This window comes from Streptomyces sp. NPDC058295 (assembly GCF_042880655.1).
GTDB lineage: Bacteria > Actinomycetota > Actinomycetes > Streptomycetales > Streptomycetaceae > Streptomyces > Streptomyces coriariae.
On record NZ_JBHVYO010000015.1, the window covers coordinates 1 to 54,495 of the forward strand.

52 protein-coding genes, 6 tRNA genes and 1 pseudogene (1 of these 59 only partly in view) are annotated in these 54,495 nt (G+C 72.0%); 23 read left to right on the forward strand and 36 right to left on the reverse strand.

Going from position 1 to position 54,495, the window contains the following annotated elements:
- Positions 1-40: 40 nt before the first annotated feature.
- Both ACFVYS_RS17780 and ACFVYS_RS17785 read right to left on the reverse strand, forming a co-directional pair.
- A tRNA-Val gene (locus ACFVYS_RS17780) sits at positions 41-112 on the reverse strand.
- 78 nt (positions 113-190) lie between these two features.
- Positions 191-652 (reverse strand): TIGR02611 family protein, encoded by a 462-nt coding sequence (locus ACFVYS_RS17785; RefSeq protein ID WP_389502991.1) that lies wholly within the window; start codon positions 650-652, stop codon positions 191-193.
- 191 nt (positions 653-843) lie between these two features.
- Here ACFVYS_RS17785 and ACFVYS_RS17790 point away from each other — a divergent pair, with 191 nt between their 5' ends.
- Both ACFVYS_RS17790 and ACFVYS_RS17795 read left to right on the forward strand, forming a co-directional pair.
- Complete coding sequence (locus ACFVYS_RS17790) at positions 844-1,257, forward strand: SsgA family sporulation/cell division regulator (RefSeq protein ID WP_004002642.1); 414 nt, start codon at positions 844-846, stop codon at positions 1,255-1,257.
- Positions 1,258-1,531: 274 nt separating this feature from the next.
- Entirely contained in the window at positions 1,532-2,092 is a 561-nt protein-coding gene (locus ACFVYS_RS17795) for a CGNR zinc finger domain-containing protein (protein WP_389502993.1), read from the forward strand.
- A gap of 162 nt (positions 2,093-2,254) precedes the next feature.
- Here ACFVYS_RS17795 and ACFVYS_RS17800 read toward each other — a convergent pair whose 3' ends face one another.
- On the reverse strand, positions 2,255-2,407 hold the full coding sequence (locus ACFVYS_RS17800) for a hypothetical protein (protein WP_020128804.1): 153 nt from the start codon (positions 2,405-2,407) through the stop codon (positions 2,255-2,257).
- A 226-nt stretch (positions 2,408-2,633) separates the two neighbouring features.
- Complete coding sequence (locus ACFVYS_RS17805) at positions 2,634-3,080, reverse strand: hypothetical protein (RefSeq protein WP_389502995.1); 447 nt, start codon at positions 3,078-3,080, stop codon at positions 2,634-2,636.
- Between the two features lie 264 nt (positions 3,081-3,344).
- Here ACFVYS_RS17805 and ACFVYS_RS17810 point away from each other — a divergent pair, with 264 nt between their 5' ends.
- Positions 3,345-3,893, forward strand: a complete 549-nt coding sequence (locus ACFVYS_RS17810) for a DsbA family protein (RefSeq protein WP_389502997.1) — start codon at positions 3,345-3,347, stop codon at positions 3,891-3,893.
- Between the two features lie 22 nt (positions 3,894-3,915).
- Here ACFVYS_RS17810 and ACFVYS_RS17815 read toward each other — a convergent pair whose 3' ends face one another.
- From ACFVYS_RS17815 to ACFVYS_RS17825, 3 genes are all read right to left on the reverse strand, one after another.
- Positions 3,916-4,740, reverse strand: coding sequence for a GNAT family N-acetyltransferase (locus ACFVYS_RS17815; RefSeq protein WP_389502999.1), 825 nt, complete (start codon positions 4,738-4,740; stop codon positions 3,916-3,918).
- Positions 4,741-4,834: 94 nt separating this feature from the next.
- On the reverse strand, positions 4,835-5,656 hold the full coding sequence (locus tag ACFVYS_RS17820; protein ID WP_389503001.1) for an aminotransferase class IV: 822 nt from the start codon (positions 5,654-5,656) through the stop codon (positions 4,835-4,837).
- Complete coding sequence (locus ACFVYS_RS17825) at positions 5,653-6,705, reverse strand: chorismate-binding protein (RefSeq protein WP_389503003.1); 1,053 nt, start codon at positions 6,703-6,705, stop codon at positions 5,653-5,655. The genes ACFVYS_RS17820 and ACFVYS_RS17825 overlap by 4 nt, the downstream gene beginning before the upstream one ends.
- Positions 6,706-6,895: 190 nt before the next feature.
- Between ACFVYS_RS17825 and ACFVYS_RS17830 the strand changes: the two genes are divergently transcribed.
- The 5 genes from ACFVYS_RS17830 (at position 6,896) to ACFVYS_RS17850 (ending at position 7,365) form a co-directional block, all read left to right on the forward strand.
- Positions 6,896-6,968, forward strand: a tRNA-Gly gene (locus ACFVYS_RS17830).
- A gap of 46 nt (positions 6,969-7,014) precedes the next feature.
- Positions 7,015-7,088 (forward strand) — tRNA-Cys (locus ACFVYS_RS17835).
- Between the two features lies 1 nt (position 7,089).
- Positions 7,090-7,161 (forward strand) — tRNA-Val (locus ACFVYS_RS17840).
- Positions 7,162-7,187: 26 nt separating this feature from the next.
- A tRNA-Val gene (locus ACFVYS_RS17845) sits at positions 7,188-7,259 on the forward strand.
- Between the two features lie 34 nt (positions 7,260-7,293).
- Positions 7,294-7,365, forward strand: a tRNA-Val gene (locus ACFVYS_RS17850).
- 57 nt (positions 7,366-7,422) lie between these two features.
- Here ACFVYS_RS17850 and ACFVYS_RS17855 read toward each other — a convergent pair.
- The 3 genes from ACFVYS_RS17855 to ACFVYS_RS17865 all read right to left on the reverse strand — a co-directional run bounded on the left by ACFVYS_RS17855 (position 7,423) and on the right by ACFVYS_RS17865 (position 9,202).
- Positions 7,423-7,722, reverse strand: a complete 300-nt coding sequence (locus ACFVYS_RS17855; protein WP_037735185.1) for a zf-TFIIB domain-containing protein — start codon at positions 7,720-7,722, stop codon at positions 7,423-7,425.
- Positions 7,723-7,803: 81 nt separating this feature from the next.
- Complete coding sequence (locus ACFVYS_RS17860; RefSeq protein WP_389503005.1) at positions 7,804-8,739, reverse strand: phosphotransferase family protein; 936 nt, start codon at positions 8,737-8,739, stop codon at positions 7,804-7,806.
- A gap of 268 nt (positions 8,740-9,007) precedes the next feature.
- Positions 9,008-9,202 carry a hypothetical protein gene (locus tag ACFVYS_RS17865; RefSeq protein WP_389503007.1) on the reverse strand — a complete coding sequence of 65 codons (195 nt, stop codon included), beginning with the start codon at positions 9,200-9,202 and terminating at the stop codon, positions 9,008-9,010.
- A 613-nt stretch (positions 9,203-9,815) separates the two neighbouring features.
- Here ACFVYS_RS17865 and ACFVYS_RS17870 point away from each other — a divergent pair.
- On the forward strand, positions 9,816-11,177 hold the full coding sequence (locus ACFVYS_RS17870; protein WP_389503262.1) for a protein kinase: 1,362 nt from the start codon (positions 9,816-9,818) through the stop codon (positions 11,175-11,177).
- A 46-nt stretch (positions 11,178-11,223) separates the two neighbouring features.
- On the opposite strand, the gene ACFVYS_RS17875 is transcribed toward ACFVYS_RS17870, so the two are convergent.
- From ACFVYS_RS17875 to ACFVYS_RS17885, 3 genes are all read right to left on the reverse strand, one after another.
- Positions 11,224-11,976, reverse strand: coding sequence for an anti-sigma factor domain-containing protein (locus ACFVYS_RS17875; RefSeq protein ID WP_389503009.1), 753 nt, complete (start codon positions 11,974-11,976; stop codon positions 11,224-11,226).
- Complete coding sequence (sigK, locus tag ACFVYS_RS17880; protein WP_389503011.1) at positions 11,973-12,539, reverse strand: ECF RNA polymerase sigma factor SigK; 567 nt, start codon at positions 12,537-12,539, stop codon at positions 11,973-11,975. The genes ACFVYS_RS17875 and sigK overlap by 4 nt, the downstream gene beginning before the upstream one ends.
- A gap of 87 nt (positions 12,540-12,626) precedes the next feature.
- Entirely contained in the window at positions 12,627-13,067 is a 441-nt protein-coding gene (locus ACFVYS_RS17885) for an ATP-binding protein (RefSeq protein ID WP_389503013.1), read from the reverse strand.
- A gap of 381 nt (positions 13,068-13,448) precedes the next feature.
- On the opposite strand from ACFVYS_RS17885, the gene ACFVYS_RS17890 reads away from it, so the two are divergent.
- Positions 13,449-13,790, forward strand: coding sequence for a hypothetical protein (locus ACFVYS_RS17890; RefSeq protein ID WP_142269403.1), 342 nt, complete (start codon positions 13,449-13,451; stop codon positions 13,788-13,790).
- Positions 13,791-13,862: 72 nt separating this feature from the next.
- Here the strand turns inward: ACFVYS_RS17890 and ACFVYS_RS17895 are convergent, their stop codons facing one another.
- From ACFVYS_RS17895 to ACFVYS_RS17930, 8 genes are all read right to left on the reverse strand, one after another.
- Positions 13,863-14,738, reverse strand: a complete 876-nt coding sequence (locus ACFVYS_RS17895; RefSeq protein ID WP_389503015.1) for a TrmH family RNA methyltransferase — start codon at positions 14,736-14,738, stop codon at positions 13,863-13,865.
- A 64-nt stretch (positions 14,739-14,802) separates the two neighbouring features.
- Positions 14,803-16,035 carry a uroporphyrinogen-III C-methyltransferase gene (gene cobA / locus ACFVYS_RS17900; protein ID WP_389503017.1) on the reverse strand — a complete coding sequence of 411 codons (1,233 nt, stop codon included), beginning with the start codon at positions 16,033-16,035 and terminating at the stop codon, positions 14,803-14,805.
- Between the two features lie 148 nt (positions 16,036-16,183).
- Positions 16,184-20,497, reverse strand: a complete 4,314-nt coding sequence (gene cobT / locus ACFVYS_RS17905) for a nicotinate-nucleotide--dimethylbenzimidazole phosphoribosyltransferase (RefSeq protein ID WP_389503019.1) — start codon at positions 20,495-20,497, stop codon at positions 16,184-16,186.
- A 469-nt stretch (positions 20,498-20,966) separates the two neighbouring features.
- Positions 20,967-22,190 carry a precorrin-6y C5,15-methyltransferase (decarboxylating) subunit CbiE gene (gene cbiE, locus ACFVYS_RS17910; protein WP_389503020.1) on the reverse strand — a complete coding sequence of 408 codons (1,224 nt, stop codon included), beginning with the start codon at positions 22,188-22,190 and terminating at the stop codon, positions 20,967-20,969.
- A gap of 96 nt (positions 22,191-22,286) precedes the next feature.
- Positions 22,287-22,925, reverse strand: coding sequence for a GNAT family N-acetyltransferase (locus tag ACFVYS_RS17915; RefSeq protein ID WP_267020852.1), 639 nt, complete (start codon positions 22,923-22,925; stop codon positions 22,287-22,289).
- Between the two features lie 169 nt (positions 22,926-23,094).
- Positions 23,095-23,922 carry a MetQ/NlpA family ABC transporter substrate-binding protein gene (locus tag ACFVYS_RS17920; RefSeq protein ID WP_389503022.1) on the reverse strand — a complete coding sequence of 276 codons (828 nt, stop codon included), beginning with the start codon at positions 23,920-23,922 and terminating at the stop codon, positions 23,095-23,097.
- 76 nt (positions 23,923-23,998) lie between these two features.
- On the reverse strand, positions 23,999-24,736 hold the full coding sequence (locus tag ACFVYS_RS17925) for a methionine ABC transporter permease (RefSeq protein ID WP_389503024.1): 738 nt from the start codon (positions 24,734-24,736) through the stop codon (positions 23,999-24,001).
- Positions 24,733-25,794: a methionine ABC transporter ATP-binding protein gene (locus ACFVYS_RS17930; protein WP_389503026.1), complete on the reverse strand. Its 1,062-nt coding sequence runs from the start codon at positions 25,792-25,794 to the stop codon at positions 24,733-24,735. The genes ACFVYS_RS17925 and ACFVYS_RS17930 overlap by 4 nt, the downstream gene beginning before the upstream one ends.
- 614 nt (positions 25,795-26,408) lie before the next feature.
- On the opposite strand from ACFVYS_RS17930, the gene ACFVYS_RS17935 reads away from it, so the two are divergent.
- Together ACFVYS_RS17935 and ACFVYS_RS17940 are read left to right on the forward strand one after the other, a co-directional pair.
- The gene (locus ACFVYS_RS17935) at positions 26,409-26,768 is read left to right on the forward strand and encodes a hypothetical protein (protein WP_389503028.1); all 360 of its coding nucleotides are present in this window, start codon (positions 26,409-26,411) and stop codon (positions 26,766-26,768) included.
- A 1-nt stretch (position 26,769) separates the two neighbouring features.
- The gene (locus ACFVYS_RS17940) at positions 26,770-27,195 is read left to right on the forward strand and encodes a hypothetical protein (protein WP_389503030.1); all 426 of its coding nucleotides are present in this window, start codon (positions 26,770-26,772) and stop codon (positions 27,193-27,195) included.
- Here the strand turns inward: ACFVYS_RS17940 and ACFVYS_RS17945 are convergent.
- The 3 genes from ACFVYS_RS17945 to ACFVYS_RS17955 all read right to left on the reverse strand — a co-directional run bounded on the left by ACFVYS_RS17945 (position 27,185) and on the right by ACFVYS_RS17955 (position 29,483).
- Positions 27,185-27,682: a GNAT family N-acetyltransferase gene (locus ACFVYS_RS17945; protein WP_307167523.1), complete on the reverse strand. Its 498-nt coding sequence runs from the start codon at positions 27,680-27,682 to the stop codon at positions 27,185-27,187. The genes ACFVYS_RS17940 and ACFVYS_RS17945 overlap by 11 nt on opposite strands.
- Before the next feature lie 45 nt (positions 27,683-27,727).
- On the reverse strand, positions 27,728-28,234 hold the full coding sequence (locus ACFVYS_RS17950; protein ID WP_389503032.1) for a sigma-70 family RNA polymerase sigma factor: 507 nt from the start codon (positions 28,232-28,234) through the stop codon (positions 27,728-27,730).
- Positions 28,235-28,301: 67 nt separating this feature from the next.
- The gene (locus ACFVYS_RS17955) at positions 28,302-29,483 is read right to left on the reverse strand and encodes a glycerophosphodiester phosphodiesterase (RefSeq protein ID WP_389503034.1); all 1,182 of its coding nucleotides are present in this window, start codon (positions 29,481-29,483) and stop codon (positions 28,302-28,304) included.
- A 312-nt stretch (positions 29,484-29,795) separates the two neighbouring features.
- Here ACFVYS_RS17955 and ACFVYS_RS17960 point away from each other — a divergent pair, with 312 nt between their 5' ends.
- Complete coding sequence (locus ACFVYS_RS17960) at positions 29,796-30,467, forward strand: 1-acyl-sn-glycerol-3-phosphate acyltransferase (RefSeq protein WP_054239454.1); 672 nt, start codon at positions 29,796-29,798, stop codon at positions 30,465-30,467.
- A gap of 171 nt (positions 30,468-30,638) precedes the next feature.
- Here ACFVYS_RS17960 and ACFVYS_RS17965 read toward each other — a convergent pair whose 3' ends face one another.
- From ACFVYS_RS17965 to argH, 4 genes and pseudogenes are all read right to left on the reverse strand, one after another.
- Positions 30,639-32,162 (reverse strand): MFS transporter, encoded by a 1,524-nt coding sequence (locus tag ACFVYS_RS17965; protein WP_389503035.1) that lies wholly within the window; start codon positions 32,160-32,162, stop codon positions 30,639-30,641.
- A gap of 128 nt (positions 32,163-32,290) precedes the next feature.
- Positions 32,291-32,830, reverse strand: a pseudogene (locus tag ACFVYS_RS17970) (TetR/AcrR family transcriptional regulator); the annotation flags it as partial.
- 108 nt (positions 32,831-32,938) lie between these two features.
- Positions 32,939-33,910: an aldo/keto reductase gene (locus ACFVYS_RS17975; RefSeq protein WP_389503037.1), complete on the reverse strand. Its 972-nt coding sequence runs from the start codon at positions 33,908-33,910 to the stop codon at positions 32,939-32,941.
- Between the two features lie 165 nt (positions 33,911-34,075).
- Positions 34,076-35,509 carry an argininosuccinate lyase gene (gene argH / locus ACFVYS_RS17980; RefSeq protein ID WP_389503039.1) on the reverse strand — a complete coding sequence of 478 codons (1,434 nt, stop codon included), beginning with the start codon at positions 35,507-35,509 and terminating at the stop codon, positions 34,076-34,078.
- Between the two features lie 211 nt (positions 35,510-35,720).
- On the opposite strand from argH, the gene ACFVYS_RS17985 reads away from it, so the two are divergent.
- From ACFVYS_RS17985 to ACFVYS_RS18000, 4 genes are all read left to right on the forward strand, one after another.
- Positions 35,721-36,614, forward strand: a complete 894-nt coding sequence (locus ACFVYS_RS17985; RefSeq protein WP_389503041.1) for a hypothetical protein — start codon at positions 35,721-35,723, stop codon at positions 36,612-36,614.
- 124 nt (positions 36,615-36,738) lie between these two features.
- A complete protein-coding gene (locus ACFVYS_RS17990; protein WP_389503043.1) occupies positions 36,739-37,320 on the forward strand; it encodes a pyridoxamine 5'-phosphate oxidase family protein in 582 nt (193 codons plus the stop codon).
- A gap of 140 nt (positions 37,321-37,460) precedes the next feature.
- Positions 37,461-39,161, forward strand: coding sequence for a heme peroxidase family protein (locus ACFVYS_RS17995; RefSeq protein WP_389503045.1), 1,701 nt, complete (start codon positions 37,461-37,463; stop codon positions 39,159-39,161).
- An 83-nt stretch (positions 39,162-39,244) separates the two neighbouring features.
- Positions 39,245-39,985, forward strand: coding sequence for a L,D-transpeptidase (locus tag ACFVYS_RS18000; protein ID WP_389503047.1), 741 nt, complete (start codon positions 39,245-39,247; stop codon positions 39,983-39,985).
- On the opposite strand, the gene ACFVYS_RS18005 is transcribed toward ACFVYS_RS18000, so the two are convergent.
- Positions 39,939-41,432, reverse strand: a complete 1,494-nt coding sequence (locus tag ACFVYS_RS18005) for a sensor histidine kinase (RefSeq protein ID WP_389503049.1) — start codon at positions 41,430-41,432, stop codon at positions 39,939-39,941. The two genes, ACFVYS_RS18000 and ACFVYS_RS18005, sit on opposite strands and share 47 nt — an antisense overlap.
- A complete protein-coding gene (locus ACFVYS_RS18010) occupies positions 41,429-42,169 on the reverse strand; it encodes a response regulator transcription factor (RefSeq protein WP_389503051.1) in 741 nt (246 codons plus the stop codon). Before ACFVYS_RS18010 ends, ACFVYS_RS18005 begins: the two co-directional genes overlap by 4 nt.
- Before the next feature lie 162 nt (positions 42,170-42,331).
- Between ACFVYS_RS18010 and ACFVYS_RS18015 the strand changes: the two genes are divergently transcribed.
- From ACFVYS_RS18015 to ACFVYS_RS18035, 5 genes are read left to right on the forward strand one after another with little or no spacing between them, the layout of a single operon-like run.
- Positions 42,332-43,684, forward strand: coding sequence for a ferric reductase-like transmembrane domain-containing protein (locus ACFVYS_RS18015; RefSeq protein ID WP_389503053.1), 1,353 nt, complete (start codon positions 42,332-42,334; stop codon positions 43,682-43,684).
- A gap of 19 nt (positions 43,685-43,703) precedes the next feature.
- Positions 43,704-44,174, forward strand: coding sequence for an FMN-binding protein (locus ACFVYS_RS18020; protein WP_389503055.1), 471 nt, complete (start codon positions 43,704-43,706; stop codon positions 44,172-44,174).
- Between the two features lie 58 nt (positions 44,175-44,232).
- Positions 44,233-45,615: a ferric reductase-like transmembrane domain-containing protein gene (locus ACFVYS_RS18025; protein WP_020128765.1), complete on the forward strand. Its 1,383-nt coding sequence runs from the start codon at positions 44,233-44,235 to the stop codon at positions 45,613-45,615.
- A 57-nt stretch (positions 45,616-45,672) separates the two neighbouring features.
- Positions 45,673-46,761 (forward strand): FMN-binding protein, encoded by a 1,089-nt coding sequence (locus ACFVYS_RS18030; RefSeq protein WP_389503057.1) that lies wholly within the window; start codon positions 45,673-45,675, stop codon positions 46,759-46,761.
- Positions 46,754-47,554: an FAD:protein FMN transferase gene (locus ACFVYS_RS18035; protein ID WP_389503058.1), complete on the forward strand. Its 801-nt coding sequence runs from the start codon at positions 46,754-46,756 to the stop codon at positions 47,552-47,554. Before ACFVYS_RS18030 ends, ACFVYS_RS18035 begins: the two co-directional genes overlap by 8 nt.
- Before the next feature lie 589 nt (positions 47,555-48,143).
- On the opposite strand, the gene ACFVYS_RS18040 is transcribed toward ACFVYS_RS18035, so the two are convergent.
- From ACFVYS_RS18040 to argC, 5 genes are read right to left on the reverse strand one after another with little or no spacing between them, the layout of a single operon-like run.
- Positions 48,144-48,689, reverse strand: coding sequence for an arginine repressor (locus tag ACFVYS_RS18040; protein WP_020132361.1), 546 nt, complete (start codon positions 48,687-48,689; stop codon positions 48,144-48,146).
- Positions 48,690-48,719: 30 nt separating this feature from the next.
- The gene (locus tag ACFVYS_RS18045; protein ID WP_389503060.1) at positions 48,720-49,907 is read right to left on the reverse strand and encodes an acetylornithine transaminase; all 1,188 of its coding nucleotides are present in this window, start codon (positions 49,905-49,907) and stop codon (positions 48,720-48,722) included.
- The gene (gene argB / locus ACFVYS_RS18050) at positions 49,904-50,848 is read right to left on the reverse strand and encodes an acetylglutamate kinase (protein WP_389503061.1); all 945 of its coding nucleotides are present in this window, start codon (positions 50,846-50,848) and stop codon (positions 49,904-49,906) included. The genes ACFVYS_RS18045 and argB overlap by 4 nt, the downstream gene beginning before the upstream one ends.
- Positions 50,845-51,996 (reverse strand): bifunctional glutamate N-acetyltransferase/amino-acid acetyltransferase ArgJ, encoded by a 1,152-nt coding sequence (gene argJ, locus ACFVYS_RS18055; RefSeq protein WP_389503063.1) that lies wholly within the window; start codon positions 51,994-51,996, stop codon positions 50,845-50,847. Before argJ ends, argB begins: the two co-directional genes overlap by 4 nt.
- Complete coding sequence (gene argC, locus ACFVYS_RS18060) at positions 51,993-53,021, reverse strand: N-acetyl-gamma-glutamyl-phosphate reductase (RefSeq protein WP_389503065.1); 1,029 nt, start codon at positions 53,019-53,021, stop codon at positions 51,993-51,995. Before argC ends, argJ begins: the two co-directional genes overlap by 4 nt.
- Before the next feature lie 126 nt (positions 53,022-53,147).
- Between argC and ACFVYS_RS18065 the strand changes: the two genes are divergently transcribed.
- Entirely contained in the window at positions 53,148-53,834 is a 687-nt protein-coding gene (locus ACFVYS_RS18065) for a hypothetical protein (protein ID WP_389503067.1), read from the forward strand.
- Between the two features lie 77 nt (positions 53,835-53,911).
- Here ACFVYS_RS18065 and ACFVYS_RS18070 read toward each other — a convergent pair whose 3' ends face one another.
- Positions 53,912-54,495: the end of an alpha-L-arabinofuranosidase C-terminal domain-containing protein gene (locus tag ACFVYS_RS18070; RefSeq protein ID WP_389503069.1), read on the reverse strand. 1,906 nt of this gene lie beyond the right edge of the window; only the last 584 of its 2,490 coding nucleotides appear in the window; the start codon falls outside the window, past its right edge — the gene reads right to left on this strand; its stop codon occupies positions 53,912-53,914.

Consider the following 54,495-nt stretch of genomic DNA (forward strand, 5'->3'; position numbering starts at 1 on the left):
GTACGGGCTGACGCCCGAGCAGGCGGGCCGACGTTCCGGGTGGGCGATACTGGGTTCGAACCAGTGACCTCTTCGGTGTGAACGAAGCGCTCTCCCACTGAGCTAATCGCCCGGACGCAGGAAGAACATTACCCCATGTCAGAGGGTGGCTGTGACCAGGTCCGGGCCTCCCCCGCGCCTCAGCGGCGGCTCACTGGTCCTTGATCTTCCAGGGCATCTCGAGGCCGAACTTCCACAGGTAGACACCCATCAGGACGGCGATGATCACGAGCCCGATCGCGGTCAGGGTGATGTTGCGCCGGCGGACCTTCGGGTCGAGCGCGCGCTGGGCCGCCTCGGTGACCTTGCGCTTGGTCCAGCGGAGCACCAGCTGCGCCCAGACGAACTCGGTCGCCCAGATCGCCATGCCGCCGAAGATCACCACCCAGCCGGGACCCGGCAGCGGCAACATGACGATGCCGGCGCCCACCACGGCGAGGCCGATCACGAAGACCCCGACCTGCCAGCTCAGGTGCAGCATGCGGCGCGCCTTGACGAATTCGGGCGCCCTGGAGCCGAGCCCCTGGCCCTGCTGGTCCTCCGCCGCATCACCCGGCTTCGACCTGTCCGCCGTCACGACCGCCTCGCCCGACTCGTCACTCCCCGTGTTCATACAGCCTGACCTTACCCGAGAGAATCCGGTCACCGGAATGGTGGTACCGGGCGAACGCACTGTCGGCCAGAAGGGTTACGTAAAGGCACGCAAAACACTCAGAGGGGTTTACAACGGCACCGTAGGTGGCATGTCGATTTCGCCGACGTGCGAATCCCCGAGCGCACACTGAGCGAAAGGCCCTGGCGCTTATGAACACCACGGTCAGCTGCGAGCTGCACCTGCGCCTCGTTGTGTCGAGCGAGTCCTCCCTGCCTGTCCCCGCAGGCCTGCGGTACGACACGGCCGACCCCTACGCCGTGCACGCCACCTTCCACACCGGTGCCGAGGAGACCGTCGAGTGGGTGTTCGCCCGCGACCTGCTCGCCGAGGGCCTGCACCGGCCCACGGGCACCGGCGACGTCCGTGTCTGGCCGTCGCGCAGTCACGGTCAGGGCGTCGTCTGCATCGCCCTGAGTTCTCCCGAGGGCGAAGCCCTGCTGGAGGCCCCTGCGCGGGCCCTGGAGTCCTTCCTGAAGCGGACGGACGCCGCCGTGCCTCCTGGCACGGAACACCGGCACTTCGATCTCGATCAGGAGCTCTCGCACATCCTGGCGGAGAGCTAGGGCGAGGCTCACACCGAGCTGCCCGGCGCCGTCCACTCGGGGAGACGGCTCGGGCCAGGACAACCGAATAGGGCATGCGCCGACGCCGTGCCACGGGTCTCCCGTGGGGCGGCGTCGGCGTGCGCGCGGCACGTCCGGGCGGGGCTCCCCCGGCCTCGCGACGCCGGACGTCGGGGATCCGGTCCCCGAGTGGCCGTTGCTCGACGGCCCGGTGCGGCTACCATCGGCCAGCATCGGCGGGCGCTCGCCCGACCCCCAGGCCAGGGAGCGAAATGTGCTGATCACCCACGACACCCGGTGTGCGCTCGATACCGTGGTGGAACTGGTGAACACCGCACCGGAGGACGACACGACTCCGGACGCGCTGCCGGATGTCGCCGCCCTCGCGGATTTCGTGGAGAAGCACGAGATCAGTGACGTCGGCGTGCTGTCCGAGTTCGACCTGTCCGCGGTGCGCAAGATCCGTGGGCGGTTCGCCGGGATCTTCGCGGCTTCGGACCCGCGGACCGCCGCCGGACTGATCAACGAACTGGTCGCCGCCGCGGGCACCACGCCACGCCTCACGGATCACGACGGCTACGACTGGCATGTGCATTACTTCGCGCCCGGCGCCTCCGTCGCCGACCATCTGGCAGCCGACTGCGGGATGGCCCTGGCGTTCTTCGTGGTGGCCGGGGAGCAGGAACGGCTTCGGCGCTGTGAGGCCCCGGACTGCCGGCGCGCCTTCGTCGACCTCTCCCGTAACCGCTCCCGCCGGTACTGCGACAGCCGCACCTGTGGCAACCGCCTGCACGTGGCCGCCTACCGGGCGCGCCGCAAGGAGGCGGCGGGCTGAGGGCCGGCCTCACCGCGCGGGGTCCCTCTCGCGGTCCCCGGCCTCACCCGGCGATGCCCCTCGACGCCCCTTGGGCGTCCCTGAGCCGTCCTTGACCGTCCCTGGCCGTCCTTCGATGCCGACGCGGCCCCGGCGGGTGACGCCGGGGACCGCGGGTACGGCTCAGAGCAGCAGCAGATCATGCAGCGAAGCCATGAGCAACAGACACCCGATCACCGCTAGAAAGATCATCAGCGGTGGCTGGGAAAGGGCGAAGAGGCACCCGCGCGGCTCGTCCTGCGGCGGCGCGGCGTCGCTCTGTGTCGTGTCCAGCATCTCGCGGGCGATGATGACGCAGGTGACGCCCCTCGCGCGATCACGCGCCCGGAATGAGCGGGAGTGCGCCGGATTCCATGACGTCGCTGTCGTGCCGTGATCACTTCCGCGCACGGGCAGGCCGACTGTGTCGTTTCAAACGCCCGAGCCACCCCGTGGCCAGGGGTTCATCGGCCACGGGTTCAGCGGCCCCGGGTTCAGCGGCCCCGGGTTCAGCGGCCCCGGCTCATATGTTGTGCTTCTTCAGGATGGCCTCGATGTCGCTGAAGTCGTCGGCGCCGCCGGTCGGGCGGGGTGCGGCCGCGGGACGGGACGCCGGGCGGGAGGCCTGGCCCAGGGAGGGCGCGGAGGCGGCGGGGGCCACCGCCTCGGCCCGCGCGGAGCGGGCCGCCGCTCTGCGCTCCTTGCGGGTGCCGCCGCGACGGCGCTCCACGGTGCGGGTGGTGGCGAACAGGGCCCAGGCCCCGCCGAGCACGGCGAAGCCCGCCCAGGCCGTCGGGCTGAAGGCGGTGTCGGCTGCCCATTCGACGACACCGGTCATCACGAGGCCCAGCGGCACCAGGGCGTAGGCGGCGATGCGGGCGGCCGCCAGGAAGCGCTTGCGATAGGCGGTGACCACCGCGATGCCGAGGCCGGCCACGGCGGCTGCGGAACAGACGGTCTCGGCAATCATCCGGTCCTCCAGGCGTGGGCTCACTCGGGCAGAAATTCACAGCGACTCGGCACCGCGGCCGGCGGCCCCGCGCCTCGTCCCTTCCATCCTGCACCTGCGCACCGCTCGCGGGCCATGCTCCGGCCGGACATCAGGGACATCTCCGGGTCGGCTCCTCCGCAGGTGCCGGACCGACGCGTCCCTCCGGTCCGGCCGAGAGCGCCGTGGCCGGGCGACCGGAGGTCCGGATTGGGGCGGCCGGGCGGTGACTGGAAGACTGGCGTCATGAACGACTCGTCCCCGACCTCCGCCGCCGCCCCCGGTCCGGCGGCCGCCCGTCCCGCCGTCGTCCTCGACGTCTGGTGCGAGCTCCAGTGCCCGGACTGCCGCGGCGCCCTCGACGACCTGCGCGCCCTGCGCGAGCGGTACGGCGACCGGCTGGAGCTGCGGCTTCGGCACTTCCCGCTGGAGAAGCACCAGCACGCCTTCGCCGCAGCGCAGGCCGCCGAGGAGGCCCTGGAGCAGGGGCAGGGATGGCCGTACGTCGAGGCCGTGCTGGCCCGGGTCGAGGAGCTGGACCGTGGAGGAGAACCCTTCCTGGTCGCGGTCGCCGGTGAACTCGGGCTCGACGCCGAGGAGTTCGACACCGCCCTGATCGACGGACGGCACATCCTGATCGTGGACGCCGACCAGGCCGAGGGCAAGGCGATCGGCATCACCGGCACCCCGACCTACGTCATCGGCGGCGAACGTCTCGACGGCGGCAAGAGCCAGGACGGGCTGCGCGAACGCATCGAGGAGATCGCCGACCGGCTGCTGGCCGAGCAGGCCTGAGCCGAGCCCCGCGCGGGCCGGTTCAGAGCAGGTTCTTGTACATCGAGTAACCCACGGGCAGATATCCGAGGGACTCGTAGAGCCGCTCGGCCGGAGTGTTGCCGGCGAAGACGTTGAGGCCGAGAACGCGCTGGTCCGCCGCGATCGCCTGGGCCTCGGCCAGCAGCATCAGGGAACGTCCGTGGCCCCGGCCGCGGAAGGCCTCGTCGGTCTCGACGTCGTACACGAACGCCTTGTCGCCGACGAACGCCACCCAGAGCGTGCCGACCCGGGTGCCCTCCTGCTCCAGGACGCTGAACAGCATGTTCTCCGTCGCCCGGCCCTGCGGCAGCAGCAGTTCGTGGTCCCGCCGCGACCTGGCCCACGCCTCGTCCTCGGGCACCCCGCGATCCGTCCAGTCCTGGGCGTAGGACGCGACGCCGTGCTCGAACCAGGGCAGGTACTCGGCCTCCGTCATGGGCCTGCCCCGGCTGCCCCCGGGCAGCCGGGGAGCGGTGGCACCCAGCGCCTTCTCCATGCCGCGGTCGCGGTGGACGTAGCCGAGCGCCACCGCCATCCGCAGCGCGGTCCCCGCGTCGGCGGGCACCCTGACCTCGATCCGCTTGCAGCCCCAGCCCCTGGCCACCTCTTCGGCGGCCAGCGCGGCCACCGTGCCGCGCCCGCGCCCGCGGTCCGGTTCCTCGATGCGCAGGTCGGCGATCTGAGCGACACGGGGGCCGAACACGGGGGACGTCGAGAGCTGGACCGCTCCGACGGGGCGGCTGTTCACGCACACCTGGTAGTGGCGTGACAGTGCCCCGTCGGCGGCGTGCTGAAGCGGCTCGGTCGGCCGCAGGGTCGTGGTCATCAGGGGCTTTCTACCCACCCAGGCGAGCAACGTCAGCCTGTTTTCCCGGTCCTTGCGGTTCCGGTCCGGGACGTCAGGGGTGCGGGACGCGGCCCTACGGGTCGAGATCGTCGGCGGCGCGCTCGGCGAAGATCCGCATCGCCTTGGCGGTCACCGGCCCCGGCGCGCCCGGCAGTTCACGGTCGTCGACGCGGTGAACGGCCTGGACGTCCCGCAGCGTGGAGGTGAGGAAGATTTCCTCGGCCCGCTCCAGCACGTCCAGCGGCAGGTCGGTCTCCTTGGCGCCGGTCCACTCGGCGGTCAGCTCGCGGGTGATGCCCGCGAGGCAGCCGGAGGCAAGCGGCGGGGTGTGGATCTCTCCGTCCAGGACGACGAACACATTGGACCCGGTGCCCTCGCAGAGCTGCCCGACCGTGTTGGCGAACAGCGCCTCGGTGGCTCCGTGTTGGTGGGCGCGGGCCAGGGCGACGACGTTCTCGGCGTATGAGGTCGTCTTCAGGCCGGTGAGCGCGCCGCGTTCGTTGCGGGTCCAGGGGACCGTGACGACGGCCGTGGAATCGGCGCGCCGGGTGGTCTCCCCCAGGGCGACGACGAGGGTGGGGCCGTGTTCGCCGCGGTCGGAGCCGAGCGGGCCGTGGCCGCCGGTGTAGGTGATGCGCAGCCGGCCGAGCGGCATCGGGTTGGCCTCGAGGACGGCGGCGCAGGCGCGGCGGACCTCGTCGTGGTCGGGGTCCGGCAGACCGAGACCGCGCGCGGAGCGGGTCAGCCGGTCGAGATGGCGGGTCAGCGCGAACGTCACACCGTCCACCGCCTTCACCGTCTCGAAGATGCCGTCGCCCACGGTCAGTCCGTGGTCGAAGACGGAGACGCGGGCGGACTCGGTGTCCTGCAGCCCGCCGTCGAGCCAGATCTTCACGTCAGTCCCTCTCCTTCGGCCTCGTACGTTCCCGACGCTACCGCGAGCAGTCGGGAGGCCTTCAGCTCGGTCTCCTCCCACTCGGCCTCGGGGTCCGAGCCCCAGGTGATGCCCGCGCCGGTGCCGAAGCGCAGGACAGCCGCGCCCCCTGGGGCGCGGTCGATCCAGAAGGTGCGGATGCCGACCGCCAGCTCGCCGGTCCCCAGGTCGGCGTCGACCCAGCCGATGCCGCCGCAGTACGGGCCGCGCGGTGCCGTCTCCAGCGCGTCGATGATCCGCAGGGCGCTGGACTTGGGGGCGCCGGTGACCGAGCCGGGCGGGAAGGCGGAGTCGAGCAGCTCCGGCCAGCCGGCGCCGGCGCGCAGCTCGCCGCGGACCGTGGACACGAGGTGGACCAGACCCGGGTGCTTCTCCACGGCGCACAGATCGGGGACCGTCACGCTGCCGGTGGCACAGACCTGACCGAGGTCGTTGCGGACGAGGTCCACGATCATCACGTTCTCGGCGTAGTCCTTCTCCAGCAGGTCCGCCTCGGTGCGTCCGGTGCCCTTGATGGGCCCGGACTCGACGACCCGGCCGTCACGGCGCAGGAAGAGCTCTGGCGAAGCGGTGGCCGTCTCTATGCCGTGCGCCGGGAGACGAATCGTTCCTGCGTACGGCGCCGGGTTGCCGCGGGCCAGCAGGGCGGTCAGCGCGTCCACGTCGGCGTCGGACGCGACCGGCGCGGTCAGGACCCGGCAGAGGTTGGCCTGGTACACCCGGCCGGCCGCGATGTGCTCCCGGATGCGACGCACACCCGCCGTGTACGCGGCGCGGTCGAGCGATGACGACCAGTCACCGACCGAGGGCCCTCGCCACGCCCCGGGCACGGGAGCGGGCACCGGTTCCTCGCGCACGTCGGCGAAGCGCGCACAGACCGGACGGCCCTCGAAATCGGCACAGACAGCCCAGAAACCCGTGGAGTCGAGGGCCGCGGGATCGCTGGTCACGTCGAGGAGGCCGGTCGCGACACGGGTGCCGAAACGGGCGAGAGGAGGCAGGTCGAGCACGTGGTCGAGTGTATGGCGGGTCACTCGAGAGGCGGTCCGGGCATGTCCCGTACGTCGCGGCCTGGGGCCCCTGACCAGGTCGGCGAGCAGGCACAGCGCAGCACGCTGCACAAACGCGTTTTTGTACTGGCCCGGGAATCCGCTAGAGTTCAACACGTCGCCGGGACGCGAGAGCCGACCGAAACGACATGCGGACGTAGCTCAGTTGGTAGAGCGCAACCTTGCCAAGGTTGAGGTCGCCAGTTCGAACCTGGTCGTCCGCTCGCAGAAAGCAGGAAGAGGGGGATCATCCCGAACCCCCGCACTCCTGGTGGAGTGGCCGAGAGGCGAGGCAACGGCCTGCAAAGCCGTCTACACGGGTTCAAATCCCGTCTCCACCTCCAAGGACGATTAGCTCAGCGGGAGAGCGCTTCCCTGACACGGAAGAGGTCACTGGTTCAATCCCAGTATCGTCCACTGGATCTGTTCGAAGATCCGAACCCGCGCGATTAGCTCAGCGGGAGAGCGCTTCCCTGACACGGAAGAGGTCACTGGTTCAATCCCAGTATCGCGCACGCGACGTACACGCCCCTCGGGTCGTGGCCCCGAGGACGATTAGCTCAGCGGGAGAGCGCTTCCCTGACACGGAAGAGGTCACTGGTTCAATCCCAGTATCGTCCACACACATCAAGTAGCCCCCGGCCGCCTTCGCGGTCGGGGGCTTCTTGCGGTTCCGGTTCAGCTGGAGAACAGCATCCGGCCGAAGCCCTTCTGACGGTGGTGCCCGCCGTGGTGGCCGCCGTAGTGAGCGCCGCCTTGCGGAGCACCCCAGGCGGGCGCTGCCGGGGCGGCCTGGGGGTACGCCTGCGGGGCGGCCGGCGGCGGCGGGCCCGGCTGGGACCACTGGGACTCCAGGCGGGTCAGCGCCTCCAGCTCGCCGTAGTCGAGGAAGATCCCGCGGCAGTTGCTGCACTGTTCGATCTGGACGCCGTTGCGGTTGTACGTGTGCATCTGAGCGTGACACTTCGGGCACTGCATGGTTCGGCTCAACTCCTCGCCGGTCGGTGCTGTTTCGCGTACCGCCAGGACAGACACTGTCCGGCTGCGGTCGGTTGCACCCTACTTCGCCCGGCCGGCCGTCAACTGCGGGGGGACGGAACCCATTCGGGCACAGGCGTCGACCAGGCACTGCTCGACCTCGTCCAACGCCCGCCCCTGCGCGAGCGACTTCGTCACAGAACGTGCCGCCGTCTGCACGGTGAGTGCGCGCGCCGGGACGTCGAGGGCGGCCCAGGGGTCGCCGTCCGCCGGGACCGCGGGCCCGCCCTGGGCACGGTAGGCGGCGAGGAAGCGGGTCCACTCCTCGGGCGGCAGGAGACCGCAGGCGTACCAGGCGGCGGGGCGGGCGAGGTCCCAGGCCGGAACGCCGACGCCGAGATCGTCGACGTCGATCAGGCGCCAGGGCCCGTCGGGTGCCGGATGGCGGACGAGCTGGCCGAGGTGGAGGTCGCCGTGGCAGAGGGTGGTGGTGTCGGGCATGGGGGCTTCGGCGCGGGCCCAGGCGGGCAGCGCGTGCCAGGCGGCCAGGACGGGGGCGACGGCGGGGTGCGGTCCGGCCGCGCGGAGGCGGGCCACGGCGTGGGCGGCCTTGGCGGGACCGCGCATCCGCGGGAGCGCGGCCGGAGCGGGGGTGCGGTGCAGCCGGGCGAGCAGGGTGCCCGCGGCCTCCCAGGGGGCCAGGTCGGGATCGTCCGGGTCCACCGGGGTGCCGTACGGCCAGAAGGTCACCAGACGGCCGTGGAGCGCGGCCGGAGCCGGGGCGAGCGGCGGGAGGAGGATGTCGGGGAGCCGGGCGGCGAGGGCGAGGCGTGGGGTCAGTCCGGCCGGGTCGGTGTCGGGGGCGTGCGCCTTCGCGACGGTGTCGGCATGCCGGACGACGGTGGCGTCGGGGCGGTCGGCGAGGGTGGCCGCGCCGCAGGGACAGGCCGGGGTGGCCTCGTGCGCCTTGGCGCCGGCCCGGCGGGAGAGCTCGGTGAGCAGGGGGTGCGCGGTCACGGGGCTCCCTGGGCGGCGGCGTGCGGGTCTTCCTCGCGAGGGTACGCAGCCGGCGTCGGCGAAATCGCGGGGGCATCTCGGTCGCGGGCGGCCGGGAGAGGGGGCGCGGGCCGCCGGAGAAGGCGGCGCGGGTGGCCGGGAAAAGCAATGCAGGCGCAGCTCCCCAGCTGCGCCTGCATTTTTTGCCGTCCGCCGCACCCCCGTCCCCACGGGGTTTCATGGGTGGATGTCCCCGCCCGAACCGCTCTTCCGGGCCTGGGGTCGCCGCTCAGCGCCCCAGCATCACTCCCACGGACGACGCCTGTGTGGCCACTGTCTCCCAGCCGTCGAAGACGACTAGGAGCAGGACCGCCAGAGGAAGGGCCATGAGCGTCGCCACCAAGGGGTGGCGGCGGCCCGTGCGACGAGGGCGCGTACCGCGTCCCTGTGCGCGGAACGTCGTCCGCGGTGCCGTAAGAGCCATGGTCCCTCTCCTGACCTGATCAGTTGTCGTTGGCAGCGGCGGGTGTCTGACCTCGGGGGACGAGTGCTGCACCCGCCGCTTGACCTCAAATCTAGGCGCGGGGCGGCCGCCGGGCGTCATGCCCTCGTACCGATTGCCGGGCCTCCCGGAGGATGAGCCATGACCTGCGGAGTACTCCCCTGGGTGGAGAGATGGTCCTAGGTCTCAGGGTCTTCCCGGAGGGGCTCCCCGGTCCGGGCCGGACACCCCGCACCGCCTCCGGGCGTGGGGCGGGACCCGGGGCCGTGACTTCGCTCACTCCGCCGACCTCCGCCGTACCGCCGTCGTCCCGCGTCAGGCCGCCCGGCGGGCCGTCACCCCCCGGGTCGGCCTCCCGTCGCCGACGTCGGAGCCGGTCCGCGCACGGTCACCTGCCACGGGATCAATCCGCCGTCCGGGAGCGGTGGTTGGGGCCGGGTGATCGCCAAAGCGGGCCTGTTCGCACGGTCTCTGATCACCCTTCACATTCCCCGCCGGGCACGGACAATCGATCGGTACGAGAGGGCGCGGCCTCTGCGCGCGAACGGCCGGGGAAACGTAAGCTGTGCCACGTCACACGGACCGGGCAGCGGGGATGAACATGGCGATGATGCGCCTGAGGCGCGAGGACCCGCGCGTCGTCGGCTCGTTCAGGCTTCACCGACGGCTCGGCGCGGGCGGGATGGGCGTCGTCTACCTGGGTTCCGACAAGAAGGGGCAGCGGGTCGCGCTGAAGGTGATCCGGCCCGATCTGGCGGAGGACCAGGAGTTCCGGTCCCGGTTCGCGCGCGAGGTGTCGGCCGCTCGCCGGATCCGGGGCGGCTGTACGGCGCGGCTGGTCGCGGCGGATCTGGACGCCGAGCGGCCCTGGTTCGCCACCCAGTACGTGCCCGGGCCCTCCCTGCACGACAAGGTCAACGACGAGGGGCCGCTCGGGGCCGCCGAGCTGGCCTCGATCGGAGCCGCGCTGTCGGAGGGGCTGGTCGCCGTCCACGAGGCCGGGGTGGTGCACCGGGACCTGAAGCCCTCCAACATCCTGCTCTCGCCCAAGGGCCCGCGGATCATCGACTTCGGCATCGCCTGGGCGACGGGCGCCTCCACGCTGACGCATGTCGGTACGGCGGTCGGCTCCCCCGGGTTCCTCGCGCCCGAGCAGGTGCGCGGGGCGCTGGTCACCCCGGCCACCGACGTGTTCTCGCTCGGCGCCACGCTCGCCTACGCCTCGACGGCCGATTCGCCCTTCGGGCACGGCAGTTCCGAGGTGATGCTGTACCGCGTGGTGCACGAGGAGCCGCATCTGCACGGTGTGCCGGACGCGCTGGCCCCGCTGGTGCGCGCCTGTCTGGCGAAGGACCCGGAGGAGCGGCCCAGCACCCTCGATCTCTCCCTGCGTCTGAAGGAGATCGCGACCCGGGAGGCCCAGGGGCTGGCGGACGCGCGTCCTCCGGCGCCTCGGGCGGCCGAGGCGGATCGTCCGACGGGTCGGCTCTCCGACACCGGTTACCCGGAGCGCACGCTGCGCCAGCAGGCCGGACCCGGTACTCCGCCGCCGCGGAACGGGGCGCCGCCCTCGCGCGGTTCGGTTCCTTCACGAGGCGGAGCGCCTGCTCGCGGGGGCAATGCCGCGCGGGGCGGCGGTGTCTCGTCGTCGCGGTCGGGGGCCCGGCCGGCTCCCTCGCGCAACACCCGCCCCGGCAGCGGCAACCGGCCCGCGTCCCGTGGCGGGGCCCGGCGCCCGGGGCCGAGGACCACGGGAACCGGGCGGCGTCCCGCCAATCCGCGGCTGCTGCGCCAGCGGCTGTTCGTGTTCGTCGTGGTGACCCTGCTGGTCGCGCTCGGCATCGCCGTCGTCCAGGGCTGCCAGGGTCCGGCGCGCGGGCTCGGCGGCGACGGCGGCGTCGTACGACAGGAACAGCAGCACCTCCGTCCGCAGCCGGGCGAGCCCCTCGGGGACTGACCCGGAGCCGAACCCTCGGGCCGCCGGGAGAGTGGCCGGGGCCGCGTCAGGCGGTGAGGGGGATGATGCCCAGGGGCTCGGTGGTGGGCTGCGGTGAGCCGCGGGCCGGTTCGACCGTGATCCCCACGGCGACGGCGTCGGCGGGCGATCCCTTCAGGACGTGGGAGCCGTTCGGCGCGCTGCCGGTCACCAGGCCCGCCGAGCGGACATCGCCCGCCTCGGCCGCGTACCAGAGCTCGTAGACCTTGCCGCCGGTCAGGGCGGGAAGACCGTATGCGGCGAAGACCGCCCGCGCCTGGTCGAGGGAGACCACGACGGCGGCGGTGATCCCGCCGGTCAGACTTCCGGTGTGGACGGTGGCGTCGGGGGCGGTGAGGACCTCGGTGATCGCGGCGCCCGCGGTGCGGGCCTGCTGCTCGGCCCGGACCGCCCGGGTGCGCGCGTCGTCCACCTCGACGTGCTGCCGGACGGCGATGCCGCCGAGCACGGCGGCCGCCGCGATGCTCGCGGCGAGCGCGAGGCGCAGCACCCGGTGGGCGGGGGCCCGTGAGCGGTCCGGGACGCGGTCCTGACGGGTGTGCGCGACGGCCTGAAGGGTGCGGGCACGTGCCTGCGGAGTCACCGGGACGCTCTGCACCGAGGCGCCGAGCCGGGCGGTGGCCCGAAGGAGATCGGCGGCCTCCCGGCGGCACTGTTCGCAACCGGCGAGATGGTTCTCGAACGCGGACTCCTCGGCGGGCGGCAGGGCGTACAGAACATACGCGCCGACGGCCAGGTGACGATCCTCCTCAGGTGTCATGAGTCGGCCTCCAGACACGCGCGCAGTCGCCGGAGCCCCGCGCGCATTCGGGACTTCACCGTTCCTTCGGGGGTGGAGAGCGCGTCGGCGACCTCGAGGTAGGTCAGGCCCTGGTAGTAGGCGAGCATCAGCGGCACGCGCTCCTGGCGTGCCAGCGCCGTGAGACAGCGGTGGAGCCGCCGCTGCTCGTCGTGGTCCTGGACGATCTCGGCCACTTCGTCGAAAGGCCGCTGCGGCTCGAGGGTGACCGTGCGGTGCTCGCGGGCCGAGCCCGCCTGCGCGGAACGTACCCGGTCCACCGCCCGGCGATGGGCCACGGTGAGGACCCAGGCTTTCGCCGTTCCCCGCTCGGGGCTGTAGCGGTCCGCGGTGCGCCAGACCTCGATCATGACCTCCTGGGTCACCTCCTCAGCCTGCGCGACGTCCCGCAGGATCCTGCAGGCCAGTCCCATGACACTGCCGGACAGCGCGTCGTAGACGCCGGTGAACGCGTCATGGTCGCCACCCGCCACCCGGGCCAGCAGGTCCTCCACTCGGGCGTCCGGATCGAAGCTGTGCGGCAAAGCCCTGCTCCCCTCGTGCCTCGTGCTGGGTTCGGACGGCCCGCCCGCGGCGTGTGCGGAGGGAAGAGACCTGCACCGGGAGGTTCCTCACCGCTCCAGGGACGGGCCGCGCGCGGATCTCAGGTCGAGCAGGACGTGCACGGTCTTGCCGCCGATCGCGGGGACCAGCCGGATCTGTCCGCCCAGTCCGCGGATGACCCCCATGCCGAAGCCGCCGCGCTCGTCGCCGGCCGAACGGCGGTGGAGTTCGGGAAGCTCCTCGCTGCGGTCGGCGACGGCGATGTCCAGTCGGCCGTCGCGGATCGTCAGCGTCAGCAGGCAGGGACCGCAGGTGTGGCGGACCGCGTTGGTCACGAGTTCGGATACGACGAGGACCGCGTCCGGCACGCGATCGACCGGGTCGGTCGCCTTCAGCCAGCTCTCACTGACCTGACGGGCGAGGGACGGGGCCCGCCGGGAGTGCGGCAGGGCGACGGCACAACGCGCCGTCGTCGGCGGTGCCGTCGGCAGTGACGTGGTGGTGGACATGAGGGCTCCCCTGGAACGACTCGTCGGGGACGGCTTTTGTTCGCAGGGGATTCGTAGCCGCACAGCACGCGGATGCCGCCGTGTTGTACACGAAAGCCTCAGGTTCTCACCCGGCCGGGCGAGCCGGGGGGCCGCGCGTTCCGCGGCCCCCCGCCGGGATGTCCGCGGCCTTTGCGCTGCCGCGACGTTTATGCCGTTCCGACATTTTTCGGGTTTGTCGTCATCCGTCCCGCTTTCGGGTCCGAATCCCCCGCGTCCGACACAGCGAGACGAGGTCGTTCCTCCCGGATCCACACCACGCCATCGGCGCGACCGGTGGACGGGAGCGGCGTGACCTCGCCGGATGTGTTCTTCGCTCGACGTTCAAGGGAGATGTGTCCGATGACCGCTTTCCTGCGAGCCCGCCGCCTGGTGGCCGGAGCCGCCGCGACGGGCCTACTGGCCGGAGGGGCCGTGCTCGGCATGTCCGGTGCGGCGACCGCGGCTCCCGCTCCCGCTTCCGCTCCGACCGTGGTGACCACCGACCACGACGGTAAGTGCCACTGGGTGAAGGGCCACTGGGAGAAGAAGTGGGTGAAGGGTCACTGGGAGAAGAAGCGGGTCAATCACAAGACCTGGCACCACGGCCACTGGGACAACCACTACACCTACAAGTGGGTCTACGTTCCCGGCCACTGGGACCACCAGTGGGTCAAGGGGCACTGGGAGTGCCACCACCGCTGACCGCGGCCGTGCGCGGGTGAGGGCCGGAGGCGTCGCGCCGTCCGGCCCTCGTTCCACGGCCGGGTCCGATCCTCAGGAAATCCTCGGCCGGGTCGCGTAGAACGCGACGGCGGAGGCGGCCGCCACGTTGAGGGAGTCGATCCCGGCGGACATGGGGATGCGCACCCATTCGTCCGCCGCCCGCAGAGCGTACGTGGAGAGTCCGTGCCCCTCCGAGCCCAGCAGGATGGCGCTCTTCTCGAAACGTGCCGGGCTCAGCTCGTCGAGGGGGGTCGCCTTCTCGTCCGGGGTCATGGCGAGGATGTCGTACCCGGCGTCGCGCACGACGTCGAGCCCGGCCGGCCAGGCGTCGAACCGGGCGTAGGGAACCGAGAAGACGGCGCCCATCGACACCTTGATCGCCCGCCGGTAGAGGGGGTCGGCGCAGTCCGGTGAGAGCAGGATCGCCTTGATGCCCAGGGCGGCGGCGCTGCGGAAGGCGGCCCCGAGATTCGCGTGGTCGACGAATCCCTCGAAGACGGCGACGCGCTGGCCCGCGTCGTCCGGTGGTTCCACGGGGTGGTCGCCGACCCGCCCCGGGACGACGGTCCGGCGGGCGGCCTGGAGGAGTTCGGCGGCGGCCGGCAGCGGCTTGCGCTGCATGGAGGCCAGCGCGCCGCGGTGGACGTGATAGCCGGTGACCCGTTCGGCGAGCTCCGGGCTGACGGCGTAGACCGGTGCCGGGATCTCGTCGATGACATCGCGCATGACGTCGACCCACTTGGCGGAGAGCAGCATGGAGCGCATCTCGTACCCGGCGTCCTTGGCCCGGCGGATGACCTTCTCGCCCTCGGCGATGAACAGGCCCTCGGCGGGCTCGCGCTTGCGGCGCAGTTCGACGTCGGTCAGGCCGGTGTAGTCGCGCAGGCGCGGGTCGTCGGGGTCCTCAACGGTGATGAGATCGGCCACAGGGGTGATACTGCCTTGTCCTGGGTGCGGTGCCAACGGCTCGGAACGGTTGTGTTACCCGCGGTTACTCGGAGCTCCGCGAGCCGACGGCGACGACCGCGCCGACGACGATCACCGCGGGAGGCCTGACCTCCTGCGTACGGACCGCCTCGGCGACCGTCGCGAGCGTCGCGTCCACCCGGCGCTGGGCGGCCGTCGTGCCCTCCTGGACGAGGGCGACCGGGGTGTCGGGCGACTTGCCGTGCGCGACGAGCGTCTCGGCGATCTTCCCGATCTTGTCGACGCCCATGAGGATCACCAGGGTGCCGGTGAGCTTCGCGAGGGAAGGCCAGTCGACCAGGGACCGCTCGTCGTCGGGAGCGACATGCCCGCTGACCACCGTGAACTCGTGCGCGACGCCCCGGTGGGTGACCGGGATGCCGGCCGCGCCGGGCACCGAGATCGAGCTGGAGATGCCCGGCACGACGGTGCAGGCGATGCCGGCCTCCGCGAGGGCCTGGAGCTCCTCCATGCCACGGCCGAACACGTACGGGTCGCCGCCCTTGAGGCGGACGACCGACTTGCCCTGCTTGGCGTGCTCGATCAGCGCGTTGTTGATGGCCTCCTGGGCCATGAACCGGCCGTACGGGATCTTCGCCGCGTCGATCACCTCGACGTGCGGCGGGAGTTCGGCGAGGAGGTCGCGCGGGCCGAGCCGGTCGGCGATGACGACGTCCGCCTCGGCGAGGAGGCGACGTCCGCGGACCGTGATCAGATCCGGGTCGCCGGGACCGCCGCCGACCAGCGCGACCCCGGGGGTCCGGGTGCGGTGGTGGGGGGCGACGAGGGTGCCGTCGCGCAGCCCCTCGACGACCGCGTCACGGATGGCGGCGGTGTGGCGCGGGTCGCGGCCGCGGGCGTCGGTGGTGAGCACGGCGACCGTGACCCCCTCGCTGTGGCCGGTCGCCGGGGTCCAGGCGGTCGCGGCGTCGGCGTCGTCGGAGCGGACGCACCACACGCGGTGCGCCTCGGCTTCGGCGGAGGCCCGGCCGTTCGCCTCGGGGTCGCTCGTGGCGATGAGGGCGTACCAGGCATCGGCGAGGTCGCCGTCGGCGTACGGGCGCCTCGACCAGGTGATCTCGCCCGTGTCCGCCATCGCTTCCACCGAGGGCGTCGCTCCGGGGGACACGAGGTGGACGTCGGCGCCTGCCGCGATCAGCGCGGGGAGCCGGCGCTGGGCGACCTGGCCGCCGCCGAGGACGACGACCCTGCGGCCGGAGAGACGGAGGCCTACGGGGTAGGCGGGGTGTTCGGCCATGAGGGTGCGGCTCCTCGTACGGGCAGAGAGCAGAGGGTGGGCGCTGCGGCTCTGGAGCGGCCCTGACGTGCGCATTTTAGAGGTGACTTCAGCATGCGGCGGGGCCGGGGGCAGCACAAGCGCGTGCCCGCCGGCCCCTGAGTGGGCCCTACTTCTCGGTGACGCCCGCCGAATCGAACGTCGCCACCTCGTGCATCGCCCGGGCGGTGCTCTGCACCAGCGGCAGGGCGAGCAGGGCGCCGGTTCCCTCGCCGAGGCGGAGGTCGAGGTCGACCAGGGGGCGCAGGCCCAGCTTGTTCAGGGCCGCGACATGACCGGGTTCGGCACTGCGGTGGCCCGCGATGCAGGCCGCGAGGACCTCGGGGGCGATGGCACGGGCGACCAGGGCGGCGGCACCGGCGCTGACGCCGTCCAGGATCACGGGCGTACGGAGGGAGGCGCCGCCGAGGAGGAGGCCGACCATCGCCGCGTGTTCGAAGCCGCCGAGCGCGGCCAGGACGCCGATAGGGTCCGCCGGGTCCGGCTGGTGGACCTCCAGCGCACGGCGCACGACCTCGGTCTTGCGGGCGAGGGTCTCGTCGTTGATACCGGTGCCGCGGCCGGTGACCTCGGCCGGGTCGGCGCCCGTGAAGACCGAGATGAGGGCCGCGGACGCCGTGGTGTTGGCGATACCCATCTCGCCCGTGAGCAGCGCCTTGTTGCCGGCCGCGACCAGGTCGCGGGCGGTCTCGATGCCGACCTCGATGGCCTGCTTGGCCTCCTCGCGGGTCATCGCGGGGCCGGTGGTCATGTCGGACGTGCCCGCGCGGATCTTGCGGGGCAGAAGACCGGGGGTCGCGGGGAGGTCGGCGGCGACGCCCACGTCCACCACGCAGACCTCGGCGCCCACCTGGGTCGCGAAGGCGTTGCAGACCGCTCCCCCGCCGAGGAAGTTGGCGACCATCTGCGCCGTCACCTCCTGCGGCCAGGGGGTGACCCCCTGCGCGTGCACCCCGTGGTCGCCGGCGAAGATCGCCACGGCCGCGGGCTCCGGGATCGGCGGCGGGCACTGCCGGGACAGGCCGGACAGCTGCGCGGAGATGATCTCCAGCATGCCGAGCGAGCCCGGCGGCTTCGTCATGCGCTTCTGCCGTTCCCAGGCCTCGCCGAGCGCCTTGGCGTCCAGCGGGCGGACACTGGCGACGGTCTCGGCGAGCAGGTCGTGCGGGTCCTCGCCGGGCAGCGCGCGACGCCCGTACGTCTCCTCGTGGACGACCCAGGACAGCGGCCGGCGCTTGGCCCAGCCGGCCTGCATCAGCTCGGGTTCGTCCGGGAACTCGTCGACGTAGCCGACGCACAGGTACGCGACCACTTCGAGGTGCTCGGGCAGACCCAGCGCGCGGACCATCTCCCGCTCGTCGAAGAAGCTGACCCAGCCGACGCCGAGGCCCTCGGCGCGGGCGGCGAGCCAGAGGTTCTCGACCGCGAGCGCCGAGGAGTACGGCGCCATCTGCGGCTGGGTGTGCCGGCCGAGGGTGTGGCGGCCGCCGCGGGTCGGGTCGGCGGTGACGACGATGTTCACCGGAGTGTCGAGGATGGCCTCGATCTTCAGTTCCTTGAACTGCTTCGCCCGGCCCTTCGGCAGCGACTTCGCGTACGCGTCACGCTGCCGGGTCGCCAGTTCGTGCATGGCCTGCCGGGTGTCGGCGGAACGGATGACGACGAAGTCCCAGGGCTGCGAGTGACCGACGGAGGGCGCGGTGTGGGCGGCCTCCAGGACACGCAGCAGTACTTCGTGCGGGATCGGGTCGGAGCGGAATCCGTTGCGGATGTCCCGGCGCTCACGCATGACCTTCAGAACGGCCTCGCGCTCGGCGTCGTCGTACGCGGGCGCGGCGGGGCCGGTGGACTCACGGACTTCTTCCACTGCGGCCGGGCTCTCTTCCTGGTCGGCGGCCCTGGTTTCCAGGTCCTCCGGGCTCTGTGCGACATCGGGGTCGATGCCGGTCTCGGGCTCCGTGTCCGGGGTCGCCGGGGCGGGAGCGGGGTCGGCGCCTCGGGGGGCGGGGACCGTGACGGTGGGCGGGGCGGCGGCCGCCTCGGCGGTCTGCCCCTGTTCCGCCACCGGGTAGGCGGCCTGCTCCTGTGTGGGGAGCACCAGGGGGTGCGGCGGGGTCGGGGCGAGGAGCGGGGCGCTGGGCACCATGCCCTCGACCGCCACGAACCGGCCCAGGGGCTGGTCCGGCGACGCCGACCCGTCCGGCCGGTCGGGCTGCTCCTGCCGGGCGGCCACGGGGGCGGCGGGCGACGCGAGGGCGGTCACCGGCTCCTGGACGAGCTGCGGGTGCGCGTGCGGGTGCTCCTGCTGGGCCGGCTGCGGGGTGGCCGTGGCGTCCACGGCCACGGGGACCGCGACGGCCACGGGCTCGGGGACGGTCTGCGCGGGGGGCGCCTCGACGGGCGACTCCGCCGACGGCGGTTCCGGCTGCGGTTCCATCGCCGACGCCGGCTCCGATGCGGGCTCCGGTTCCGCGAGGGCTGCTGCGGGGGCGGGCTCCGACCGGCCGACCGGGGCCTCCGTCGCGAACGCGGGTTCGGCCTCGGCTTCGGGTGCGGCTTCGGCTTGCGCTGCGGGTCCGGCCTCGGGCTCGGGGGCCGTCCCGGGAACAGGCTCCGGAATGTGAGACGCGGGGGCCGCGATGTGGGCGGCCGGGGCGAGGGCCTCGTGCGGAGTCTCCACCTCCGGCAGCGGCTCGGGTTCCGTGATCGGCTCGGGTTCCGCCGGCGGTGTCGGCTGGACGTCCTGGGACGGCTCGACGGACTGCTCCGGAGCGGGCTCGGCCTGCGGGGCGGTCGGCTCGGCGAGGGCTGCCGCGGCGGCGACCTCGGCGGACGCCACGAAGGCGTCGACGAGCAGGACGGCTTCGGGAGCGGCGGCGGGCGCGGGGACCTCCGGCACGGAGGTTGCCTCGGGCGCGGGCGCCTCGGCCACCGGGCCGGGCAACTCCGGGGCGGGAGCCGCCGGTTCGGGCACGTCAGGGAGCGCATTCGCAACAGGCTCGAGGACCTGAGCCACTGCGGGCGCGGGGGTGGGCTCAGCGGAGGTCGGCTCAAGGGCCACGACGGCATCCGGCACGGGGACTTCGGCAGCGGTGCCGGGTGCGGGGACGAACTCGGCGACCGGGACCGCCTCCGCCGCGGGCGCCTCGTGGGCCTGGGCCGGTGTGTCACCGAGGCCCGCGTGAGGCTCCACGGGCTCCACGGGCTGCTGGAGTTCCGGCTGCCGCGGCTCCTCGACCGGGCTCGCCTGCCCGGCGTCGACCGCCTGAGCGAGGGTCTCCGCAACGGAGTTCGCGTCAGAAGCCTCCGTGGGTCCCGCGGGCTCTGCCGTCTCGGCGAGGTCTGCCGTCTCGGCGAGTTCCGTCACCTCGGCCTGCTCCGCCATCTCGGATGCCTGGGCCACGGCCGGTTCGGTCGGCGGGGTGCCCTCGGCGGCGACGACCGGCTGCTCCGCGTACGCGGACTCGGGGACCTGGGGACCCTGGGGGGCTTCCGGCACCTGCGCGGCGTCCACCGGCGCGCCGACGGCCGAAACGGGTGTGCCGTGGGCGGTCCCGTCGTCTCCGGAGAGGGGGACGTCGGCCGCGTCCTGCCCGGCCTGCGCGAGCGGGACGGCGGGCACCTGCTCCGCCTCCGCCATCATCGCGGCTCCGAGCAACTCGCCGGGATCGACGACCCCGTAGCCCGCGGCAGCCTGCGCCGATACGGGTGCCTCACCGCCGACGGCTTCGGTCTCCTGGGCCTCTTGGACCTCTTGGACCTCTTGGGGCTCCTGGGCCTCCTGCGGGGCGGTCGCGGCGATCGCCTCGGTCGCCACCCGGGCGACGACGGCCTGGGCCACGCCGGCCGGCTCGCGCTGCTGCGACGGCGCGACGCCCGCCGGAATAACCGTTTCCGCACCCGTGGCCCCGTACTCGACCGACGGCTGCGCGGCGCCCCAGGGAGACGCGCCCTGCGGCGGCATCTCGCGCAGGTGCGGGGTGTCGAGGTACTCGGGGCCGGACGCGGACGGGCCGGTCTGCCGTACCGGCGCGCCCGCGGGGCCGCGGTCGGCGAGGGAGCGGACCGGGCTCGCGGAGGCGTCGGGGATCGGCGGGCCGAGATGCAGCGGGCGGCGCGGGGCCGCCTGGGGCGCCGACGCGCCGGGGAGGCGGACGGCGCTGAGGTCGACCGAACCGCTGTCGCGGCCCGCCGTCTCGTGCGGGCCCGGCTCGTGCACCGTCTCGACGACCGGCTCCGGCGGGGGCGGGGCGACCTCGTTGCCCCACGCGCTCTGGGCACCCGGCAGCAGCAACAGGTCTTCGTCCTCGGCGGTGGTCTCGGAGAGGTAGGTGAACGCACCGTGCGCGGGGGCGCCCGGCTGTTCCACCATGCCTGCGCTCTCCGGCAGTCCCTCGCCCGGGACCTGGCCGGTGTCGGTCATGCGTACCCCTCGCCCATCGGTTAGTGCCTCTACGACCAGCTCACCCGGAGCGGCGCACCGACCGCCCCGTAGTGAAGAACGAGCGTCCGTGCCCAGCGGCACGAACGACCCGCCCGAAAAAGCGACAAAGCCATTCAGTGGCATTGTCCCGGCCGTAGTCGCGTCGCGACAGCGTGATCCGCGACGCCCCGCTGTGGACTGCGCCACGTTGCGCGTCCTCCGGTTCTGCCGTACCACACCCACCCCAAAAGGGATGCGTTTTCCGGACATTGACCGACGAAGTGCCGGGCGACCGGAAGCGGTACGACGATCGGCCAGCTTACCGCGCGCGGTACGACAACAGGATCACGGGGAGGGCGCAGCGGGTCACGATCGGCGGTCGGAAACGTCCTGCTCGGCGCTCGTCCGGCACAGGCCCTTCACGCCCCCCTCACTCACCCCTCACTCGCGCCCGGCCTGTCCGTCGGCCTCAGCGAGGCGACGCGGACCGGACGATTTCTCCGGTGAGGAGGAAGGCGACGCTCCGCTCCCGTTCCGTCCAGGCCCGGGTGTCGAGTTCGACGGACTGGACGAGCGAGCACTCGACGCGGTAGCCGTGCTCGGTCAGGTCGCGGCCCACGAGTTCGGCGGCGTCGCGGGTCCCGGCGTGGGTGACGATGCGCTGCGGGCGGCGGTCCGCGACGGCGGAGACCACGGCCGCTCCCCCGCCGCCGACCCGTACGACGTCGGGTTCGGGCAGGTTCTCCAGGACGTGCGGGGCGGTGCCGTGGACGATCTGGAGCTGGACGCCGTGGCGGCGCGCGGAGCTGTCGGTGCGGGCGCACGCCTCGAGGTCCCGGTCGACCGCGAGGACGGCGGCGCCCGCCCGCGCCGCCTCGGTCGCGAAGGCGCCGCTGCCGCAGCCGATGTCCCAGACGAGATCTCCGACACGCGGGCCGAGCCGGGCGAGTTGGGCGGCCCGCAGCAGCTCCGCCTCACCCTCGCCGAGTCCGCCACCGTAGGCCTCGGCGGGCAGGGCCCAGCCGCGCGGGCCGGTGCCCGGGTCGCGGCCGGCGATCCAGCCGCTGTCCCCGGAGACGACCGGCCCGGTGGGACCGCCGATGACGATGACGACGTTGGGGTCGCGCCAGGTGTGGTCGGCGGCCTTGTCGGAGGTGACGACGCTGACCTGTTCGCGGGTGGTGCCGAGTTCCTCGCAGACGACGAACGTGCGGTGCACGCCCTCCATGAGCAGGCCGAGCTCGGCGGGGCCGGCGCCCGGGGAGGTGAGGACCGCGACCTTGGTGTGGGCGCGGCAGACGTTCACGGCGCGGCGCAGGGTGCGCCGGTGGGCGACGACCACGTGGGCGTCGTCCCAGGGCATGCCGGCCCGGGCGAAGGCGGCGGCGACGGCGGAGACGGCCGGGACGACCTCGACCTCCAGGCCGAACTCGGGTGCGCGCAGGGTCCGTACGACGCCGAAGAAGCCCGGGTCGCCGTCGGCGAGGACGACCGCGGTGCCACGGTGGCCGGCGATGCGGCGGGCGGCGAGGGAGACGCTGCCGAGCCGGACGCGCTCCGCCGCGGGCGGCACCTCGGGCAGCGTCAGGTGGTGGGGGGCGCCGGCCACCAGCGTGGCGGCACCGAGGGCGGAGCGGGCCGCGGCGGTCAGCGGCGAACCGTCCCATCCGATCACCGTGACGCGGTCGGCCATCGTCGTCAGTCTCCCCCGGGGTTCACGCAGGTAGCGGGCTCCGTGAGGGTACCTGGTCGGTTGGTCACGGCAACGGTGGTGGCACCGGCGCGGGGGTCAGTTCCAGTCGGTGTACGAGGTGAAACCGCCGCTCTCCGCGAAGTGCTCCCCGGGGCCCTCCAGGTCCTCCGGGAGGAGGCTCCACACGATGTAGTCGGTGCGCACCTCGTTCCACCTGCCGTCCTCGGCCCGGGCCCGCGCTATGCAGGCGCCGCGCAGCACGCCCTCGCTGATACAGCCGATCTTCTGCGCGACCTGCTGGGAGGCGGTGTTGTCGGCGGCCGTGCGCAGCTCGATGCGCTCGAACTTCTGGTCGCGGACCAGCCATTGGGCGGTGGCGAGCGCCGCCTCGGAGGCGTAGCCCTCGCCGCGCGCCCAGGGCGCGATGATGTACGACAGTTCGGTGGAGCGGACGTGCCAGTTGGTCTTGGCGAGCTGGATGACGCCGACCAGGCGCTGGGTGAGGAACTCGGTGACGGCGAGGTCGAGGCCGCGGCCCTCGGTGCGTTCGGTGGGCGCGTACTCGGTGATCCAACGGCGGGCGGCCGCCTCGTCGTAGGGCTGGGGCACGGCCGTCCAGGCAGCGACCTGCTCGTCGTTCATCATGTCGGCCAGGGCGGGCACGTCGTCCTCGTCGAGGGGACGCAGCACCAACCGCTCCGTGCTGATGGAGATGGTGGGGAAGGTGCTCGTCATGCGCCGCTCCGTAACCTTCGAAACCTCGGGGTGTGATCTGCCGACCCGTCAGGGTCCGCTGAACTGCCCAGCATGCAGCATGTGGCCCCGGAACCACACCACGGGGTCCACACCGGATGAAGGAGTGGACCCCGGGCGCGGCGGCCGGTGCCCCGGCCGGTCGAGGGGATCAGAACGAGGCGATGACGGAGCCCGCGTACTTGTCCTCGATGAACTTCTTGACCTCGGCGGAGGTGAGCAGCTTGGCGAGCTTCTTCACCCGCGGGTCGCCCTCGTTGCCGTCCTTGACGGCGAGGAAGTTGCCGTACGGGTTGTCCGTGGCGGACTCCAGGACGAGGGCGTCCGACGCGGGCTTCAGGTCGGCCTCGATGGCGTAGTTGCCGTTGACCACGGCGGCGTCCACGTCGTCCAGGGAGCGCGGGGTCTGGGCCGCCTCCAGCTCCTTGAACTTGAGCTTCTTCGGGTTCTCGGTGATGTCCGCGGGGGTCGCCTCGTTGCCCACACCGGCCTTGAGGGTGATGAGCTTGTTCGCGGCGAGCAGCTTCAGGGCGCGGGCCTCGTTGACGCTGTCGTTGGGCACCGCGATCGTCGCGCCGCTCTTCAGGGCGTCGGCGCTCTTGACCTTGTGGGAGTAGAGGCCGAGCGGCTCCAGGTGGACCGTGACGACGGGCACGATGTGGGTGCCGTTCTTCTTGTTGAAGTCGTCGAGGTACGGCTGGTTCTGGAAGTAGTTGGCGTCGACCGAGCCGTCCTCCGTCGCCGTGTTCGGCGTGACGTAGTCGGTGAACTCCTTGACCTCCAGGTCGAGTCCCGCCTTCTTCGCCAGGTTGTCCTTGACGAAGTCGAGGATCTCGGCGTGCGGCGTCGGGCTCGCGGCGACGACCAGCGGGCCGCTGGTGTCGGAGGCGGCGTCCTTGTCCGAGCCGCAGGCGGTGAGCCCCAGGGTGAGGGCGCCGACGGCGAGGGCTGCGGTGGTGAACTTGGCGGTGTTACGCACGAAAAGTGCCTTTCCTGAGGGTGTAGCGACCCGCGTGGGGTGTGCGGGGGATCTGTGGGAGCGGCCCTGAACGGGCTCAGGCGACCTTGCTGATGTCCGCGGCGGCCGGCTCCTTGGCCTTCAGCAGGCGGAGCCTCGGCGCGGGGCCCGAGCTGCCGCCGCGGCGGTGCAGGGAGCGGGCCGCGTAGTCGCCGGCGAACTGGATGAGCGAGATGACGACGGCGAGGATCGCCACCGTGATCCACATCAGCTCGGTCTCGAAGCGCTGGTAGCCGTAGCGGATGGCGATGTCGCCGAGGCCGCCGGCGCCGACCGTGCCGGCCATGGCGGAGTAGCCGATCAGGGCGACGATCGTGGTCGTGGTGCTCGCGATAAGCGAGGGCAGGGACTCCGGCACGAGGACCTTGCGCACGATCGTCCAGGTGTTGCCGCCCATCGCCTGCACGGCCTCGACGAGTCCGCCGTCCACTTCGCGGACGGCCGTCTCGACCAGGCGGGCGAAGAACGGGATGGCCCCGATGGCGAGCGGCACGATCGCGGCCTCGCGGCCGATGGTCGTCCCGGTGATCGTGCGGGTGAAGTTCATCAGCGCGACCATCAGGATGATGAACGGCAGCGAGCGGGCGATGTTCACGACCTGCCCGATCACCTTGTTGGCGGCCAGGTTCTGCAACAGACCGCCCCGGTCGGTGAGGACCAGCAGGACGCCGAGCGGCAGGCCGCCGACGATGGCGATCACGGTCGACCAGCCGACCATGTAGAACGTGTCCCAACACGCCTGGGACAGCAGCGGCTGCATCTCGGACCAGGTCACTTGGCACCTTCCTTCAGCAGCACGGACTCCTGGGCCGCGTTCGCCGTGTCGGCTGTGTTGTCGACGATGTCGATCTGCAGGCCCTGTTCGCGCAGGAAACCGATCGGCACCACGTTGTCCTCGTAGCGGCCGGGCAGTTCGATGCGCATGCGGCCGACCTGGAGCCCGCCGACGGTGTCGATCGCGGCGCCGAGGATCGAGATGTCGATGTTGTAGGTGCGCGACAGCCGGGAGATGACGGGCCGGGTGGCGGCCTCGCCGTGGAAGGTGACGTCGACGACGGTGCGGTCCTCGCCGGTGGCGTCGCCGCCGACCGGGAAGAGCGCGCCGGCCAGCTCGGAGCCGGGGGTCGCGAGCAGCTCGCCGACCGTGCCGGACTCGACGACGCGGCCGTTCTCCATCAGCGCGGCGGAGTCGCAGATCGACTTCACCACGTCCATCTCGTGCGTGATGAGCAGGACGGTCAGGCCCAGCTGCCGGTTCAGGTCGCGCAGCAGCTGGAGGATGGAGCGGGTGGTCTCCGGGTCGAGCGCGCTGGTGGCCTCGTCGGAGAGCAGCACCTTGGGGTCGCCGGCGAGGGCGCGGGCGATGCCGACGCGCTGCTTCTGACCGCCGGAGAGCTGGGCCGGGAAGGACTTCGCCTTGTCGGCGAGACCGACCAGGTCGAGCAGCTCCAGCGCCTTGCGGGAACGTTCCTGTCCCGAGACGCCGAGGATCTCCAGGGGCAGTTCGACGTTGTCCTGCACGGTCCGTGAGGACAGCAGGTTGAAGTGCTGGAAGACCATGCCGATCCGGCTGCGCGCCTGCCGCAGCTCCTTGCCGGCCCGGGGGCCGCGCCCGGCGAGCGCGGTGAGGTCCTGTCCGGCGACGGTGACCGTGCCGGCGGTGGGACGTTCCAGGAGGTTGATGCAGCGGATGAGCGAGGACTTGCCGGCGCCGGACTGGCCGATGACGCCGTACACCTCGCCTTCGCGGACGTGGAGGTCGACGCCGTCGAGGGCGGTGACCTCACGGCCGCGCGAGCGGTAGACCTTGGTCAGACCCGTGGTGGTGATCACGTGGATTTCCGTCACTGTCGAGTGCGCGGGCGTGGGTGTGCCCGGGCGCACGGGTGCAGGCTGTCAGGGACGCGACACGGCTCTCGCTGTGGCGGGGAACCGGGGAGAAACATGTGCGCGGGGCGCGGCTACGTCATGTACGGCGGACTTGCGGCGCACGGACATGCCACGGCGTCTCGCTTCGGGGCGCGAGCTCGGAGGTGGTGCGGGGGCCCTCTAGAAGGCGCACATTCGACACATACAACGAGCACCGGGCGTCATGGTCGCCTCGGTCGCAAGGGTGCGGCTGCTCGTCGTGGTCATGAGCATCAGTAAAGCAGACGTACGGTCCTGACCGAGACCCCGCCGTCCGCATGCCGGACAGCCGTGGACGGTGTAACGGTCCGCGTCGGCCACGTCCGGATTTCTCGGCTGCCCCGTCCGTGACCAGCGCCGACGAGGCGGACCAGCCTTCGTCCGGTGGTCGGCGTCGAGCCCGTGACCGCGCTGGGCTGTGGCCAACGCCACGGTCCGCGGACGGCGGGGCAGCCGGTGCCGGGCACGGCCGTCCGGACTCGGCGCCGGGGCAAGGGGCCGATCGCGGGGCGCCTGATACGCCGTAATAAGGTCACAGCATGCTTGATGCCCTGACGCTGGTGACCGGCGTCGCCGCGTTGCTGCTCGCCGCCTGGTGCGGCTGGGCCGCCTACCGTGACCAGCCGACGAAGGACTGGCATTTCATCGGGATGGCCGTGGTCTCCCTGCTGGCCGTGATCCAGCTGGTGGTCGGGACCGTCCAGCTGGCGCGGGGCGAGAAGCCGGAGCAGGGTACGACGATCTTCGTGGCGTATCTGCTGGGGGCGTTCGCGTGCGTTCCGGCGGCGGGGTTCATGTCGCTGTCCGAGCGGACCCGCTGGGGCTCGGTGACGGCCGCCGCGGGCGGTGTCGTGCTCGCCGTGCTCGAGGTGCGGCTCTTTGACATCTGGGGAGGCTGAGATGGCGGCGGTGGACGACGAGCCGAAGCGGCTCATCAGCGGGCCCGGGATCCTGCTGGTGTGGTTCTACGGCGTGATGGTGGTCGGGGCGGTGTCGCGGTCGGCGTACCAGATCGCGACCGAGTTCGACCGGGCGCCGCTGGCCTACGCGCTCTCGGCGGTGGCGGGCGTGGTGTACGGGTTCATCACGTACTCGCTGGTGCGGGGCGGCGAGACCGCCCGCAGGGCGGCGCAGGTGTGCTGCGCCGCCGAGCTGGCGGGGGTGCTGATCGTCGGCACCTGGACCCTGGTCGAGCCGTCGGCCTTCCCGGACTCGACCGTGTGGTCGAAGTACGGGATGGGGTATGTGTTCATCCCCGTGCTGCTGCCGCTGTCCGCCCTGTACTGGCTGCGGAAGTCCCGGACGGTCACGACCGCTACGCGGTAGCCGCGTACTCCCCCGCCTGCTTCTCCAGGACGATCATCGGTACGCCGTCCGTGCCCTGCGAGGTGCCGACCGTCTCGTAGCCGACCCGGCGGTAGAGGCGCAGGTTGCCCTCGCTGCGGTGGCCGGTGAAGAGGCGGAACTTCTTGGCGCCGCGCTCCTCGGCCAGCGCCGCCTCGGCCGCGCGAAGGAGCCGCGCGCCGATGCCGTGGCCCTGGAGGCGCGGGTGGACGCAGAGCTTGCCGATGGCGGCGGCGCCGTCCTCGGTGAGACTGCCTCGTACGGAGCCGACCACCTCGTCGCCCAGGCGGGCCACGAAGACGCAGTCGGCGGCGAGTTCCTGCCGGACCGAGTCGAGGCTCTGGACGAGCGGGGCGATGCGGTAGTTGGCGTACAGCGCCGCTTCACTCTGGAAGCACAGGTACTGCAGTCTGAAGATCTGTTCGGCATCCTGCTCGGTCGCCACCGAGATGGTCACGCTCATGCCCATGTGCGCACGCCCCTCGCTCACCTGATCGCCTGTGGTCCTTCACTCCTATCCCCGCACTTCGCGGGCCGCAACCTCCGGCGTCAGCAAACGCCGCAGACATCCCAGACATCTGGAACGTTCCGGTCCGAGACTGCCCTGTGAGATACCCAACTCCCCCGCGATCTCTCGGTAGGTGAGGTCCCGGGGCGACAGAAGTGCCTGGAGGAGGCGGGAGCATCGGCCGGGCAGCCGGTGCACGGCCTCGCGCAGGGCGCGGTGCCGGGCGGCGGTGAGCGCGAGCTGCTCGGGGCCGTGCTCTGTGTCGTCGGCGGGGTCGCTGTCGTACGGCTGCTCGCGGCGGGTCGTACGGCGGGCGCGGCGGACCTCGGCGCGGACGGCCCTGCGCAGCCAGCCGTGGGGGTCGGGGGGCGGGCCGTCGGTGGCGAGGTGCTCCAGCAGGCGGAGCCAGACCGCCTGTTCCAGGTCGCCGGGTTCGGTCCCGGTGGCATGGGCCTCGGCGGAGGCCTCCGCGGTGAGCAGCGGGTGCAGGGTGGTGAGCAGGTCGTGCGTCATATGCCACACGATGCGGCCGCCCGGGCGGCTGGTTGCCCGGGCGGCCGACTGTCACTCCAACGGGGACTCAGCCGTTGACGAAGTCCGCGCGGGCCAGCAGTCCGGTGTCCGGGTTGTCGGTGAAGACACCGTCGATACCGGTCGCGAAGTAGGTACGGAACGCGCCGAAGGAGTCGCCGTAGGCGTCCGCGTCCGTGCCCTTGCGGAAGCTGGTCGGCAGGAAGGGGTTCTCGTTGCGCATGGTGTACGGGTGCAGCACCAGGCCGACCGCGTGGGCGTCCTTCACCAGCGTGGTCGGGGTGGTGAGGTTGCCGGCGGCGTCCTTCGGGATCACCAGGTCGAGGGTCGGTCCGATGCCCTGGGCGTAGCCCGCGATCTCCCGCAGGCCCGCCCGGGTGACCAGGTCGGCGACCGTGCGCGGGTCGCCCGCCTCGACGAAGTCCCAGGGGCGCGAGGTCGCGCCGGACAGCAGCACCACGAGGGGGTTGTCGACCAGCTTGTTCAGGCGCTGGATGCTGCTCGGCTCGAAGGACTGCACGATGACCGGCGAGTTCTTCCTGTCCTTGCCGTACTTGTGCAGCAGCTTGGCGACCCGCTCCTCCAGACCCAGGCCCAGCTTGCGGAAGTAGGTGGGGTGCTTGGTCTCGGGGTAGATCCAGACCTGCCTGCCGCGCTTGCGGGTCTGCTCGTCCTGCCACCTCAGGACTTCCTCGAAGGTGGGGATCTCCCAGCGGCCGTTGTAGAGCGTGTTGTGCGGGCGGTTGGCCGGGATGCGCTCCACGGCGCGCAGGGTCTTCAGCTCGGCGAGGGTGAAGTCCTCGGTGAACCAGCCGGTCGTGGAGACGCCGTCGAGGACCTTCGTGGTCTTGCGGCCGGCGAACTCCGGATGGTCGGCGACGTCCGTGGTCCCGCCGATCTCCGGCTCGTGACGGCACACCAGGTGGCCGTCCCTGGTGGGGACGAGGTCTCCCGCCTCGACGATGTCGGCACCCAGGTCGAGGGCGAGCTGGTACGAGCCGAAGGTGTGCTCCGGCCGGTATCCGCTGGCGCCGCGATGACCGATGATCGTCGGCACGGGCAGGCTCTTCAGGCCCGTGCCGGAGCGGGACGAGTCGGCGGCTCTCGCCGTGCCCGACAGGCCGAGGACCGTTCCGGTGGCACCGAGCACGGCGGCGCCGAGAAGCGCCCGCCGTCCGGTTCCGCCCGCGCCCGCCTGTTGGTTCGACTCCTGCGTGCCCTGCGTTCCCATGAGGGGCCTCCTGCCGTCGGCTCGTCCGTGCGGCCCGATCGTAGGGGCGTGGACATGACCGTCGGGAGACCTCGGTCCTAACACGCGGGTGACGGGGGATGGCATGTGCCGTACGGCCGTACGGCTGGTTCCTGGCGGTAGTTCACCGCGTTCCGGGCAGATGACAAGAAGGCGACGATGCCGCCGTCCAGGTAAACGTACGTCAACAGTGCGTAAGACCTGGGTGACCCGATGTGCGTCACCCCCGGCGCCGCGAGTATCGTCCTCACCTGCACAGACTCATACCGTTTTCCCTTGACATCGGAGGGCTCGTTGTCCCGCTTCGTGCTCATCAAGGCAGTACTCGGACCGGTCATGCGCCTGATGTTCCGCCCCCGGGTCGAGGGCGCGGAGCACATCCCTGGCGACGGCCCCGTCATCCTGGCAGGCAATCACCTCACGTTCATCGACTCGATGATCCTGCCGCTCGTGTGCGACCGGCAGGTCTTCTTCATCGGCAAGGACGAGTACGTCACCGGCAAGAGCCTCAAGGGCCGCCTCATGGCCTGGTTCTTCACCGGGGTCGGCATGATCCCGGTGGACCGCGACGGCGGCCGCGGCGGTGTGGCGGCGCTGATGACCGGGCGGCGGGTGCTGGAGGAGGGGAAGGTCTTCGGCATCTACCCCGAGGGCACCCGGTCGCCCGACGGCCGGCTGTACCGGGGGCGGACCGGTATCGCCCGTCTGACGCTGATGACCGGGGCGCCGGTCGTTCCCTTCGCGATGATCGGCACGGACAAGCTGCAGCCGGGCGGGGCCGGGATGCCCCGGCCGGGACGGGTCACCGTCCGGTTCGGCGAGGCGATGGAGTTCTCCCGGTACGACGGGATGGACCGGGACCGGTATGTGCTGCGGGCCGTGACGGACTCGGTGATGACCGAGGTCATGCGGCTGTCGGGGCAGGAGTACGTGGACATGTACGCCACGAAGGCGAAGGCGGCGTAGCGCCTCCGGCGGTTGGCCGATTCGAGTGCGGGTCCGTCGGGGTTTGCGTTTGCGGAGTTCCCCGCGCCCCTGGGGGCAGGGCCTCGCTTCCCGCGCCGCCGAGGATCGGGTGCGGGTCCGTTGTCGTTTCGCGCGGTTCCCCGCCCCCTGGGGGTCTCGTCCGGGTGTGTTCTAGCCCTCGTTCTCCAGGCGCTGGCCCCTGAGCAGGAACCATGCCGCCACCGCCGTCGCCAGCAGGACCGCCGCGCCCACTCCGGACGCCAGGGTCAGGCCGTCGACGAACGCCTCTCGGGCCGACGACAGCATCTCCTCGGCCGCGGCGGGCGACATGTGCCCCGACGCCTCCACCGCGCCGCCCAGTGATTCGTGCGCCCCTTCCGGCGTGCCCGCCGGGGCCGCGAAGCCCCGGTACACGCCCGTCACGATCGAGCCGAGTACGGCGATGCCGAGGGCCGCGCCGAGTTCGTACGCCGTCTCGGACACCGCGGACGCCGCTCCCGCCTGGTCCTTGGGCACGGAGCCCAGGATGACGTCGGCGGTCACCGTGAAGGAGAAACCCGCTCCCACGCCGACCAGCAGCAGGGCCGCGCCCAGCACGGGGTAGCCGGTGGACCGGCCGATCGTCGTCAGAACCGCCAGCGCGAGGCCGATCGCCGCGAGGCCGCCGGAGACCACGGCCCGTACCGAGAGGCGGCGGGCCGCCCGGCCCGCGATCAGGCCGGCCACCACCGCGCCGACGGCGGCGGGCAGTTCGGCCAGACCGGCCTCGAACGGGCGCCTGCCCTGGACGAGCTGAAGGTACTGGGAGAGGAAGAACACCAGGCCGGACAGGCCCAGGATGGTCAGCAGGTCGGCCAGCACCGCGCCGCTGAAGCCGCGATTGCGGAACAGGCGCATGTCCAGCAGGGGGGCCGGCAGGGTCAGTTGGCGGCGGACGAACCCGTACAGCGCGGCGGCGCCCAGCAGGCCGGTGCCGAGCGAGACTCCGGTGAGGCCGTGCGTGGCGGCCTCCTTGACGGCGTAGACGACGCCGATCATGCCGACCAGGGACAGCAGCACGCTGAGCAGGTCCCACGGGCCGGGGTTCGGGGTGCGGGACTCGGGAAGCGTCCTGATGCCGACGACGACCAGGACGACCATCACGGGCAGGTTGATGAGGAAGACCGAGCCCCACCAGAAGTGTTCGAGGAGGAAGCCGCCCACGATCGGGCCGACCGCGGTACCCGCGGAGGCGGTCGCGCCCCAGATGCCGACCGCGAGGCTGCGCTCGCGCGGGTCGTGGAAGAGGTTGCGTATCAGGGCGAGGGTGGCGGGCATCAGGGTCGCGCCGGCTACGCCGAGCAGGGCCCGGGCCGCGATCATCGTCTCCGGGGTCGTCGCGTAGGCGTTGAGGACCGATATCAGCCCGAACGCGGTGGCGCCGATGAGCAGGATCCGCTTGCGGCCGATGCGGTCACCGAGGCTGCCCATCGAGACGAGCAGGCCGGCGATGACGAAGGAGTAGACGTCGCCGATCCAGAGGAGTTGGGTACCGGAGGGCTCGAGGTCCTCGCTGATGTACGGGGTCGCGAGGCCGAGGACGGTCGCGTCGACGGCCACCAGCAGCACGGCGAGCACGAGGACGGAGAGCGCGAGCCAACGGTCCGGACGCTTCACCGCCCCGGTCGTGGTCGCCGGCCGCAGGGTGCTGGTCATGATTCCTCTATCTGTGATGCCGAGCTCTGTGGTGCGGGGTTCTGTGGTGCCGGGCTGTGGGGTGCCGGACCGCGGGTTTCCGGTTTGCGGGGTGCGGGGCTGTGGGTGCCCGGGCCCTGTGCCGAGGGTGGTCGCAGCGCGCCGCCGAGCAGCAGCTCGGCGATCATGTGCTGGAAGTCCTTGGGGGCGCCCTTGCCGCTCTGCACCATCCAGGCGCCGGAGGCCAGCAGGCCGAACAGCGCCTCGGTGAGCCAGGCGGGCGTGAGATCGATGCGGAACTCGCCGCTCAGTTGTCCGCGCCGGAACAGGTCCGAGATCCGGTCGTCTATCCGGGTCCAGCCGTGGTTCAGTTCCTCGCCCTCGAACAGCTGGTTCTCGGTGTAGAGGAAGGCGAGCAGGCCGGCGGCCGGTTCGATCTCCTGGACGAGCCGGCGTACGGCGTCGGGCGCGGGGCCCTCGTCCAGCCGCGCCGCGTCCAGGGCGGTCTCGCACTCCGCGATGCCGAGGGCCTCCAGGGCCCGTACCAGCGCGTCGCGGCCGGCGAAGTGACGGTGCAGTGTGGCCCGGCTGATCCCGGCCGCCTTGGCCACCTCGTCCATCGTCGCCGTGGACTTGCGGGTCAGCAGGGCCGCGGCTCCGCGCAGCACTTGATCACGATCGACAGCCATGAGACAAGAGTAACCCAGATGAGACACTGATGTCTCATTCTGGGCGTGCGTGAGTCACTCAGGGGTGCTCACGGTCCTCACTGCTATGCCGCCGGACCGGCGGATACCTCAGTGCCAGGGCAGGCTGCCGCGCCGCTCCCAGTACGCCCGCGGCTCCTCCGCCAGCCCGGCGAGCCGGTCCACCTGATCGTCGTCGAGGTCCACGACCGCCGCGTGCAGGTTGGAGGCGAGCTGGCCTGCGGTAGCCGCGCCGGAGAGGACGACACCGGCCCAGGGCTGCCGCAGGACCAGCGCGAGGGCGACCGCGTCGCAGCCGAGCGACGTCTGTGCCGCCACGGCCTGCAGGGCGTCCGGCGCGTGCGGCTGGGCGAGGCGCCCGTTGGCCATGCCCTCCTTCACGATCACCGTGAGCCCGGCGTCATGGGCCTCGGCGAGGGCCGGGCCTGCCGAGGTCTCCAGCGCGTTGTACGTCGACTGGACGGTACGGAAGAGGGGCTCGCCGTCGACCGTCACGGCGAGGGCGGCGCGGATGGCGTCGGCCTGGTCGGGGCCGCTGGTGGAGAAACCGACGGTGAGGCCCTGCGCGGCGGACTCGGCCAGCTTCGCGTGGAGTTCCTTGTCGGTGAGGGCCGGACTGTCCGGGGTCACCGAGTGGATCTGGTAGAGGTCGAGCCGGTCGCCGAGCAGTTCCGCCGTCTCGGCGCGCTGCCGTTCGTACGTCGGGAGCCCGTGGTCCTTGACCTCGTGCCGCTCCGCGTCCGTGGTCCAGTCGGCGGTGTAGGTGTAGCCCCACTTGCTGCCCACCACGATGTCGTCCGCGTCGGGCCTGGCCTTCAGCCAGTCGGCGAGGAACTCCTCGGAACGGCCGTAGGAGCGGGCCGCGTCGAAGTAGCGGACGCCCTGGGCGTAGGCGGCGTCGAGGAGTTCGCGGGTGCGGGCGCGCAGCGATTCGACGCTGCGGTCCGCTCCCAGGTCGGTTTCCCGGCCGAGGTTGATGTAACCGGGGCGGCCCACTGCGGCGAGGCCCAGTCCGAGGTGGCAGGTCGGGGTCGTCGCTGTGGCCAGTCGGGCGAAGGGCATCGCGGGCTCCGTTGGTCGGCTGCGGTACGGCTTCCGACCAACGTAGTCCGTCGTGACCTTCGGTGAACGCGGGGCGCCTCGGAGCTCGGGGGGTTCCGCTCGTCGGCGGGTGCGGCTGGCGCGTGGCTTGCCGCGCGGTTCGCCGCACCCCTCAGGGCGCCGCCCTCAGCGCTTGCCCTTGGCCGTCGCCCACGCGTGCTGAGCGGCCACGTCGGCCTTCACCTCCGCGAGCTGGATCGCCACCGCGCTGGGCGCCGTACCGCCGCGGCCGTCGCGGGAGGCGAGGGCACCGGGGACGTTGAGGACGGAGCGCACCTCGGGGGTGAGATGGGCGGAGATCTTCGCGAACTGCTCGTCGGTGAGGCCGTCGAGCTCCTTGCCGTCGGCCTCGGCGACCTTGACGCACTCGCCGGCCACCTCGTGCGCGACCCGGAACGGCACGCCCTGCTTGACCAGCCACTCGGCGATGTCGGTGGCGAGCGAGAACCCGGCCGGGGCCAGCTCCTCCATGCGTTCACGGTGGACGGTGAGGGTGGCGATCATGCCGGTGAAGGCGGGGAGAAGGACCTCGAGCTGGTCGCAGGAGTCGAAGACCGGCTCCTTGTCCTCCTGGAGGTCACGGTTGTAGGCGAGCGGGAGGGCCTTGAGGGTCGCCAGGAGACCGGTCAGGTTGCCGATCAGGCGGCCCGACTTGCCGCGCGCCAGCTCCGCGATGTCGGGGTTCTTCTTCTGCGGCATGATCGACGAGCCCGTGGAGAACGCGTCGTGCAGCGTCACGAAGGAGAACTCCTTCGTGTTCCAGATGATGATCTCCTCGGAGATCCGGGAGAGGTTCACGCCGATCATCGCGGTGATGAAGGCGAACTCGGCGACGAAGTCGCGGGACGCCGTGCCGTCGATGGAGTTGCCGACGCTGCCGCGCTCGAAGCCGAGGTCCTCGGCCACCGCCTCCGGGTCCAGGCCGAGGGAGGAACCCGCCAGGGCGCCGGAGCCGTACGGCGACACGGCGGTGCGGTCGTCCCACTGACGCAGGCGTTCCGCGTCCCGGGACAGCGACTGCACATGGGCGAGGACATGGTGGGCGAAGAGCACCGGCTGGGCGTGCTGGAGGTGGGTGCGGCCGGGCATCGCCACGTCCGGGTGGGCCTCCGCCAGGCCGATCAGGGCGTCCTGGAGTTCGGCGATCAGGCCGCCGAGGATCCGGGCGTGGTCGCGCAGGTACATCCGGAAGAGGGTGGCGACCTGGTCGTTGCGGGAGCGGCCCGCGCGCAGCTTGCCGCCCAGGTCGGCGCCGAGACGCTCCAGGAGGCCGCGCTCCAGGGCGGTGTGGACGTCCTCGTCGGCGATGGTGCCCACGAAGGAACCGTCGGCGACGTCCGCCTCGAGCCGGTCGAGGCCCTCGATCATCCGGGTCAGCTCGTCCTCGGTGAGCAGGCCCGCCTTGTGCAGCACGCGCGCGTGGGCACGCGAACCGGCGATGTCGTAGGGCGCGAGGCGCCAGTCGAAGTGGACGGAGGCGGACAGCTTCGCCAGTGCCTCGGCGGGACCGTCGGCGAAACGGCCGCCCCAGAGCCTTACGTCACCGCTGTTGCTGCTCACTTGCGTTGCTCCTCACCACTGCGCTCAACGTCATGCATGAGTATGCAGTGCTCTGCATGATTCGTCAATTCGACTCCGGATGGCTGCCCGGTTCCGGATCCCGAGAAGTTTTTGAAAGGAGTTTGAACGACAGCAACCGCTTACCCGTACTCACGACTGAACGCCGGCGCCGCGTTTGTACACCCACTCCTGACCCAAGTGAGGCATCCGCATGTCCAGGGCTCTTCCGAAGTACAACAAGCGTCGCGTGGTAATCATCGGCGCGGCCGCCGCTCTGGCACTGTCCGGCGCGGTCGTCGTCAACTCCGCCCTCGCCGGGGAGTCGTCCAAGAGCGGCGGCTCGACCGACGCCAAGACACTCGCCGCCCCCGGCACCATCTCGTGCCCGGACGTGGCCTCCCAGCTTCCCGCGATCCCCGCCTCCGCGCAGGCCGAGGTCGACCGCAACCTGGCCCTGCTGCAGACGCAGATCGCGGAGGCCAACAAGCGGCTGGTCGACACCGTGGGCCAGGGCGGCGCGAACTTCGTGCAGAACGCGATCCTCGGCCCGCTGGAGGGCAAGCGGGTCTCCACGATCGACCGCATCGCCATCTCGATCGGCCGCCAGGGCACCAAGCCGCAGGGCCTCGACGCGCTCGCACCGTGCGCCCTCGACGCGGGCGGCGTCGCGGACACCGGTGAGGACGCCGGCGGCGACGCCGCCGCGGGCGACGAGGCCGAGGTCACCCCCGGCGCGGAGGAGACCGCCGCCGAAGGCGCGGGCGACGGCGCGGCGGAGACGGGCGAGGACACCGGCGCCGACGCGGCCGGCGTGGGCACGATCACCTGCCCGGACGTCGCCTCGCAGCTCCCGGCGATCCCCGCCACCGCGCAGGCCGAGGTGGACCGGAACCTGGCGCTGCTCCAGACGCAGATCGACGAGGCCAACACCCGCCTCCAGAACACGGTCGGCCAGGGTGGCGCCAACTTCGTGCAGAACGCGATCCTCGGCCCGCTGGCGGACAAGCGGGTGTCCACGATCGACCGCATCGCCATCTCGATCGGCCGTAAGGGCACCAAGCCGCAGGGTCTCGACGCCCTGGCCGCCTGCACGTTGAACAAGTGACGTGACAGGCACGGCGGCCGCCCCGAGTAGCGCCGGCCGGGGCGGCCGCTGTGGCGTGTTCACACCCCACGTATTTCGCTATCTCCTTAGACAAGCGAAAGGCTTTCCCGGATAATCGTTAGACATGGGAAAGACTTACGAGCGCATCGACGGAAGACTCCGCACGTTCATCGAGGAGCAGCCTCTCTTCTTCACCGCCACCGCCCCCCTGTCCGGCGACGGCACGGTCAACCTCTCCCCCAAGGGCCTCAAGGGCTCGTTCGCCGTTCTCGACGAACACAGCGTGGCCTACCTCGACTTCGCCGGCTCCACCGCGGAGACCATCGCGCACCTGCGGGAGAACGGCCGGATCACCCTGATGTGGTGCGCCTTCCAGGGACCGCCGAACATCGTGCGGGTGCACGGCCGCGGCGAACCGGTCTTCCGCGACGACCCCCGCTTCGGGGAGCTCCTCGCCCGCTTCCCGGACCTGGACCCGACCCCGCACGGGCTGCGCGCGATCATCGTCGTGCACGCCGAACTCGTGCGGGACAGCTGCGGGTACGCGGTGCCCTTCATGACGTACGACGAGGACCGCGAGCTGCACGCCAGGCGGTTCGCGCGGGAGGACGACGAGTCGCTCAGCGCGTACTTCGCGAAGAAGGAGCACATCGCCACGAGCATGGACGGACTGCCCGGACTGCCGTTGCCGTTGAGTCCGATTTGACGCGCATATGCTTTCTGTACAGACAGTCAACATGTGGGCCTCTTGGGGTATTTGACGGAATTCCCCCTTCCGCCGGTCTCGTCCCCTAGCGTGGCTCACGCCCGCGCGCTCTCGTGCGGGCGCGAACACATGGGGGAAACATGTTCCGACCCGCACGCGAACCACAGAGCAAACGCCATGTCCGCTCCTCGTACTACGTCGTCGGCGAGGGCATCCTCGCCGAGTCCCGGGACGGCGGTCCGGTGGAACCGCTGGCCGCCTCCACCGTGGCGGACCTGCGCAAGTTCCGCTTCTCCCGGCTGGGTCCCGTCTCCCGGCCGGCCCAGCAGCTCGACCGGAACACCCGCATCGAGCTGGCCAAGGCCATGACGGACCCCGAGCGGGACCACCCCGACCAGCCGGGGGTCCCGTCGGGGTTCACCTATCTCGGCCAGTTCGTGGACCACGACCTCACCCTGGACGCCACCGCGGTGCGCCTGGAGGACGAGATCACGGTGCGCCAGCTCCTCCAGGGCCGCTCCCCGGCCCTCGATCTCGACTCCCTCTACGGCCTCGGGCCCGACCACCGCTTCGACCGCCGGTTCTACGAGGACGACGGCCTCCGGCTGAAGTCCGGCACCACCCAGGGCGTACCGAACGACCCCTCCACAGCGGGCCGGCCCCTCACCGGGTTCGACCTGCCCCGGCAGGGCTCGGGCTCGCTGAGGTCCGAGCGGCGCCGGGCCCTGATCCCGGACCCGCGCAACGACGAGAACCTGGTCGTCGCCCAGGTCCACGCCGCCTTCATCCGGTTCCACAACCGGGTGGTGGCCGACCTGGTCGGCAAGGGCGTGTCGAGCGCGGTCCTCTTCGAGTCGGCACGCGAGACGGTCGTCAAGCACTACCAGTGGATGCTGCGCCACGACTTCCTGCGCAGGATCGTCGACCCCGAGATCGTCGAGGACGTGTTCGGCAACGGCCGCCGGGTGTTCGAGCCCTCGCCGGGCGAGCACGACCTGCCGACCATGCCGATCGAGTTCTCCGTGGCCGCCTACCGGCTGGGGCACAGCATGGTCCGGGGCCGCTACAACTGGAACCGGATATTCGACCGGGGCAGGGGCACGCTCGAGCTCCTGTTCCAGTTCAGCGGCACCAGTGGCACCCTGTCGCCGCCTCCCGCCGACCCGGCGGACCCGGAGTCGGGAGACTTCGAGCGCCTGCCCACCAACTGGATCGCCGACTTCCGGCGGCTGTTCGCCTTCCAGGAGGCGGTGCCGGAGCGGACCGACCTCCTCGTGCCCGAGGCGCAGTTCAACCTCGCCAAGCGGATCGACACCCTGCTGGTCGACCCGCTCGCCGACCTGCCGCTCGGCTCCTTCGGCGGACGCGGCCGACCGAGGCCTCCGGAGGCCGAGCTGAACCTCGCCTTCCGCAACCTCACCCGGGCCTCGATGCTGCGGCTCGCCACGGGACAGCAGATGGTCGAGCGCTTCATCGACCGCAAGGTCGACGTGGAACCGCTGACCGCGGCCGACTTCGCGCAGGGCGGCGGTGCGCAGCTCTCCGGCGGGCTCGCGCAAGCGGTCGCCAAGCACACCCCGCTGTGGTTCTACATCCTGCGGGAGGCAGAGGTGCGGGGCGACGGCAAGCTGACCGGCGTCGGCGGCCGCATCGTCGCCGAGGTGTTCCACCGGGCCATCGAGGGCAGCCGGCACTCCATCGTGCGCGACCCGTTCTGGCGTCCGTTCCTCAGCCCGGTCGAGGAGCGCAACTCCCGGGACGTCTTCGAGATGACCGACCTGCTGCTGTACGCCTTCGAGGGACGGGCAGACCAGCTCAACCCGCTGGGTCCGGTGACCTGAGCGACCGGTGCGGGTGGGCCGGCACCCCGCACGGTCGGCCCACCCGGCCTGCCGGTGCCGCCACCCGCGCTTAGCGTCTGATCATGCGCCCTCGTGTCGTCGCCACCGCCCTCGTCTGCGCGTCCCTCGGCCTGGTCGGTGCCGCTCCGGACACCGGGGGCGCCCCGCCGCTGCCCGCGCGGATGGCGGACACGGGCGGTGGCACCCAGCTGATCACCGCCGTGGCCCCGCGCGCCGGTGCCACCTCGGGCACGCTCACCTGGTGGGACCTGCGCGGCGGCCGGTGGGTGCCGGCCGGTTCCGCGCCGGCCCGGTTCGGCGCGAAGGGCCTGGTCGAGGGCGCCTCACGCCGGCAGGGCACGAACACGACACCGACGGGCCTGTACGGCCTCCCCTACGCCTTCGGCATCCGGCCGGCGCCGCCCGGGACGTCGTACGCCTACCGCCCGGTGCGCCAGGAGTCCTGGTGGTGCCAGGACAACAAGTCCCACGCCTACAACCGGTGGACCGAACCGCGCCCCGCGGACTGCCGCGCGGCCGAGTCCGAGCACCTGGTCACCTACCGCACGCAGTACGCGTACGCGCTGGTCATCGGCTTCAACTACGACAGACCGGTGCGGGGCCGCGGCGCGGGAATCTTCCTGCACGTCAACGGACGCGGGGCGACGGCCGGTTGCGTGTCGGTGCCGGAGGGGGCGATGCGGCGGATCCTGCGCTGGGCCGATCCCGGGAGGGAACCGCACATCGCCATCGGGACGGTGGCGGGTCCCACCGCCGTCACCCGTGCTCGGGGCCGGGCCGTCCCGCCGTCAGGGTCACCGTGAACGTCGTCGCACCCGGACGGCTGTCCAGGATGACGTCTGCGCCGTGCGCCTCCACCACCGCCGCCACGATCGACAGGCCGAGGCCCGCTCCCGCGCCCACCGCGTCCGTGCTGCGGCGACGGTCCGCTCTGGTGAAGCGTTCGAAGACGCCGGGGCGCAGGTCGGCGGGGACGCCGGGGCCGTCGTCGTGGACCTTCAGGGTCGCCGTGGACCCGTCCGTGTCGAGCGAGACCGTCACCTTCGTGCCGACGGGCGTGTGCAGACGGGCGTTGGCCAGCAGGTTGGCCAGCACCTGGTGAAGACGGTGTTCGTCGCCGGTCACCGTGACGGGTTCCTCGGGGAGTTCGAGGCTCCAGCGATGGCCGGGGCCGGCGGCCTTCGCGTCCGTCACCGCGTCCAGGACCAGGCGGGTCAGGTCCACCGGGAGGCGTTCGAGGGGGCGGCCCGCGTCCAGGCGGGCCAGCAGAAGGAGGTCGTCGACCATCGCGCCCATCCGGGAGGACTCCGCCGCGATCCGTTCCAGGGCCCGGGTCACCTCCGCGGGCACCGGCCCCGGGTGCAGCAGTGCCAGTTCCGCGTGACCGCGGACGGAGGCGACCGGGGTGCGCAGCTCGTGGCTGGCGTCGGCGGCGAAGGTGCGCAGGCGCTCCTCGCTGGCGTGCCGCTTGGTGAGAGCGTCCTCGACGTGTCCCAGCATGCGGTCGAAGGCGCCCGCCATCTGGCCCACCTCGCTGCGCGGGTCCGCCGCGGGGGCTCTCGGCGGCAGCGCCACCACCCCGCTCGCCAGGGGGAGTTCGCTCACCCGTGTGGCCGTCGCCGCCACCCGGCTCAGCGGGCGCAGGGACCAGCGCACCCACAGCGCGCCCGCCACGCCGGTCAGCGCGAGGGCCGCCCCGAAGACGATCGCGGCGACCAGTTCGAGGCGGTGCACGGTCGCCTCCACCGGTTCCAGGGGAAGACCGGTGATCAGCACGTCCGAGTCGAGTCCTCGCGTGGCCAGCACCCGGTAGCTCTCGTGGCCGGAGAGGTGGAGGGTGCGGGGCCGCCCGTCGGCCGGGACCGAGGCGAGCGCGCGCCGGTCGGCTCCGGTCAGGTCGACCGTCAGGTCCGTGGTCTCGGCGCCCGACAAGGGCACGACGGCGGCGTTGGTCACGGTGCCGTTCAGCAGACGCGCGCCGAAGGTGCCGGCCGCCTGGCGCCGGGTGTCCCCGTGTTCGTCGCCGTCGTGGTCGTCGGGCAGCCGGCCACCGTGCTCCAGGCTGGCCGGGAAGCGGCTGCCGACCTCGCTCAGCTGCTCGTCGAGGCGACGGGTGAGGAAGCCGTTCAGCTCCACCACCGCGGCCACTCCGACGGCGGCGCAGCTCACCGCCAGCAGCACCACGAGCCCGGCGGTCAGCCGCGCCCGCAGGGTCCGCAGCAGAGGAGGCCGCGGCAGGGGGATCCTCATGACGCCGTCGGCTTCAGCACGTACCCGGCCCCGCGGACCGTGTGGATCATCGAGGCACGGCCCGCGTCGACCTTCTTGCGCAGATAGGAGATGTACAGCTCGACGACATGGGCGCGGCCGCCGAAGTCGTAGGACCACACCCGGTCGAGGATCTGGCTCTTGCTGAGGACCCGGCGCGGGTTGCGCATCAGGAAGCGCAGCAGTTCGAACTCGGTCGGGGAGAGTTCGATCAGCTCACCCGCGCGGGTCACCTCGCGTGCCTCCTCGTCCATGACCAGGTCGCCGACGATCAGCCGCGGGCCGTCCTCCTGCTGACGGGCCATGCCGGCGCGGCGCAGCAGGCCGCGCAGCCGGGCGACGACCTCCTCCAGGCTGAAGGGCTTGGTGACGTAGTCGTCACCGCCTGCCGTGATGCCGGCGATACGGTCCTCGACGGCGTCGCGGGCGGTGAGGAAGAGGACACAGACGTCCGGTTTCACCGCGTGCAGCGACTTCAGGACCGTAAAACCGTCGGTGTCGGGGAGCATCACGTCGAGGACGACCGCGTCCGGCATCAGTTCACGGGCGGCGGTGAGCGCACCGGCGCCGTCGCCGGCCGTGCGGATCCGCCAGCCTTCGTAGCGCAGGGCGCCGGACAGCACCTCCGCGAGGTCGGGGTCGTCGTCGACGACGAGGACGCGCAGCGGGGTGCCGTCGGGGCGGGTGAGGGCGGGGCGGCCGGAGCGGGTGGTGTTCATGGCTTCTCCCAGCATCGCCCCTGACGGACCCGGCCGAGGTCTGCGAAGGCTCTGAGTTTCCTCTGAGTCCGCCGTGCGGAGCGCTCCTGGGCGGCCGCTCAGAGCGTCCTCAGAAGTTCACCGCGCACAGTTGCGTCCCTGACAGCCGAAAGGACGCACCCCATGACGACCGTGTACGAGCGGCGGCCGGCCCCGGTCGCACCGCCGGATCCCCGGCGCTCCCCCGCGGCCCCGCTCCTCGTCCTGCTCTGGGCCGGGGCCGCGGCCGTGCTCGCCCTGTGGTGGTCCGACACCGGCACGGTGGTCGGTACGGCGGGCTGGCTGACCGGCGCCGGACGGATCGCCGGGCTGCTGTGCGGCTACGCGTGCGCGGTGCTCGTCGGCCTGATGGCACGGGTGCCCCTGCTGGAGCGGCGGATCGGCTCCGACCGGGTCGCCCGCTGGCACGCGATGGCCGGCCGCTACACGGTCTGCCTGCTGCTCGCCCACATCGTACTGATCCTCACCGGGTACGCGGCCCAGGACCGCCGCTCGCTCGTGCACGAGACACTGACGGTGGTCCTCGACTACCCGGAGATGCTCAAGGCGACCGCCGGCACGGTGATCCTCCTCGCGGTCGGCGTCACCTCCGTACGGGCCGTGCGCCGCCGCACCGGCTACGAGTTCTGGTACTACGTCCACCTCCTCACGTACGCCGCCCTGTTCCTCACCTTCGGGCACCAGCTCGCATCGGGCGACGACCTCAGCGGCCACCCGGTCGCCACGGCCGCCTGGTACGCGCTGTACCTGGGGGTCGCCGCCCTGGTGGTGTGGTTCAGGATGCTCGCTCCCGTACGGCTCAATCTGCGGCACCGGCTGCGGGTGGAGTCCGTGCACCGGGAGGCGCCCGGCGTGTACTCCGTCGTCGTACGGGGGCGGCGGCTGGACGAGCTGGGCGCGGAGGCGGGGCAGTTCTTCCGGTGGCGCTTCCTCGGGCAGGGGCTGGGGTGGACCTCGACGCCGTACTCGCTGTCGGCCCCGCCCCGCCCGGACCTGATGCGGATCACGGTGAAGGCGCTCGGCGGGCACAGCGCGGGCGTCGCGCTGCTGCGGCCCGGCACGCGCGTGTGGGCCGAGGGCCCGTACGGGGCGCTGACCGCCGGCCGGCGCACCGCCCACAAGTCGCTGCTCATCGCGGCCGGGGTGGGCGTCACCCCGCTGCGCGCGCTGTTCGAGACGCTGCCGGGCGAGGTCACGCTGCTGTACCGGGCGCGAAGCAGCGTGGACCTCGCCCTGGGCGGGGAGCTGGAGGCCATCGCGCGCCGACGCGGCGCGAAGGTGCTGTACGCGCTCAACGGGCCGCAGGGGCAGCGGCCGAGCATGAGCGCCGAGTCGCTGCGCGGGGCCGTCCCCGATCTGGCCGCACACGACGCGTATCTGTGCGGGCCGCACGGCTTCGCCCAGGACCTCTACGAGGCGCTGCGCGCGGCCGGCGTACCGGACCGGCGCATCCACCACGAGTCGTTCGAACTGTGAGAGCCGGGAGGCCAAGGACATGCACGCGTTGAGGAAGAGCCGTCCGTCGCGCCGGATCGTGCTGGCAAGCGCCGCCACCGTCTCCGGGGTGGTGATGCTGCTGGCCCTGAAGCCGCACACGGCGCCCGAGGTGGCCGCCGCGGTGGCACCCGCACCGTCTTCGAGCAGTTCCAGCGGCTCGAGCACAGGGGGCGGAGGCACCACGGCCACGGGCACCAGGACCGTCACGGGCGAGTCCGTACAGACCCGCTGGGGACCGGTCCAGGTCCGGGTCACCGTGCGGAACGGCAAGATCACGGACGTCACCGCGGTCACCTACCCGCAGGAGAATCCGCGCGACCAGCAGATCAACGCGTACGCGGTCCCGCAGCTCCGGAGCGAGGCGCTGGCCGCGCAGAGCGCGGACATCGACACCGTGTCCGGGGCGACCTACACGAGCGACGGTTACCGCCAGTCGCTTCAGTCCGCGCTGGACTCGGCGGGACTCTGAACGCTCCGTGGCCGGGACCCGTATCTGAGGGCCAAGGGTCCGTATCCACGGAGGAACAGTGACCACGACGATCGCCGGCGGCCGTGCCGCCCGCCGCCAGACGATGCGCCGCATCCGCCCGCGCCGCTCCCCGGCCGTCCCGTTGCTGCTCGCCGTATGGGCGGGCGCGGCGGGTGTGCTGTGGCTGTGGTGGGCGAACACGCCGAACATCGCGGACGACAACAGCAAGATCCTCAACGCGGGACGGATCACCGGGCTGCTCGCCGGGTACCTGATGGCGCTCGTGGTGCTTCAGATGGCACGGGTGCCCGCGCTGGAGCGGCGGGTGGGCTCGGACCGGGTCGCTCGCTGGCACGCGATGAGCGGCCGGTACACGCTCTGCCTGGTCTTCGCGCATGTGTTCCTGATCATGTGGGGGTACGCCCTCCAGGCCGGGAAGACGCTGGGGGACATCGTCCAGCAGACGATCGACTCCATCAACCAGCTGCCGGACATGGGCAAGGCGGCGATCGGCACCGGTCTGTTCCTGCTCATCGGGCTGGTCTCGATCGGACCCGTGCGCCGCCGGATGCCGTACGACACCTGGTACCACATCCATCTGATGACGTACGCGGCCGTGTTCCTGACGTTCTGGCACCAGATCACCACCGGGAACGACTTCGCGATCGAGCCGACCGCGAAGACCGTCTGGTACGCGCTGTACGGCTCGGTCACCGCGCTGGTCGTCTGGTACCGCGTCATCGTCCCGGTCCGGCTCAACCTGCGGCACCGGCTGCGCGTCGAGGCGGTCATCGAGGAGACGCCGGGCATCGTGTCGGTGCTGATCGGCGGGCGCAAGCTGCACCGGATGGGCGCGGAGGCCGGGCAGTTCTTCCGGTGGCGGTTCATGGCGCCGGGGATGCGGTTCAGCTCCCACCCGTACTCGCTGTCGGCGGCCCCCCGCCCGGACCTCCTGCGGATCACCGTCAAGGCGATCGGCGACCACAGTGCGGCGCTGCGCGAGCTGCAGCCCGGCACCAAGGTGTGGGCCGAGGGTCCGTACGGTGCGATGACGGCGTCCCGGCGCAGCCGGGGCAAGGTGCTGCTGGTGGCCGGCGGGGTCGGCATCACGCCGATGCGGGCGCTGTTCGAGACGCTGCCGGGCGCGGCCGGCGACATCACCCTCCTCTACCGGGCCAACAGCACGCAGGACCTGGCGCTGTGGGACGAGCTGGCGAAGATCGCCGACGAGCGTGGGGCGCGGCTGATGTACGCCGTCAACAGCCCCGACGGGGAGCGCCCCGACATCTCGGCGGAGTCCCTCCAGCGGAAGATCCCCGACATCGACAGCCACGACGTCTTCATGTGCGGACCCAACGGCTTCGCCCAAGGGGTGTACGAGGCACTGCGCGGCGCCGGGGTTCCCGCCCGCCGCATCCACCACGAGTCGTTCGAGATGTGAGCGACCCGTACTCACGGGAACCTCGCCACCAAACGGGAATCAGGAGCTCAGGAAGCGATGAGGAAGAGCCACCCTCTTCGGCGCGTCGTACTCGCCACCGCCGCCACCGTGTCCGGGATCGTGCTGTTGCTGTCGCTGAAGCCGTCGTCCGACCCGGGCTCCGCCCAGGCGGCGGGCGCGGGCGCGGCGGCGCAGGAAGCCGCGGCCCAGGGCGGGGCCGGGGCGCCCGTGTCGGGAACGATGACCGGTGACGCGGCGCAGACGCAGTACGGGGCCGTGCAGGTCCGGATCACCGTCGTCAACAACAAGATCACCAAGGCCGAGGCGGTCCAGGCGCCCAAGGGCGGCACCAGCGACCAGAAGACCGCGCTGGCCGTTCCCAAGCTCAACGCCGATGTGGTCGCCAAGCAGAGCCCGGACATCGACACGGTGTCGGGCGCCACGTACACCAGCGAGGGCTACAAGAAATCCCTCCAGTCGGCGATCGACAAGGCGAACGCGAGCGCCGGCTCCGGCGCTTCCCAGGGCTCCGGCAGCGCGCAGGCGTCCGGCACCTTCACCGGGGAAGCGGCCCAGACGCAGTACGGCGCCGTCCAGGTCCGGATCACGGTCGCCGACGGCAAGATCACCAAGGCGGAGGCCGTCCAGGCCCCCAAGGGCGGCACCAGCGACCAGAAGACCGAGCTCGCCGTCCCCAAGCTCAACGCGGCGGCGGTCGCCGCCGGCAGCGCCGACATCGACACCGTCTCCAGCGCGACCTACACGAGCGAGGGCTACAAGAAGTCCCTCCAGTCGGCGCTGGACAAGGCGAAGGCGAAGGCGGGTTCGTCGTCCGGGTCCGGCGACGCGGGGGCCTCTTCGGGGGCCGCGCAGGCCAAGACCGTCACCGGCAGCGCCGCGCAGACGCAGTACGGCGCCGTCCAGGTCCGGATCACGGTCGCCGGCGGCAAGATCACCAAGGCGGAGGCCGTCCAGGCCCCCAAGGGCGGCACCAGCGACCAGAAGACCGCGCTGGCCATCCCCAAGCTCAACGCGGCGGCGGTCGCCGCCGGCAGCGCCGACATCGACACCGTCTCCAGCGCGACCTTCACCAGCGAGGGCTACAAGAAGTCCTTGCAGTCGGCGCTGGACCAGGCCGGTGGCTGACACCGTGGCCGAGTCGGCGCCGGCCCCCGCCGTGCTGCGCCACGCGGAAGAGGTCATGGGGACCGTCTTCTCCTTCGACGTCCGCGGCGGGGAACCCGAGGCGGTGCGGGCGGCGCTGGAGGAGGCGATCGCCTCGCTGCACCGGGTGAACGAGGTGTTCAGCACCTACCGCGAGGACAGCCAGGTGTCCCGGCTGGTACGCGGTGAGCTGACCGTCGAGGAGTGCGATCCGGAAGTGGCCGAGGTGCTGGAGCTGGGCGCCGAGGCGGAGCGGGTGAGCGACGGCTGGTTCAGCATGCGCTACCAGGGCCGGCTCGACCCCACCGGCATCGTGAAGGGCTGGGCCGCCGAGCGCGCGGCCCGGCTGGTCGCGGCGGCGGGTGTGAACGGGGTGAGTGTCAACGGCGGCGGGGACGTGCAGCTGCTCGGTGTCCCCGGGCCCGAGCGGCCGTGGCGGGTCGGGGTGTCGGACCCGCTGCGCCCGGGTGGTCTCGCCGCGGTGGTCTCGGCGGCGGGAGCGGACGAACTGGCCGTCGCGACCTCCGGCACGGCGGAGCGGGGCGCCCATATCGTGGATCCGCGAACGGGCCGCTCCGCGGTGACCGACCTGGTCGCCGTGACGGTGGTGACACCGCAGCTGACCTGGGCGGACTGCTGGGCGACGGCCGCGTTCGCGATGGGCTCGCGGGAAGCGCTGGGCTGGCTGGAGTCCCTGCCGGACGTGGAGGCCCTGCTGATCACGGCGGGCGACGAGGTGCGCTGCACGGGGGGCCTGGCCGGCCGACTCGGCTGAGCCGTGGCCGGCCGACTCGGCTGAGCCGTGGCCGGCCGACTCGGCCGAGCCACAGTCGGCCTGCTCGCTGCCTCGTGACCGGCCTGGGCGGGTGGCGCAATCCCGCGCTGACAGGCAGCCGCCGCGCCCTGTACGGCCGCTGGCGGCACGGGTGGGTGCGGACGGCACGGGTACGTGCGGGCTACACAGGCGGCACGGGTATGTGCGGGCGGCACAGGTGGGCACGGGCGGCACCGGTGGCTGCGGGCAGCAGGGGTGACCGCAGGCAGCACCGGCGACCCCAGCCTGCACCGGTGAGCGCGGGCGGCACACGGGTGGCTGCGGGCGACACGGGTCGGCGCCGTACGAGGGCGACTGAGCAGCGACGGCGCCGGCACTTCCCCCGGAGCCCGAAGCCGTGTCGGTGCGCGGCTCCTCCTCCCGGCGGCGGCGCGACCAGCCCGCGGTCGGCGAACGACCCGAAGAACCCCTCAGCGGCCGTTCAGTGACCGATCAGCGGCCCTCAACGACCATCCAGTGGCCGTTCATCGGCCGTTCAGTGACCGGCCAGCGGCCCCTCGACGACCACCAGTGGCCGTTAAGCCGCCGCTCAGTGGCCGTTCTGGGCAAGCCGCAGCAGATGATCCGCCAGGGCCTGGCCGCCCGTCGGCTCCCTGCTGATCAGCAGCAGCGTGTCGTCGCCCGCGATCGTCCCGAGGATGTCCTGCAGCTCGGCCTGGTCGATCGCCGAGGCGAGGAACTGGGCCGCGCCCGGCGGGGTGCGCAGCACCACGAGGTTGGCGGACGCCTCCGCGGAGATCAGCAGCTCCTGCGACAGCCGCCGCATCCGCTCTTCCTTCGCCGACTCCCCCAGCGGTGCCCGGGGGGTCCGGAAACCCCCCTCACTGGGCACCGCGTAGATCAGGTCGCCGTCGTTGTTGCGGATCTTCACCGCGTTGAGCTCGTCCAGGTCCCGCGACAGCGTCGCCTGGGTGACACTCAGCCCGTCGTCGGCCAGCAGCTTCGCCAACTGGCTCTGCGACCGCACCGGTTGCCGGTTGAGGATGTCCACGATCCGGCGGTGACGCGCGGTGCGGGTCTGCGGCACGGCGGGCCCGCCCGCGCCCGGCTGCTCATGTTCCTGCGCCTGACTCATCGTCGTCTCATTCTCCGGTTCTCCGGATCGTCACTCTCCGCTCGCCGCGGCTGCGTCGAGGATTCCGGGCAGCGCCCCGAGGAACGCCTCCACCTCGTCGTCGCCGAGGTTCAGCGGCGGCATCAGCCGGACGACGTCGGGGGCGGGCACGTTCACCAGGAAGCCGGCCTCCTGAGCCGCCGCCCGCACCTGGGGCGCACGGGGCTCGGTGAGCACGATACCCAGGAGCAGGCCCGCTCCCCGGACATAATCGATCAACGAGTGGCCCGCACCCTCGATCCCGGTCCGCAACTTCTCGCTCTGCCGCTTGACGTTCTCCAGCAATCCCTCGTTCTCGATGGTGTCGAGAACCGCGAGTCCGGCGGCGCAGGCGACGGGGTTGCCGCCGAAGGTGGTGCCGTGGTGGCCGGGCTGGAGCAGCTCGGCGGCGCGCCCGAAGGCGATCGTCGCGCCCAGCGGCAGTCCGCCGCCGAGGCCCTTGGCCAGGGTCACGACGTCCGGCAGGACGCCCTCGTGGGCCTGGTACTCGAACCAGTGCCCGGTCCGGCCGACGCCGGTCTGCACCTCGTCGAGGACCAGCAGCGCGCCGGTCGCGGCGGTGATCGCGCGGGCGGCCTTGAGGTAGCCGGCGGGCGGCACCACGACACCCAGTTCGCCCTGGATCGGTTCGAGGACGACGAGCGCCGTCTCCTCGGTGACCGCGGCGGCCAGCGCCTGCGCGTCGCCGAACGGCACATGGGTGACCTCGCCGGGCAGCGGCAGGAACGGGTCCCGCTTGCCGGGCTGGCCGGTGAGCGCGAGCGCGCCCATGGTCCGGCCGTGGAAGGCGCCCTCGGTGGCGACGACGTGGGTCCGCCCGGTCAGCCGGCCGATCTTGAAGGCGGCCTCGTTGGCCTCGGCGCCCGAGTTGCAGAAGAAGACCCTGCCGTCCCGGCCGAAGTGCTGGAGCAGCCGTTCGGCGAGCGTGACGGTCGGCTCGGCCATGAAGAAGTTGGAGATGTGGCCGAGGGAGCCGATCTGCCGGCTCACGGCCTCGACGACGGCCGGGTGGGCGTGGCCGAGCGCGTTGACGGCGATGCCGCCGACGAAGTCGAGGTACTCCTTGCCGTCGGCGTCCCAGACCCGGCTGCCCGCGCCGCGTACGAGGGGCAGCAGTGGGGTGCCGTAGTTGTTCATGAGCGCGCTCTGCCACCGCGCGGTCAGTTCCTCGTTGCTCATGACGGCTCCCCCTGTGCGTCCGGCTGTGCGGCCGGCTCTGCGTGCGGCTTCTCGTCGGGCACGACCATCGTGCCAATGCCCTCGTCGGTGAAGATCTCCAGCAGGATCGAGTGCTGGACCCGCCCGTCGATGACGCGGGCGGTGTTCACGCCACCGCGCACGGCGTGCAGACAGCCCTCCATCTTCGGGACCATCCCGGAGCTCAACTCCGGCAGCAGCTTCTCCAGTTGGGAGGCGGTGAGGCGACTGATCACCTCGTCGCTGTTCGGCCAGTCCTCGTAGAGGCCCTCGACGTCCGTGAGGACCATGAGGGTTTCGGCGCCAAGTGCCGCAGCGAGTGCCGCAGCCGCCGTATCAGCATTGACGTTGTAGACATGTCCGTCGTCCTGGGAGCGGGCGATCGACGAGACGACCGGGATGCGGCCGTCGGCAAGCAGCGCCTCGATGGCGCCCGTGTCGATCGCGGTGATCTCGCCGACCCGCCCGATGTCGACCAACTCACCGTCGATCTCGGGCTGGTGCTTGGTGGCGGTGATGGTGTGCGCGTCCTCGCCGGTCAACCCGACGGCGAGCGGCCCGTGTTGGTTCAGCAGCCCGACCAGCTCGCGCTGGACCTGCCCGGCGAGCACCATCCGGACGACGTCCATGGCGTCCTCGGTGGTGACCCGCAGGCCGGCCTTGAACTCGCTGACGATGCCATGCTTGTCGAGGGCGGCGCTGATCTGCGGGCCGCCGCCGTGCACGACGACGACATGCAGGCCGGCGTGCCGCAGGAAGACGACGTCCTGGGCGAAGGCGGCCTTCAGGTCCTCGTCGATCATGGCGTTGCCGCCGAACTTGATGACGACGGTCCGGCCGTTGTGCCGGGTCAGCCAGGGCAGCGCCTCGATGAGGATCTGGGCCTTGGGGAGCGCGGTGTGCTTCCGCGTGACGTTGCTCATGAGGAGTAGGCGCTGTTCTCGTGGACGTAGTCCGCGGTCAGGTCGTTGGTCCAGATGGTGGCCGTCTCGGAGCCGGCGGCGAGGTCGGCGACGATGTGCACCTCGCGGTAGCGCATGTCCACCTTCTCGCGGTCCTCCCCGACGCCGCCGTTCTTGCAGACCCAGACGCCGTTGATGGCGACGTTGAGCCGGTCGGCCTCGAAGACGGCCCCGGTGGTGCCGATCGCGGAGAGCACCCGGCCCCAGTTGGGGTCCTCGCCGTGGATCGCGCACTTGAGGAGGTTGTTGCGGGCGATGGAGCGGCCCACCTCGACGGCGTCGTCCTCGCTGGCGGCGTTGACGACCTCGACCTTGATGTCCTTGCTGGCGCCCTCGGCGTCCCGGATCAGCTGCTGGCCGAGGTCGTCGCAGACGGTCCGGACGGCGGCGGCGAACTCCTCGTACCCCGGGGTGACCTCGGAGGCGCCGGAGGCGAGCAGCAGCACGGTGTCGTTGGTCGACATACAGCCGTCGGAGTCGACGCGGTCGAAGGTGACCTTGGTGGCGGCGCGCAGCGCCTTGTCCAGGGTCTCGCTGTCGAGGTCGGCGTCGGTGGTGAGGACGACCAGCATGGTGGCGAGGCCGGGGGCGAGCATGCCCGCGCCCTTGGCCATGCCTCCGACGGTCCAGCCGTCCTTCGTGACGACGGACGTCTTGTGGACGGTGTCGGTGGTCTTGATGGCGATCGCGGCCTTCTCGCCGCCGTGCTCCGAGAGTTGACCAGCAGCGGTCTCGACCCCCGGCAGCAGCTTGTCCATCGGGAGCAGGACGCCGATGAGTCCGGTGGAGGCGACGGCGACCTCACCCGCGCCCAGGTCCAGCACCTCGGCGACCTTCTCGGCGGTCGCGTGCGTGTCCTGGAAGCCCTTCGGCCCCGTACAGGCGTTGGCGCCACCGGAGTTGAGGATCACGGCGGTCACCTGGCCGCTCTTGAGGACCTGCTCGGACCACAGTACCGGCGCGGCCTTGACGCGGTTCGAGGTGAAGACGCCGGCGGCCGCGCGGCGGGGCCCGTTGTTGACCACGAGGGCCAGGTCCGGGTTGCCGTTCTGCTTGATCCCGGCGGCGATGCCCGCCGCCGTGAATCCCTTGGCTGCCGTGACGCTCACGGTGCGACTCCGATCGTGGAAAGCCCGGTGGTCTCGTCGAGCCCGAGGGCGATGTTCATGCTCTGGAGGGCGCCGCCCGCGGTGCCCTTGGTCAGGTTGTCGATGGCGCTGATGGCGATGATCCGGCCCACGGCGGCGTCGTACGCGACCTGCACCTGAACGGCGTTGGAACCGTGGACGGACGCCGTGGCGGGCCACTGTCCCTCGGGGAGCAGATGCACGAACGGCTCGTCGGCGAAGGCCTTCTCGTAGGCGGCGCGGACGGAGTCGGCGGTGACGCCGGGCTTCGCCTTGGCGCTGCACGTGGCGAGGATGCCGCGGGACATCGGCACGAGGGTGGGCGTGAAGGAGACAGAGACCGGCTCCCCCGCTGCCGCGCTCAGGTTCTGGATGATCTCGGGCGTGTGCCGGTGGACGCCGCCGACGCCGTACGGGGAGACCGAGCCCATGACCTCGGAGCCCAGCAGGTGCGTCTTGGGCGACTTGCCGGCGCCCGAGGTGCCGGAGGCGGCGACGATCACGGCCTCCTGCTCGGCGAGGCCCGCCGCGTACGCCGGGAAGAGCGCGAGCGAGACGGCCGTGGGATAGCAGCCCGGGACCGCGATGCGCCTGGACCCCGTGAGCGCCGCGCGGCCGCCGGGCAGTTCGGGGAGGCCGTAGGGCCAGGTCCCGGCGTGCGCGGAACCGTAGAACCGCTCCCAGTCGCCCGCGTCCGTCAGCCGGAAGTCGGCGCCCATGTCGACGACGAGCACCTCCGGGCCGAGCTGCTCGGCGACGGCGGCGGACTGGCCGTGCGGCAGGGCGAGGAAGACGACCTCGTGTCCGGCGAGGACCTCGGGGGTGGTCTCCTGGAGGACGCGGTCGGCCAGCGGCAGCAGGTGCGGCTGGAGCGCGCCCAGTCGTTGGCCCGCGTTGGAATTGCCGGTCAGGGCGCCGATCTCGATCTCGGGGTGCGTGAGGAGCAGGCGCAGCAGCTCTCCGCCCGCGTACCCGCTCGCTCCGGCCACCGCCGCACGTACCACCATGACTCCTCCTCCTGGATGGCATGACTATACGTTTCGCTGCACGTTTATGCAATCCATGCAGGGGCGGGGCCCGCAGCGATCTTTGCCCGGGCCGCGGGGCTGCGTAACCTCGACCCGGTGATCGCCATGACACCGATAACCAGCCTGGACCTGACCGGCTTCACCGAGCGTGAGCCGGGGGTGTGGACCGACGCGGCGGGGCTCGTCCTGTCGGTCCACTTCTTCCCGCTGATCCCGGACCTGCCCGCCGCGCTGCACGAGCCGCAACGGCTCGGGGCGGGGCTCGCGCGGCTCGTGGCCGGAGCCGGTGGCGGGCTGATCGAGGCGGTGCCCGGCTCGGTGGACGGTGTCCCGGCGGTGCGCCAGCTGGTCAAGATGCCGCTGGGCAGCCGGCCCGGGCAGGCGTTCCTCGGCTCCTGGACCGTACCCCGGGCCGGGTCCAGCACGGTCGTGAAGGTGCAGGCCGCCGAGGGCGCCACGACCGGGATGCGGGAGGCCATGATCATGGCGCAGGTGGGTCCGGCCGAGTACTTCCGGCCCGACCCCTACGCGGAGGGGCAGCCGGGCGGGCAGACCGGCGGTCTGCCATACCACGTCGGCGACCACGAACAGTGGGACGCCGGGTTCCCCGACCATCCGCTCACCCTCGTGCGCGCCGCCCTGCACCGGATCACGCCCACGATCGCCTTCGACGACCGCTTCAAGGCCCTGCCGCCGTTCGGCGGGCCGGACGCCCCGCAGTCGCCGCCGCAGTCGCTGCCCCACCTGCCGCCGCCCAGGCGCGGCTGGTTCCGGCGCCGCAAGGACGCCTGAGGGGCACGGGAGGCCCGGCGGGTACGGGCCGCCGTGGCCCGCACCGGCCGGGATCCGCCGGGGTCCGCCGGAATCCGCTACCGCTGCCTGATCCGCAGGAAGGTGATCGAGTTCGCCGGGAAGGTGTAGGTGAACTCGCCCGCCACCCCGGTGAAGGTGGAGGTCACCGGCGCGACCGCGGTCGCGGCCTCCGTGTTGACCGCGTCCGGCGCGGCGGCCAGCGTGGTCACCTTCGCCTTGGACGCGACCTTGGCGCCGCCGAGGTCGATCGCCGTACGGGCGTCCGTGGACTGGGCGTTGACGACCTTGACGATCAGATCGCCGGTCTTCTTGTCCTTGGTGACGACCTGCCGGAACGGCTCGGCCGGCTTGTCGTCGGTGAAGCTGCCCCACTCCTGGCCGTCGAGGTAGAGGGTGACCTGGCGGCCCCGCACCTTCACGTCGATGTCGTAGGCGCGGCCCGTCTCGACGGACCCGGCCTTGGAGACCAGCGTCGACTTGCCGCCGTCCACGGCCTGCTCGACGGCGGACTGGGTGTTGTTCCAGCCGCCGAGGTTCCACCAGTAGTAGTTGCCGGTGTCCTTGACGCCGAAGGCGACCAGGAAGCCCTCCTTGCCGGACTTCTTGGTGGCCTTCACATGCAGGTCGTAGTCGTGCCAGC

Excerpts from the sequence above, each read along its gene's own strand:
- ACFVYS_RS17785 (WP_389502991.1), bottom strand. The coding sequence starts at position 652 with ATGAACACGGGGAGTGACGAGTCGGGCGAGGCGGTCGTGACGGCGGAC.
- ACFVYS_RS17790 (WP_004002642.1), top strand. The coding sequence starts at position 844 with ATGAACACCACGGTCAGCTGCGAGCTGCACCTGCGCCTCGTTGTGTCG.
- ACFVYS_RS17800 (WP_020128804.1), bottom strand. The coding sequence starts at position 2,407 with ATGCTGGACACGACACAGAGCGACGCCGCGCCGCCGCAGGACGAGCCG.
- ACFVYS_RS17805 (WP_389502995.1), bottom strand. The coding sequence starts at position 3,080 with ATGATTGCCGAGACCGTCTGTTCCGCAGCCGCCGTGGCCGGCCTCGGC.
- ACFVYS_RS17810 (WP_389502997.1), top strand. The coding sequence starts at position 3,345 with ATGAACGACTCGTCCCCGACCTCCGCCGCCGCCCCCGGTCCGGCGGCC.
- ACFVYS_RS17815 (WP_389502999.1), bottom strand. The coding sequence starts at position 4,740 with ATGACCACGACCCTGCGGCCGACCGAGCCGCTTCAGCACGCCGCCGAC.
- ACFVYS_RS17855 (WP_037735185.1), bottom strand. The coding sequence starts at position 7,722 with ATGCAGTGCCCGAAGTGTCACGCTCAGATGCACACGTACAACCGCAAC.
- ACFVYS_RS17865 (WP_389503007.1), bottom strand. The coding sequence starts at position 9,202 with ATGGCTCTTACGGCACCGCGGACGACGTTCCGCGCACAGGGACGCGGT.
- ACFVYS_RS17870 (WP_389503262.1), top strand. The coding sequence starts at position 9,816 with ATGAACATGGCGATGATGCGCCTGAGGCGCGAGGACCCGCGCGTCGTC.
- ACFVYS_RS17875 (WP_389503009.1), bottom strand. The coding sequence starts at position 11,976 with ATGACACCTGAGGAGGATCGTCACCTGGCCGTCGGCGCGTATGTTCTG.
- ACFVYS_RS17885 (WP_389503013.1), bottom strand. The coding sequence starts at position 13,067 with ATGTCCACCACCACGTCACTGCCGACGGCACCGCCGACGACGGCGCGT.
- ACFVYS_RS17890 (WP_142269403.1), top strand. The coding sequence starts at position 13,449 with ATGACCGCTTTCCTGCGAGCCCGCCGCCTGGTGGCCGGAGCCGCCGCG.
- cobA (WP_389503017.1), bottom strand. The coding sequence starts at position 16,035 with ATGGCCGAACACCCCGCCTACCCCGTAGGCCTCCGTCTCTCCGGCCGC.
- cobT (WP_389503019.1), bottom strand. The coding sequence starts at position 20,497 with ATGACCGACACCGGCCAGGTCCCGGGCGAGGGACTGCCGGAGAGCGCA.
- cbiE (WP_389503020.1), bottom strand. The coding sequence starts at position 22,190 with ATGGCCGACCGCGTCACGGTGATCGGATGGGACGGTTCGCCGCTGACC.
- ACFVYS_RS17915 (WP_267020852.1), bottom strand. The coding sequence starts at position 22,925 with ATGACGAGCACCTTCCCCACCATCTCCATCAGCACGGAGCGGTTGGTG.
- ACFVYS_RS17935 (WP_389503028.1), top strand. The coding sequence starts at position 26,409 with ATGCTTGATGCCCTGACGCTGGTGACCGGCGTCGCCGCGTTGCTGCTC.
- ACFVYS_RS17940 (WP_389503030.1), top strand. The coding sequence starts at position 26,770 with ATGGCGGCGGTGGACGACGAGCCGAAGCGGCTCATCAGCGGGCCCGGG.
- ACFVYS_RS17945 (WP_307167523.1), bottom strand. The coding sequence starts at position 27,682 with ATGGGCATGAGCGTGACCATCTCGGTGGCGACCGAGCAGGATGCCGAA.
- ACFVYS_RS17950 (WP_389503032.1), bottom strand. The coding sequence starts at position 28,234 with ATGACGCACGACCTGCTCACCACCCTGCACCCGCTGCTCACCGCGGAG.
- ACFVYS_RS17955 (WP_389503034.1), bottom strand. The coding sequence starts at position 29,483 with ATGGGAACGCAGGGCACGCAGGAGTCGAACCAACAGGCGGGCGCGGGC.
- ACFVYS_RS17965 (WP_389503035.1), bottom strand. The coding sequence starts at position 32,162 with ATGACCAGCACCCTGCGGCCGGCGACCACGACCGGGGCGGTGAAGCGT.
- ACFVYS_RS17975 (WP_389503037.1), bottom strand. The coding sequence starts at position 33,910 with ATGCCCTTCGCCCGACTGGCCACAGCGACGACCCCGACCTGCCACCTC.
- ACFVYS_RS17985 (WP_389503041.1), top strand. The coding sequence starts at position 35,721 with ATGTCCAGGGCTCTTCCGAAGTACAACAAGCGTCGCGTGGTAATCATC.
- ACFVYS_RS17990 (WP_389503043.1), top strand. The coding sequence starts at position 36,739 with ATGGGAAAGACTTACGAGCGCATCGACGGAAGACTCCGCACGTTCATC.
- ACFVYS_RS17995 (WP_389503045.1), top strand. The coding sequence starts at position 37,461 with ATGTTCCGACCCGCACGCGAACCACAGAGCAAACGCCATGTCCGCTCC.
- ACFVYS_RS18000 (WP_389503047.1), top strand. The coding sequence starts at position 39,245 with ATGCGCCCTCGTGTCGTCGCCACCGCCCTCGTCTGCGCGTCCCTCGGC.
- ACFVYS_RS18005 (WP_389503049.1), bottom strand. The coding sequence starts at position 41,432 with ATGAGGATCCCCCTGCCGCGGCCTCCTCTGCTGCGGACCCTGCGGGCG.
- ACFVYS_RS18010 (WP_389503051.1), bottom strand. The coding sequence starts at position 42,169 with ATGAACACCACCCGCTCCGGCCGCCCCGCCCTCACCCGCCCCGACGGC.
- ACFVYS_RS18015 (WP_389503053.1), top strand. The coding sequence starts at position 42,332 with ATGACGACCGTGTACGAGCGGCGGCCGGCCCCGGTCGCACCGCCGGAT.
- ACFVYS_RS18020 (WP_389503055.1), top strand. The coding sequence starts at position 43,704 with ATGCACGCGTTGAGGAAGAGCCGTCCGTCGCGCCGGATCGTGCTGGCA.
- ACFVYS_RS18030 (WP_389503057.1), top strand. The coding sequence starts at position 45,673 with ATGAGGAAGAGCCACCCTCTTCGGCGCGTCGTACTCGCCACCGCCGCC.
- ACFVYS_RS18040 (WP_020132361.1), bottom strand. The coding sequence starts at position 48,689 with ATGAGTCAGGCGCAGGAACATGAGCAGCCGGGCGCGGGCGGGCCCGCC.
- ACFVYS_RS18045 (WP_389503060.1), bottom strand. The coding sequence starts at position 49,907 with ATGAGCAACGAGGAACTGACCGCGCGGTGGCAGAGCGCGCTCATGAAC.
- argB (WP_389503061.1), bottom strand. The coding sequence starts at position 50,848 with ATGAGCAACGTCACGCGGAAGCACACCGCGCTCCCCAAGGCCCAGATC.
- argC (WP_389503065.1), bottom strand. The coding sequence starts at position 53,021 with ATGGTGGTACGTGCGGCGGTGGCCGGAGCGAGCGGGTACGCGGGCGGA.
- ACFVYS_RS18065 (WP_389503067.1), top strand. The coding sequence starts at position 53,148 with ATGACACCGATAACCAGCCTGGACCTGACCGGCTTCACCGAGCGTGAG.